At 69.6% G+C, this 47,647-nt stretch carries 35 protein-coding genes and 1 riboswitch; of the genes, 10 read left to right on the forward strand and 25 right to left on the reverse strand.

Annotation, left to right across the window (positions count from 1 at the left end; all coding sequences use genetic code 11):
• Positions 1-133, forward strand: a 133-nt coding sequence (locus ASG69_RS22185) for an integrase core domain-containing protein (protein WP_156380529.1), incomplete at its 5' end; no start/stop codon positions are given.
• Here the strand turns inward: ASG69_RS22185 and ASG69_RS13580 are convergent.
• The 5 genes from ASG69_RS13580 to ASG69_RS13600 all read right to left on the reverse strand — a co-directional run bounded on the left by ASG69_RS13580 (position 130) and on the right by ASG69_RS13600 (position 15,153).
• Positions 130-969 (reverse strand): ABC transporter permease, encoded by an 840-nt coding sequence (locus tag ASG69_RS13580; RefSeq protein ID WP_056447645.1) that lies wholly within the window; start codon positions 967-969, stop codon positions 130-132. The two genes, ASG69_RS22185 and ASG69_RS13580, sit on opposite strands and share 4 nt — an antisense overlap.
• A complete protein-coding gene (locus ASG69_RS13585) occupies positions 966-1,970 on the reverse strand; it encodes an ATP-binding cassette domain-containing protein (protein ID WP_056447647.1) in 1,005 nt (334 codons plus the stop codon). The genes ASG69_RS13580 and ASG69_RS13585 overlap by 4 nt, the downstream gene beginning before the upstream one ends.
• Complete coding sequence (locus ASG69_RS13590) at positions 1,967-12,472, reverse strand: non-ribosomal peptide synthetase (RefSeq protein ID WP_162246783.1); 10,506 nt, start codon at positions 12,470-12,472, stop codon at positions 1,967-1,969. Before ASG69_RS13590 ends, ASG69_RS13585 begins: the two co-directional genes overlap by 4 nt.
• 177 nt (positions 12,473-12,649) lie before the next feature.
• Complete coding sequence (gene metX, locus ASG69_RS13595) at positions 12,650-13,801, reverse strand: homoserine O-acetyltransferase MetX (protein WP_082544637.1); 1,152 nt, start codon at positions 13,799-13,801, stop codon at positions 12,650-12,652.
• Entirely contained in the window at positions 13,798-15,153 is a 1,356-nt protein-coding gene (locus ASG69_RS13600; RefSeq protein WP_082544638.1) for a bifunctional o-acetylhomoserine/o-acetylserine sulfhydrylase, read from the reverse strand. The genes metX and ASG69_RS13600 overlap by 4 nt, the downstream gene beginning before the upstream one ends.
• 227 nt (positions 15,154-15,380) lie before the next feature.
• Positions 15,381-15,499: riboswitch (SAM riboswitch) on the reverse strand.
• Positions 15,500-15,795: 296 nt separating this feature from the next.
• On the opposite strand from ASG69_RS13600, the gene ASG69_RS13605 reads away from it, so the two are divergent.
• Both ASG69_RS13605 and ASG69_RS13610 read left to right on the forward strand, forming a co-directional pair.
• Entirely contained in the window at positions 15,796-16,947 is a 1,152-nt protein-coding gene (locus ASG69_RS13605) for an MFS transporter (RefSeq protein WP_027503756.1), read from the forward strand.
• A gap of 94 nt (positions 16,948-17,041) precedes the next feature.
• Positions 17,042-17,794 carry an exodeoxyribonuclease III gene (locus ASG69_RS13610; protein WP_056447998.1) on the forward strand — a complete coding sequence of 251 codons (753 nt, stop codon included), beginning with the start codon at positions 17,042-17,044 and terminating at the stop codon, positions 17,792-17,794.
• 9 nt (positions 17,795-17,803) lie between these two features.
• Here the strand turns inward: ASG69_RS13610 and araA are convergent, their stop codons facing one another.
• The 9 genes from araA to ASG69_RS13655 all read right to left on the reverse strand — a co-directional run bounded on the left by araA (position 17,804) and on the right by ASG69_RS13655 (position 28,774).
• On the reverse strand, positions 17,804-19,348 hold the full coding sequence (gene araA / locus ASG69_RS13615) for an L-arabinose isomerase (RefSeq protein WP_056447653.1): 1,545 nt from the start codon (positions 19,346-19,348) through the stop codon (positions 17,804-17,806).
• 79 nt (positions 19,349-19,427) lie between these two features.
• The gene (locus ASG69_RS13620) at positions 19,428-20,105 is read right to left on the reverse strand and encodes an L-ribulose-5-phosphate 4-epimerase (RefSeq protein ID WP_056447655.1); all 678 of its coding nucleotides are present in this window, start codon (positions 20,103-20,105) and stop codon (positions 19,428-19,430) included.
• Positions 20,102-21,784 (reverse strand): ribulokinase, encoded by a 1,683-nt coding sequence (gene araB / locus ASG69_RS13625; protein ID WP_056447657.1) that lies wholly within the window; start codon positions 21,782-21,784, stop codon positions 20,102-20,104. Before araB ends, ASG69_RS13620 begins: the two co-directional genes overlap by 4 nt.
• Complete coding sequence (locus tag ASG69_RS13630) at positions 21,781-22,809, reverse strand: LacI family DNA-binding transcriptional regulator (protein ID WP_027503751.1); 1,029 nt, start codon at positions 22,807-22,809, stop codon at positions 21,781-21,783. The genes araB and ASG69_RS13630 overlap by 4 nt, the downstream gene beginning before the upstream one ends.
• Positions 22,806-23,849 carry a galactofuranose ABC transporter, permease protein YjfF gene (yjfF, locus tag ASG69_RS13635; RefSeq protein ID WP_037183810.1) on the reverse strand — a complete coding sequence of 348 codons (1,044 nt, stop codon included), beginning with the start codon at positions 23,847-23,849 and terminating at the stop codon, positions 22,806-22,808. Before yjfF ends, ASG69_RS13630 begins: the two co-directional genes overlap by 4 nt.
• On the reverse strand, positions 23,846-24,952 hold the full coding sequence (locus ASG69_RS13640; protein ID WP_231476089.1) for an ABC transporter permease: 1,107 nt from the start codon (positions 24,950-24,952) through the stop codon (positions 23,846-23,848). Before ASG69_RS13640 ends, yjfF begins: the two co-directional genes overlap by 4 nt.
• A complete protein-coding gene (locus ASG69_RS13645; RefSeq protein WP_027503748.1) occupies positions 24,949-26,574 on the reverse strand; it encodes a sugar ABC transporter ATP-binding protein in 1,626 nt (541 codons plus the stop codon). Before ASG69_RS13645 ends, ASG69_RS13640 begins: the two co-directional genes overlap by 4 nt.
• Before the next feature lies 1 nt (position 26,575).
• Positions 26,576-27,565 (reverse strand): ABC transporter substrate-binding protein, encoded by a 990-nt coding sequence (locus ASG69_RS13650; RefSeq protein WP_056447659.1) that lies wholly within the window; start codon positions 27,563-27,565, stop codon positions 26,576-26,578.
• A 192-nt stretch (positions 27,566-27,757) separates the two neighbouring features.
• Positions 27,758-28,774: an aldose epimerase family protein gene (locus ASG69_RS13655; protein ID WP_056447661.1), complete on the reverse strand. Its 1,017-nt coding sequence runs from the start codon at positions 28,772-28,774 to the stop codon at positions 27,758-27,760.
• An 87-nt stretch (positions 28,775-28,861) separates the two neighbouring features.
• On the opposite strand from ASG69_RS13655, the gene trpS reads away from it, so the two are divergent.
• Entirely contained in the window at positions 28,862-29,905 is a 1,044-nt protein-coding gene (gene trpS, locus ASG69_RS13660) for a tryptophan--tRNA ligase (protein WP_056447663.1), read from the forward strand.
• A 5-nt stretch (positions 29,906-29,910) separates the two neighbouring features.
• Positions 29,911-30,933, forward strand: coding sequence for an inner membrane protein YhjD (gene yhjD / locus ASG69_RS13665; RefSeq protein ID WP_056447664.1), 1,023 nt, complete (start codon positions 29,911-29,913; stop codon positions 30,931-30,933).
• A gap of 12 nt (positions 30,934-30,945) precedes the next feature.
• Here yhjD and ASG69_RS13670 read toward each other — a convergent pair whose 3' ends face one another.
• From ASG69_RS13670 to iolC, 5 genes are all read right to left on the reverse strand, one after another.
• Positions 30,946-32,328, reverse strand: a complete 1,383-nt coding sequence (locus ASG69_RS13670) for a D-alanyl-D-alanine carboxypeptidase family protein (RefSeq protein ID WP_056447666.1) — start codon at positions 32,326-32,328, stop codon at positions 30,946-30,948.
• A gap of 69 nt (positions 32,329-32,397) precedes the next feature.
• On the reverse strand, positions 32,398-34,350 hold the full coding sequence (iolD, locus tag ASG69_RS13675; RefSeq protein WP_056447668.1) for a 3D-(3,5/4)-trihydroxycyclohexane-1,2-dione acylhydrolase (decyclizing): 1,953 nt from the start codon (positions 34,348-34,350) through the stop codon (positions 32,398-32,400).
• Positions 34,351-34,352: 2 nt separating this feature from the next.
• A complete protein-coding gene (iolB, locus tag ASG69_RS13680) occupies positions 34,353-35,246 on the reverse strand; it encodes a 5-deoxy-glucuronate isomerase (RefSeq protein WP_056447670.1) in 894 nt (297 codons plus the stop codon).
• Positions 35,243-36,151: a Cgl0159 family (beta/alpha)8-fold protein gene (locus tag ASG69_RS13685; RefSeq protein WP_027503740.1), complete on the reverse strand. Its 909-nt coding sequence runs from the start codon at positions 36,149-36,151 to the stop codon at positions 35,243-35,245. Before ASG69_RS13685 ends, iolB begins: the two co-directional genes overlap by 4 nt.
• Positions 36,144-37,157 carry a 5-dehydro-2-deoxygluconokinase gene (gene iolC / locus ASG69_RS13690; RefSeq protein WP_056447672.1) on the reverse strand — a complete coding sequence of 338 codons (1,014 nt, stop codon included), beginning with the start codon at positions 37,155-37,157 and terminating at the stop codon, positions 36,144-36,146. Before iolC ends, ASG69_RS13685 begins: the two co-directional genes overlap by 8 nt.
• A 194-nt stretch (positions 37,158-37,351) precedes the next feature.
• Between iolC and ASG69_RS13695 the strand changes: the two genes are divergently transcribed.
• Positions 37,352-38,089 (forward strand): GntR family transcriptional regulator, encoded by a 738-nt coding sequence (locus ASG69_RS13695; RefSeq protein WP_027503738.1) that lies wholly within the window; start codon positions 37,352-37,354, stop codon positions 38,087-38,089.
• Positions 38,090-38,099: 10 nt separating this feature from the next.
• Here ASG69_RS13695 and ASG69_RS13700 read toward each other — a convergent pair whose 3' ends face one another.
• Positions 38,100-39,098: an ABC transporter substrate-binding protein gene (locus tag ASG69_RS13700; RefSeq protein WP_056447673.1), complete on the reverse strand. Its 999-nt coding sequence runs from the start codon at positions 39,096-39,098 to the stop codon at positions 38,100-38,102.
• Between the two features lie 82 nt (positions 39,099-39,180).
• Positions 39,181-40,200, reverse strand: a complete 1,020-nt coding sequence (locus ASG69_RS13705) for a LacI family DNA-binding transcriptional regulator (RefSeq protein WP_235578958.1) — start codon at positions 40,198-40,200, stop codon at positions 39,181-39,183.
• A gap of 172 nt (positions 40,201-40,372) precedes the next feature.
• Between ASG69_RS13705 and ASG69_RS13710 the strand changes: the two genes are divergently transcribed.
• The 3 genes from ASG69_RS13710 to ASG69_RS13720 all read left to right on the forward strand — a co-directional run bounded on the left by ASG69_RS13710 (position 40,373) and on the right by ASG69_RS13720 (position 43,603).
• A complete protein-coding gene (locus tag ASG69_RS13710; RefSeq protein ID WP_056447675.1) occupies positions 40,373-41,554 on the forward strand; it encodes a Gfo/Idh/MocA family protein in 1,182 nt (393 codons plus the stop codon).
• Between the two features lie 169 nt (positions 41,555-41,723).
• Positions 41,724-42,782, forward strand: coding sequence for an ABC transporter permease (locus tag ASG69_RS13715; protein WP_056447677.1), 1,059 nt, complete (start codon positions 41,724-41,726; stop codon positions 42,780-42,782).
• Between the two features lie 8 nt (positions 42,783-42,790).
• On the forward strand, positions 42,791-43,603 hold the full coding sequence (locus ASG69_RS13720; protein ID WP_027503733.1) for an ATP-binding cassette domain-containing protein: 813 nt from the start codon (positions 42,791-42,793) through the stop codon (positions 43,601-43,603).
• A 160-nt stretch (positions 43,604-43,763) separates the two neighbouring features.
• On the opposite strand, the gene ASG69_RS13725 is transcribed toward ASG69_RS13720, so the two are convergent.
• Genes ASG69_RS13725 through ASG69_RS13740 form a run of 4 tightly spaced genes read right to left on the reverse strand, consistent with a single transcriptional unit; the run spans position 43,764 to position 47,456 of the window.
• Positions 43,764-44,747, reverse strand: a complete 984-nt coding sequence (locus ASG69_RS13725) for a Gfo/Idh/MocA family protein (RefSeq protein ID WP_235578959.1) — start codon at positions 44,745-44,747, stop codon at positions 43,764-43,766.
• Complete coding sequence (locus ASG69_RS13730) at positions 44,744-45,640, reverse strand: sugar phosphate isomerase/epimerase family protein (RefSeq protein WP_027503731.1); 897 nt, start codon at positions 45,638-45,640, stop codon at positions 44,744-44,746. Before ASG69_RS13730 ends, ASG69_RS13725 begins: the two co-directional genes overlap by 4 nt.
• Positions 45,637-46,677 carry a Gfo/Idh/MocA family protein gene (locus ASG69_RS13735; protein ID WP_056447679.1) on the reverse strand — a complete coding sequence of 347 codons (1,041 nt, stop codon included), beginning with the start codon at positions 46,675-46,677 and terminating at the stop codon, positions 45,637-45,639. Before ASG69_RS13735 ends, ASG69_RS13730 begins: the two co-directional genes overlap by 4 nt.
• Positions 46,677-47,456 (reverse strand): SDR family oxidoreductase, encoded by a 780-nt coding sequence (locus ASG69_RS13740; protein WP_056448007.1) that lies wholly within the window; start codon positions 47,454-47,456, stop codon positions 46,677-46,679. Before ASG69_RS13740 ends, ASG69_RS13735 begins: the two co-directional genes overlap by 1 nt.
• A gap of 76 nt (positions 47,457-47,532) precedes the next feature.
• Here ASG69_RS13740 and ASG69_RS22515 point away from each other — a divergent pair.
• The coding region (locus ASG69_RS22515; RefSeq protein WP_156380538.1) for a LacI family DNA-binding transcriptional regulator at positions 47,533-47,647 on the forward strand (115 nt) is incomplete at its 3' end.

Genomic DNA, 47,647 nt, shown 5'->3' on the forward strand with positions numbered 1-47,647 from the left:
CGACGAAGCCCGCGCAGCGACCTACCAGGACTGGGTCCATCACTACAATCACCACCGACCCCACACAGGCATCGACGGCAAGTCACCCATCGAGCGACTCACCGTCCACAACCTCCCCGCGAAGAACAACTAGCCCTCGCGTGAGCGGGTCACCCGCAATGTCAACGGGACGAAGATCGCGAGGATCAGCAGCGAGACGATCACCGAGTACAGCATCGGGTGTGTCGACGCCCAGTTGATCGGTTCGCGGATCGCGACGGACGGCGCGGTGGGATTGCCGAACGACTCGCGCGTCGACCGGGCCACCGAGGTGATCGGATTCCACTGTGCGACAGCGCGGAGCGGACCCGGCAGCGTCGAGGACGGCACGAACGCGGACGAGATGAACGTGATCGGGAACAGAATGATCATGAGCGCGCTCTGGGCACTCTCGGCAGTGCTGGCGACGGATCCGACCACGGCGCCGATCCACGACATGGCGAAGCCGAAGAACATCAGCAGCAGTACGGCGCCCAGCGCGTCGAGAGCGCTCCCGCGGATACGCCACCCGACGGCGTAGCCCGCGCCGATCATCACGGCGATGCTCACCACCGACACGAGCATGTCGGAGAGAGTGCGCCCCAGCACGATGGACAGACGCGACATCGGCAGCGAGTGGAACCGGTCGACGATGCCCTCCTTGCTGTCGGTCGCGAGCCCGATGGCGGTGAACGCGGCGCTGAACACGACGGTCTGCGTGAAGATGCCGCCCATGAGGAACTCGCGGTAGGTGGCACCGCCCAGTGCTCCGCCGAAGACGTAGCTGAAAAGCAGGACGAACATGAGGGGCTGAATCGTCGCTCCGAGCAACAACTGTGGGACCCGCAGGATGGTCAGCAGGTTGCGCTGGGTCATGGTCACGCAGTCGACGAGGAAGCTCGAGGCGTTCTGCTCCCGGACTCCGCGGGGACCGACCAGTTCGGCGGTCATGCGGTGGCCGTCGCGAGGGCGGCGGCGGGGGACGCGCTACCGGTCGACTGGAAGAAGACGTCGTTGAGATCGGGCACGTTCACCCGCGCGTCGCCGACACGGATACCGGTGCCGTGCAGGCGACTCAGCACGTCGACCATGGATTCGCTGCCCCACGGCGCATCCACCGTGAACCACCCGGCAGACGCAGAGGCGCGGTGCACGCGGAAGTTCATCCGCGGGAGCAGATCCGCTGCCAGGCGCAGGTCACGAGGGTCGGCGAGGCGCACCTCGACGGACGGCGGACGGACGCGCGACTTCAGATCGGACGGGGTGCCCCTGGCCACGACGACACCGCCGTCGACGACGACGATCGCGTCGGCCAGTCGGTCGGCCTCCTCGAGATACTGGGTGGTGAGCAGCACTGCCGTTCCGTCCGCCTTGAGGTCGGTGACGATGTCCCACATGTCGTTCCGACTGCGGGGGTCGAGACCGGTGGTGGGTTCGTCGAGCACGATGAGGGGTGGCCGCGCCACCAGCGCGCCCGCCAGATCGAGACGACGGCGCATACCGCCGGAGAATGTGGAGACCGAGCGGGTTCCCGTGTCGTCGAGGCGGAACCGGGTGAGGAGCTCGCGCGCCCGCGCGCGTGCGTCTCGGCTGCTGAGCCCGTAGAGCCGCCCGAGCATACGGAGGTTCTCGTAGCCGGTGAGCCGACCGTCGACGGCGGCGTACTGGCCGGACAGCCCGATGAGCCCACGCACAGTGCGCGGGTCCTTCACGGCGTCCACGCCCGCGACGTGGACGGAACCCGACGTGGGCCGAATCAGTGTCGCGACGATCCGCACGGTGGTGGTCTTGCCTGCGCCGTTGGGGCCGAGCACCGCGGTGACCTGTCCCGCAGCGGCCGTGAGGTCGACGCCGTCGAGGGCCCGGTGCGTGTTACGTCGTCCCGTGTAGTCCTTGACCAACGATCGGACGTCGACGGCGAGAGTCGCTCCTCCGGAGAGTCCGGCGGTCACCGGGCACCGGCGAGCAGCGCCGGACGCACACCGCCGAGGCGACGTGCGACGGCGGCCAGCGCGTCCGGCGTGCCCATCGCGTTGTGCGGGACGTCGACGGGGTAGTCGGTGATCGACCCGGCGATGTAGCGCCGCCATGCCCACGGCGTGAGGGTGGGATCGGAATCGACGGTCGCGGAGAAGAACTGGAGATCGCCCGAGAACCGGGCCGGGGTGTGGTCGTGGCCGAGGTCGACGAAAAGCTGGTAGCGCTCGTACAGCCGTCGCATCTGCCCCTCGTCGAGATGGGCGGTCGGTCCCCCCGCGCCGCGGATCATGGCGATGGCCTCGTCGAGATCGATGTCGTCGTCGACGGTCACCTCGAGAGGAAGGAACTCACGCATCAGCGACGCCACGGACATCTCGGTGCGCGGGCGGTCGCTGCCGGCGAGGGGATACGCGTCCATGACGAACAGTTCGACCTCGTCGCCGAGCTTCTCGATCTCCACGGCCATCGCGTGGGCGATGAGACCGCCGAGTGACCACCCGAGGAGTCGATAGGGGCCGGTGGGGAACTGGGCGCGCACGGTGTTGACGTAGTCGCGCGCGATCTCCGCGACCGACGCGGGCTCGGGTGCGGGGATGCCGATGCCGCGGGCCTGCAGACCCAGCACCGGGATCGACGGATCGAGGTGTGGCAGCAGTCCGGTGTAGCTCCAGGAGAGCCCGATCGCCGGATGCACGCAGATGAGGGGAGTCACACCGTCGTCGCCGGCACGCAACGGCAGCACCGCGTCGGTGCTGGTGCGGCGGACCGGTGGCTTCGGGGTGCGAGCGGACGGCTCGGCGACGGGCGGGGGTGCCGCGTGTGATCCGGTCCTCGTGGCGGTTCCGTTGGCTGCGGACCCATTCGTGCCCGAGCCGTTCGTGGAGGAACCGTTCGCGTGGCTGCCGCCGTCGCCTCGGGTGCCGTGATTGTCGTCGAGCATGATCAGCTCCTGTAAGCGAGCGGACAACGCAGCCGGGGTGGCTGCGTCGAAGAACCAGGTGACGTCGATGGAATCGGGGTCGACGTCGGTAGCGATGTCGGCACGGAGGCGCTCACGTAGGACGTCCATGACCCGCACCGCGGCGAGGGAGTTCCCGCCGAGAGCGAAGAAGTCGTCGTCCGGGTCGACGGCGTCCACCCCGAGCACGTCGGCGAAGACGCTCCGGACGGTGTCGAGCAACGACCGGGCGGGCGCGATCGCCGTGGCGGTGGTCGCCCGGGCAGGTGCGGCGCTCAGATGATCTGGAGCCAGCGGTTCGAGCCGGCCCAGGGGGATGAGCAGTGCGCGTCGGTCGACCTTGCCGTGCGGGGTGCGCGGCAACGACGAATGCACGGTGACCGTCGCGGGGACGAGGGCACGGGGGAGCTTCTCGGCGGCGAAGCTCCGCAGGGCGGCGGAGTCGACGGTGCCGTGCACCGTGACGTGTGCCGCGAGCGCCGCGCCGACGGAGTTCTCCTCGACGACGACGGCCACCGACGTCACGGCCGGATGTGCGGCCAGCACGGCCTCCACCTCGGCGGGTTCGATGCGGACACCGCGGATCTTCCTCTGGGTGTCCGATCGGCCCGTCATCTCGATCATGCCGTCGGATGCGACCCGCACCAGGTCGCCGGTGCGGTACGTCCGGCCGCCCGGGCGGCCGGACGGGTCGGCCACGAAGCGTGCCGCCGTGAGCCCCGGGCGTCCCGGATAGCCCTGTGCCACTCCGGGTCCGGAGATGTACAGCTCACCCACGTCGCCGTCGGCGACCTCGGCAAGTGTCGTGTCGAGCACGCGCAGGGCGGTCCCGGGCACGGCGAGTCCGATGTGGGGTGCGCGGCCGGCGCGCTGGACGCCCGTCGTCGCCGCCACCGTGGTCTCGCTGGGGCCGTAGGCGTTGACCATGCGGCGACCCGGGGCCCACGCCTCGAGCAGAGCCGCGGGAAGCGCCTCGCCGCCGGTGCCCACCGACCGCACGCCGGACACGGTGTGAGGATCCAGGGTCGCCAGCGCGGCAGGCGTCAGGAACAGCACGTCCACGCGCTCACGCTCGATCAGGGCCTCGAGCGCCCTGCCGGCGTAGGCGGCGGGCGGCGCGACCACGGACGTCGATCCGCGGATCACCGTCAGCAACATCTCGAGGATCGCCGCGTCGAACCCCGGTGACGCCGCGTGCAGGACGCGAGACGTCCGGTCGGTGTCGAACGCGGTTCCGAGGGCGACGGCGAGGCTCTCGATGCCGCGATGGGTGACGCCGACGGGTTTCGGGCGCCCGGTCGTTCCCGAGGTGTAGACGAGGTAGGCGACGTCGTCGAGGCTGCGCCGGACCGCGGCCGGCAGGGCCGCGTCGGGCGTGGAGGGGTGATCGGGCGTTCCGTCGGTGTCGAGGGTCCACCACCTGACGGCGTCCGGCGCGACCACGGGATCCGAGGCCGCTCGCAATGCCAGGACGGGTTTCGCGTCGTCGAGGATGTAGCTCAGACGTTCCTCGGGATACGTCGGATCGAGAGGGAGGATCGTCGCACCGGTCCTCGCGACGGCCCAGAACGCCGTCACCGAGGACGCGGACCGGCTCATCGCGAGCGCCACGGTACGTCCGGGCCCGGCGCCGGCTGCGCGGAGTCGGTCGGCGAGAGCGTCTGCAGCGGTGAGGAGTTCACCGTAGGTGCGGGTGCCCTCGGGAGCGACTACGGCCACGCGCTCCGGGGAGTTGCGCGCGACACGCTCGACCAGCACGTCCAGGAGCTCCGTCTCGGACGGGAGGCGGGACGGGCCCGTGAGGCTCGCGATCGACAGTGCGGGATCGGACGTGGCGCGGTCCAAGGTGTCCACCACGGCGTCGGCCAGGTGACGAGCGGTGCTGGGCAGGAACAGGTCTCGGGCATAGGTGACCGACACGTCGGCACCACCGTCCGTCCGGGCGCGGACGGTCACGACGAGATCGAAGGCGGATCGCTCCACGGGCAGGCGGAGCGCGGAGACGGTGCGCCCGCCGAGGTCGAGGTGCAGCGGCGGAGCGGCGTGGACCGAGAGCATGATCTGGACGATCGGGTGGCGTGCCGAATGACGCTCGGGCTGCAGTGTCGACACCAGCGTCTCGAACGGAACCGCGGCATGGTCGAGCGCCGCGAGATCCCGGTCCCGCACCAGCTCGACGACCTCGTCGAAGGTGGATGCCAACGACACCGGCACCCGCAGCGCGAGGGTGTTCACCGCCATGCCGACCATCGACTCGGCTCCGGCGCGGTCCGCGTAGGGGGTGCCGACGACGACGTCCGCCGTTCCGAGCAGCGGGTCGACCCCGGGGGTGTGCGCGGCCAGCACGGCGGCCAGTGCTGCGTGCACCACCATGAACTCGGTACCGCGGTGATCGGCCGCACAGGCCAGCACGCGTTCGCGGACCTGCGGACTCAGGACCGCGTCGACGACGTCGGCGCGGCCGGTGGGCCGGTCGGGGCGCGGGCTGTCCAGAGGTACCGAGTGCACGGGGGGAGCACCGTCCAGGGCGGAGCGCCAGAAGTCGACGGCGCGGGTGTGGTCGGCGCTGCCCACCGAGAGTGTGAGTGCCAGCGCGTGATCGATGTACTGCACCGGCTCCGTCGGCCACACCGGTGCGACTCCCGTGCGGCGAGCCTCGTAGGCCAGCAGCAGGTCGGTGGTGAGCGGCGCCACCGATTCGCCGTCGGCGGCGATGTGATGGACCGCGACGCCGACGACGTGGCTGTGCTCCGACAGGCGCACCACGACGGCACGGACGGGAGCCTCGATCGCGAGATCGAACCGTCGCCGGGCGACGTCGTCGAGTGCCGCCTGCACCTCGGGCGCCGACGGATCGAGGTCGGAGTCGGAGGGAGTGACCAGCTCGACGTAGACGGGAGCGGCGTCGAGGACCACCTGCACCGGCTCGCCCGCGACCGTGGGATACACGGTGCGCAGCGATTCGTGCCGCGCGACCACGTCGTTCACGGCTGCACCGACGGCGTCGACGTCGAGCGGACCCTCCACGAGCAGTCCGGCCACGATCGTGTACGCCGTGGCGGTGCTCGCCACCTTCGACGAGAACCACATCGACAGCTGCGCCGGCGTCAGCGGGACGGGATCGGGTCGCTCCGCGGGTGTCACCGCGGCGGCCGATGGGAGGGTGCCCGAATCTGTTGTCAGGTCGGTGAACTCGGGCAGTTCGGCGAGCTCGGCGACCGTGGGTCGATCGAAGATGGTGCGCACGGCGACGGGCACACCGGTGACCTCGGTGATGCGTGCGGCGTAGCGCGTCGCGGTCAGCGACGTTCCGCCGAGCGCGAAGAAGTCCGCTGTGACACCGACCCGCTCGACTCCCAGGACCTGCGCGAGCACACCCGCGAGGGCTGCCTCCGCGGCGGTTCCGGGAGCGCGGTCGTCCTCGTCGACGAGGGCGGACGGCATCGGCAACGCCGCACGGTCGAGCTTGCCCACCGGTGTCAGCGGAAACGCGTCCACGACGACGATCGCGGTGGGCACCATGTGACGCGGCAGTCGAGTGCGGGCGAGGCGGAGCAGATCGCTCGATCGCAGGGCGGCCGACTCGTCGACGACGGGATGGACGAAGGAGACGAGCAGGGTCTCGCCGGTCGGTCCGGGCGTCGTCAGCGTGACGGCTCCACCGACACCCGGTGCCGACGCGAGCACGGCGTCGATCTCGCCGAGCTCGATCCGCAGACCACGGATCTTGACCTGGAAGTCGCTGCGACCGGTGATGCGGACGACCGGTTCGGTGCTGTCGGGATCGGCCGCGAAGGTCCACCGGGCCAGGTCGCCGGTGCGGTAGGTCCGGCTTCCCGGCGGGCCGAACGGGTCGGCGACGAAGCGTGTCGCCGTGAGGCCCGGCCGGTCGAGGTAACCCCGTGCGAGTTGTACTCCGGCGAGGTGCAGTTCGCCCTCGACTCCGGGCAGCACCGGTTGCAGCGAGGCGTCGAGCACGGTTGCCCGCATCCCGGCGACGGGGCGCCCGAGTGCGACGTCGTCACCCTCGTGCAGCGTCCTGGCGTGGGTGCAGATCGCGGTCTCGGTGGGCCCGTAGATGTTGATGACGGTGCGTCCGGGCGCGACCGCATCGAGTAGTTCCGAGCCGAAGTTCTCGCCGCCGACGCCGAGTGCGGACAGTAGCACCGGGTCGCCGGGGACGAGGTCGTCGGCGGAGAGCGTCGACAGGACGGAGGGGGTGAGAAAGCAGTGCGTCACGTCGTGGCGGCGCAGCAGCGTCGCCAGTTCCGTACCGCCCACGACTCCCGGGGGCACCACCACCAGCGCGCCTCCGGATCCGAAGGCGAGGCCCAGTTCCAGCATCGAGGCGTCGAAACTGGGAGAGGCGAAGGCGAGCACGCGGGCGTCGGTGTCCGCCCCGTAGGCGCGCACCAGTTCGCTGGTGATGTTCGCGTATCCCTGACGTGTGACCTGGACGCCCTTGGGGCGTCCGGTCGTTCCCGACGTGTAGGTGACGTAGGCCGTGCAGCCGAGCGGAACGACCCAGCCACCGTCGTCGGGACACGTCGGGACGTTCTCGTCGGCGAACAGTGAGTCGGTCGTGGACCACAGGAAGCCGTCGCTCGGGACGTCCGAGGGATCGGAGCAGACGGCGTGCAGCGTCTTGCTGTCCCGCACCATGAACGAGCGCCTGTCCGCCGGGTAGTCGGGATCGACCGGCACGATGGCACCGCCGGCGCGTGAGACGGAGAGGATCGCGGCCACCGACTCGGTCGAGCGTCGCAACAGGCCGATCACACGCGTGTCGGCGGAGACGCCGTTGTCCACGAGGCGTGCAGCGCCGCGGGCGACGAGTGCCTCGAGCTCTGCGTAGGTGGTCCGCCGGTCGCCTTCGACCACGGCCACCGCGTCCGGAGTGACCGCGGCGTGATGCGCCACGAGAGCGTCGAGCGCGGAGGTCGAGTCCGTCGACCGAGCTCGCGCTCGTTCCCGCATCGGTACCGTCGCCGCGCGCTCGGGAGGCAGCAGGACGTCGATGTCGGCGACGAGCGCGTCGGGGTCGGCGGCGATCGCGTCGAGCACGGCCAGCAGTCGATCGAGGACTGCCCGCGCGGTGCGCTCGTCGAACAGGTCGGTGGCATAGGTGAGATCGATGCTCGACCGGGGGCCGGCATGCCCGGGTGACTCGTCGAGCACCAGTTCCAGGTCGTACTTCGCCCGCGCGACGTCGATCCCGTGGGCGGTCACCCGTGCATCGCCCACCGCGCCCGACGTGTCCGGCGTGCTGCGGGTGGTGAGCATGACGTCGAACAGCGGGTGGCGGCCCGGAGTGCGCGGTGGGTCGAGGAGATCGACGAGGGTGTCGAAGGGCATGTCCGCTCGGGCCAACGCGTCCAGGTCGGCCGCCCGCACGGCGTCGAGATGGTCGGCGATGGTCGCCGCGCCGTCGACCACGGTGCGCAGCACCACGGAATTGACGAACATGCCGACGACCCCGTCGAGGTCCGGGTGATCGCGTCCGGCGACGGCGGTGCCGATGGTGACGTCGTCGCCTGCTCCGGACCGACTCAGCACCAGGACCAGTGCGGCGTGCACGATCATGAAGTGGGACAGGCCGACTCGGCGGGCGAGGGCATCGACGTGCACTCCACGATCGCCGTCGAGGACGACGGACACCGTCGCGCCCTGTCCGGACGGTTCCGCGCGACGCGGGCGATCGGCACCGGGAGTGGGGACGTCGGGGAGATCCGCGAGCGCGTCGGCCCACCAGGCCGCGGACGTCGCGAGAGCCGACTCCGGATCGTCCGCGGACCCGAGTGCCAGCCGCTTCCATTCCGAGGCGTCGGCGTACTGCACGGGCAGCGGGGACCACGCCGGGGTGCGACCCTCGAGCCGCGCGGAGTACGCGACGACGAGGTCCGTGGCCAGCACGCCGAGCGACCACCCGTCGACACACACGTGGTGGAGGACGAGTGCCAGGACGTGATCGGCCGCCGGTCCGGACGTGCCGGCGACGCGGACGATCCGGGCGCGCAGGGGCAGGTCGACGGCGAGATCGAAGGGGCGGGACGCGACGTCCGTCAGCGCCGGGAGGACGGCGTCCGTGTCCGGCGCGTCGAGCACGTCGACATCGAACAGAGCTGTGGCCGTGTCGATGTCGAGGACACGCTGCACGGGTCCGTCGACGGCGTCGTCGCGGTCGAAGAGTGTGCGCAGGCTCTCGTGACGATCGAGGACGTCGAGAAGCGCGGCCCGCGCCGCCTCGACCGAGAACGTACCGGTGACGCGGAGAGCGAGCGGCACGTGATAGGTCGCCGACGGCCGGTACTGCTCGATCCACCACATGCTGCGCTGGGACGGCGAGGCGGGGATCGGCACGGAACGGTCGACGGGCACGGGGCCGTCCTGATCGCCGGTGGACGGGGTGCCGTCGTCCAGGTGCAGTGCGAGCGCTTCGACCACGGGATGCCGGAACACCTCGCGAACCCCGAGGGCATGGCCCCCCACCGCGGAGATCCGGGCGGCGACCCTCGTCGCGAGCAGGGAGTTGCCGCCCAGTTCGAAGAAGTCGTCGGTGGCGGCCACGTCGTCGAGGCCGAGGACGTCGGCGAGGACGCTGGCCACCAGGAGTTCGTTCTCCGATTCCGGAGCGCGCGCGGGACGGCTCTCACGGGCACGCGGTTCGGGGAGGCGTCGCCTGTCGATCTTGCCGTTCGGCGTCAACGGCATCTCGTCCAGGATCGTGAGCCGGTTCGGCACCATGTAGTGGGGGAGCAGAAGAGCGAGATCGTCGAGCAGCGTGTCGGCGACGGCGCCCGCGTGCGTCATGCGCACGTAGCCCTCGACGGTGCGGAGGGTGCCGTCACCGCGGACCACCACGGCGGCGTCCGCGACGTCGGGCAGCGCGCGCAGCGCCTCCTCGATCTCGCCGAGCTCGATCCGGAATCCGCGCACCTTCACCTGGCTGTCCCGGCGCCCGAGGTAGACCAGGGTGCCGCGGGAGGTCCACTTCACCAGATCGCCTGTGCGGTAGAGCCTGTCGGAGTGTCCGAACGGATCGGCGACGAAACGTTCGGACGTGAGGGCGGTACGGCCGAGGTACCCGCGAGCGATGCCGGTACCGCCGAGGTAGAGCTCACCCACACAGCCGGGCGGTGTCAGTGCGAGCGAGCTGTCGAGGACGAAGGCGCGGATACCCGGGAAGGGCGACCCCAGCTCCACCTCGTGTTCGGCGACCAGGGGACCGAACGTCACCGCCACCGTGCTCTCGGTCGGCCCGTACACGTTGACCATCCGGCGTCCGGGCGCCCACTCGTCCACCAGCGCGACCGGGACGACGTCCCCGCCGACTCCGATGGCACGCGGACCCGCGCCCGGCGCCACAGGAACGGTGGCGAGGGCCGAGGGCGTGATGAAACCGGCGTCGATGCGCTGGGAGTCGAGCACCTCGGCCAGCTCCTCGCCCCCGTGCACGTCGGTCGGCACGACGACCAGCGTCCCGCCGGACCCGAAGGCCAGCACCATCTCGAGGACGGAGGCGTCGAATCCCGGTGACACGAAGTGCATCACCCGCGCGCCGCGCGGCAGACGATGCGCCGAGACGGCCGCGTACGTCATCGCGGCGAAGCCCCGGTGCGTCACCGCGACGCCCTTCGGCGTCCCCGTGCTGCCGGAGGTGTAGATCACGTAGGCGAGGTCGTCCGGTCCGGGGCGCCGTGCTCCCACGAGGCCCTCGCCGGTGAGCGGTGCTCTGTCCTCGTCGACGAGGACCCATTCGACCTGCGCGGGAAGCGAATTCACCAGTGCGCTCGTCGTGATACCGACCAGTGCGCCGCTGTCGCCGATGATGGTGGTGATCCGGTCGGCAGGCAGGGCGGGGTCGACCGGCACGTATGCGCCGCCCGCTTTCGCGATGGACCAGGCCGAGGTGACGGACACGTGGGAGCGGGGGAGCGCGGACACGACCATGACGTCGGGACCGACACCCAGATCGAGCAACTCGCGGGCCAGGGCGTCCGAGCGGCGGTCGAGCTCGGGATAGGAGAGTGCGATGTCGCCGTCGACGACGGCGGGCACCTTCTCGCCCAGCACCAGCCCGTGCGTGAGGATGTCGGCGAATGTGGCGAACGGCGGCACCAGCGGATCGAGTGCCGGCAGGACGGCGGCGCGGTCCTCGTCGGTCACGAGGGACAGCGCGCGCAGCGGTGTGTCGACGTCGGCCTCGGCGAAGTCGACGAGGAAGCGGGCGAACCGTTCGCTGTGGACGACCAGTTCGTCGGCCGTGTACAGGGCGGGGTTGCCCTCGAGGTCCACCCGCAGGCGACCCGTGGTGGTGCTCTCGTGCACCGTCACGGCCATGTCCGCGGTCGGTCCGGAGGTCAGTAGTTCGAGATCGGCCGGGATGTCGCCCAGCACCACACGTTCGCCGAACATCATGAGGTTGATGGTGGGACCGAGGGTGACGCCGGGGGCACCGAGCAGGTGGGCGATCTCCGAGGCGGGAAGCAGCTGGTGGCGGAGTGATTCGCTGACGCGGTTCCCGACCTCGCGGACCACCGAGCCGATGTCGACGCCGCCGCCGCAATGCGCGGGCACGGGTACCGCGTTGGCGGCCATGGACGCCGATTCGCGCATCCACGACGTCACGCGGGCGGCCATCGGCATCGTCAGGACGACGTCGGGTGTGTCGGTGACACGCGCGAGGAACGCGGCGAACGCGGCGGCGACGACGACCGCGACGGTGGATCCGTGACGCTCCGCCGCGTCGTGAACCGTCCGGTCCGCCGAGGTACCGAGCAGCGTGTCGCAGCGGTGGTTGAACGCGGACGGCGGCGCGACCCGCCCGGACATCGAGACCGGCTCGCCGAGGACGTCGCGCAGACCGGCCCAGTGGGCTCGATCGCGCTCGTACCGCGACGACGCCCGGTAGCGCGCCTCGGCCTCGGCGAAGGCTCGGGGATGCCGTGCTCGTGACGGCGGTGGATCCTCGCCGCGTACCAGCGCGGTGTAGATCTCGGCGGTGCGAGCGGCGGCGACCGATGCTCCGTAGCCGTCGATGGCCACGTGATGGCCGCGGGCGTACCAGTAGTGGTGGTCCTCGGCCAGGGTGATGACGGCGGTGTAGCCCAGCGCGTCCCGATACATGTCGAGGGGACGGGTGAACTCCGTCATGATCTCGGCCGCCGCCTCCTCGGGAAACTCGTCGTCGCTGACGTCGATGCGATCGAGGTCGATGTCGAGGAGCGAGAGGTCGAGCCGCTGGCGGAGCGAGTCGGAGTCGACGCGCTCGTCCTGCGCGTCACTCGTGACGAGTCGGGTGAGCATCGAGCCGGTGTCGAGAGTGGCGAGGCGCATGGCCTGCTCGAGAAGATCGACGTCGAGCGGGCCGCGGATGTCCATGTAGTGCGCGACGGCGAAGGTGACCTCGGGGTCGAGTTCCTGCAGCAACCACATGTCCCGCTGCGCGCGGGTGAGATCGAAGACCTCCGTGTAGTCGTCCGCTCCCGCGCCCGAGCCCGGGTGATCGTCCGACATGCTGTTCCCCCGGCTCGCTCGCATCCCCACGGTGGGCCCTTCGGTCACCGCAGCGTCGAGCGCTGCGGTGCAGACCACACGATGTCGAACACTAACAAACCAGAAACTTGATTTCCCTCGTCCTCGAGGACTTCAGGTTTCTTTGTGAGAGTTGCCAAGCTCAGGGGAGCGTGAGGGTCAGTCCTTCGCCGCGAGTGCGTCGGAGGCCAACGCCATGGTGGCCACGAGCATCGTGGACACCGCGTCGGGCTCGGTGAGGAAGCCGTCGTGGCCGTCGCGCGAGGAGATGATGCGCAACCCGTCGCACCCGGGGATCAGATCGGCGATCTCCTGCTGCTGCCGCAGGGGGTACAGCCGGTCGGAGTCGACGCCGCCCACGATGGTGGGCGTGCGGACCGACCTCAGGGCCGCCTCGAGCCCGCCTCGCCCGCGGCCCACGTCGTGCCGGTTCATGGCCTCCGACAGCAGCACGTAGGTCCCGGCGTCGAAGCGGTCGACGAGCTTGGTCGCCTGATGCTCGAGGTAGCTCGCGATCGCGTAGCGCCCGCCGTTCAGCGGGTCCTCGCCGATCTGGGGCTCGTTGCCGAACCGGGCGTCGAGTTCGTGCTCGGTGCGGTAGGTGAGGTGCGCGATGCGCCGAGCGACGGCGAGTCCGGCACGCGGAGCGCGACCGGAGGCGTGATAGTCACCGCCCTGCCAGTCGGGGTCGGCGGTGATGGCTGCGATCTGCGTGGTCTGGGTGCCGATCTGGTCCGCGGACGCGCGCGCACCGACGGCGAGCACCAGTGCCGAGGCGACACGGTCCGGGTAGGAGACCAGCCACTCGAGAGTGCGCATACCGCCCATGGAGCCGCCGACGACCGCCGCGAAGCGGTCGATGCCGAGGGCGTCGGCGACCATGCGCTCCGCCGCCACCTGGTCGCGGATGGAGATGGCCGGGAATCGGGATCCCCACGCGACACCGTCCGGATCGAGCGACGCGGGACCCGTGGTACCTCGGCACCCGCCGAGCACGTTCGTCGCCACCACGCACCAGCGATCGGTGTCGAGGGGTGCGCCGGGACCCACCATGCCGGTCCACCACCCGGGCGACGGGTGATCCGGTCCGGCCGGTCCGGTGACGTGCGAGTCCCCGGTGAGCGCGTGCTGGACGAGAACGACGTTGTCCCGCGCGGGCGAGACCTCGCCCCACCGCTGCACGGCGACCGTCGCGTCGGGAACCACGCGTCCGCTCTCGAGGGGAACGTCGCCGATGTGCACGGTGCCCACCTGCCCGTCCGCCGGCGGAAATGCCGACGGACGGGCAGGCGAGTGGAGATCGAGTGTCAAGATGCGGCCCGGAAACCCTTCTCCAGATCGGCCAGGATGTCGTCGATTCCCTCGATACCGACTGCGAGTCGCACCAGGCCCGGAGTGACTCCGGAGGCCAGCTGCTCCTCGGGCGTCAACTGCGAGTGCGTCGTCGACGCGGGATGGATCACCAGTGAACGCACGTCTCCGATATTAGCGACATGGCTGTGCAGCTCCAGCGCATCCACGAAACGCTTGCCCGCGTCGACACCGCCCGCGAGTTCGAACGCCACGATGGCACCCGCTCCGCGCGGGGCGAGTTCCTGTCCGCGCTCGTACCACGGGGAGGACGGCAACCCGGCGTAGTTCACGCTCGTCACCTCCTCGCGCTGCTCGAGGAACTGTGCGACCGACGTCGCGTTCTGCACGTGTCGCTCGAGGCGCAGGGACAGTGTCTCGATGCCCTGGCCGATGAGGAACGCGTTGAACGGGGAGACCGCCGCGCCGATGTCGCGCAGCAGCTGCACGCGGGCCTTGAGTGCGAAGGCCGGAGCGCCGAGATCGGCGAACACCACACCGTGGTAGCTGGGATCGGGGGTGGTGAAATTGGTGAAGCGACCCTGTGTCCAGTCGAAGCCACCGCCGTCGACGATGACGCCGGCGATCGCGGTGCCGTGGCCGCCGAGGTACTTGGTGGCCGAGTGCACCACGATGTCCGCACCGTGCTTCAGAGGCTGGATCAGATACGGCGTCGCCACGGTGTTGTCGACGATCAACGGGATGCCGTGGCGGTGTGCCACGTCGGACACTCCGCGGATGTCGAAGATGTCGTTCTTCGGGTTGGAGATGGTCTCGCCGTAGAACGCCTTGGTCTCGGGGCGGACGGCCTTCTCCCACTGGTCGAGGTCGTCCGGATCGTCGACGAAGGACACGGTGATGCCCAGCTTGGGCAGCGTGTAGTGGAAGAGGTTGTACGTGCCGCCGTACAGACGGGGGCTGGAGACGACGTGGTCGCCGGTCTCGGCGATGTTCAGGATCGCCAGCGTCTCGGCGGCCTGGCCGGACGAGACGAGCAGTGCGGCGACGCCGCCCTCGAGCGAGGCGATGCGCTGCTCGACGACGTCCTGCGTCGGGTTCATGATGCGGGTGTAGATGTTGCCCGGCTCGGCGAGCCCGAACAGCGCGGCGGCGTGGTCGGTGTTGTCGAACGTGTAGGACGTCGTCTGGTAAATCGGCAGGGCGCGCGCGTGGGTGGTGACGTCGGGAACCTGTCCGACGTGCACCTGCCGCGTCTCGAAGCTCCAGTTCAGTGCCGGATCCTCGACGGGTGCTCCGGCTGCGTCGACGACGTCGCCCTCGGTGGCACCGGTGTCGGAAGTGTGATCGGTCATGGGTGTCGTGCTCCTCGTGGGGGTGGTGCTCGAGTGGAGTGCTCGAGTGGGATCCACGTCGGCAGCCGCCACGCCCGCAGCACGAGAGGCACCTCACCGTGTGCAGAGCGCAGTAGGCGAGCCGATCTTCGTGGAGAGAAGGGTCGGGGCCTATCGCCGGCTACAACACAGTCGGTGGGAGAACATGGGTACCTCCGAGATCGTCGGTCGGTGGGCCCGAGGAGACGGGCCCGCGCTTGCTCTCGGCCCGTGCGGGCCGAGTAACCCGGTCATCACCCGGGGCACCCCACCGCGGTTGGAGGGTTGCCGGCCAGCAAGCCGGGGCTCGATGCTGGCACTCATGACCTTGGCGGGAATGGTAGCGGGTCGGGTGTCGACGGCACGAGGGTGGCCGAACTCACGATCGTTCGATTGGCGAATGATCCTGCCGACGGTCAGACTGGTCAGGTGATCGGGCGCCTCTCGGGGCGCCCGTCGTCGTTGACTACCCGAGCGCTTCTGAATCGATCATGAACGATCGACGACGGGCGCAGACCAGAAAGTGAGCTCGTGACACCCCCCTCCGTCGCGTTCGACGTCCTTCCCGCTGCTGCCGCGGACCCCGCGGCGGATCGGCTGCGGGTGCGCCGCCGACGCGTCGCGATGCTGGCGCTCGCGCTCGGCGGTTTCGGCATCGGCACCACGGAGTTCGTCTCGATGGGCCTGCTCCCGGAGATGGCGACCACGATGGGGGTGTCCGAGCCCAGCGCCGGCCACCTCATCTCCGCCTACGCCGTCGGTGTCGTGGTGGGTGCGCCCGTCATCGCCGCGCTCGCGGCGCGGGTGCCGCGGCGGACGTTGCTTCTCGCCCTCATGGTGGCGTTCACTCTCGGCAACCTGGGCACGGTGTTCGCGCCCAGCTTCCACGAGCTGATGGCCTCCCGCTTCGTCGCCGGACTGCCGCACGGCGCGTACTTCGGTGTGGCAGCGCTGGTGGCCGCCCACCTCGCCGATCCCGGTGCGCGTGCCAAGTCGGTGGCCATGGTGATGATGGGACTGTCCGTCGCCAATGTCGTCGGTGTGCCGGCGGCCACGTGGATCGGCCAGGCGTTCGGCTGGCGCAGCGCGTTCGGCATCGTCGCCGTCATCGGTGCCCTCACCGTCACCGCCCTCGCGGTGTGGCTGCCGCGACTGGACTCGATGCCCACCACGAACCCGCGGACCGAGCTGGGCGCCTTCCGGCGCACGCAGGTGTGGATGACCCTCTTCGTGGGCATGGTGGGCTTCGGCGGCATGTTCGCCGTGTACACCTACATCGCCACGACATTGACGGACGTGGCCGGTCTGTCCAAGGCCGCGGTGCCCCTGGCGCTGATGATCTACGGCCTCGGCATGGTGGTCGGCAACATGGCCGGCGGATGGATCGCGGACCGCATGCTCGTCCCCGGGCTCTTCCTGGCGATGACGTCCGTCGCGGTGAGCCTGGCGGTGTTCGTCGCCGCGGCGCACAACCCGGTGACCGCTCTGATCGTCGTGTTCCTCATCGCCGCATCGGGATCCGCCATCGTGCCCGGACTGCAGACGCGACTGATGGACGTCGCCGCCGATGCGCAGACCCTCGCCGCCTCGCTCAACCACGCGGCGTTCAACTTCGCGAACGCGCTGGGGGCCGCCCTCGGCGGCGCCGTCATCGCCGCGGGCTTCGGCTACACGGCGCCGGCCGTGGTGGGTGCCGGTCTCGCGATCGCCGGCATCGCCGTTCTGGCCACGTCGGTGGCGATGCAGCGTCGCACCGACGCTCGTCTCGCCGCCTGACGGTCCTGTCCGCCCTGTCGGATACGGTGCTGCGGTGTCTCACACCATCACGTCGGTCAACGTCAACGGAGTGCGCGCCGCGGTGCGCAAGGGCATGCTCGAGTGGCTCGAGCAGTCCGCGGCGGACATCGTCTGCCTGCAGGAGACGCGGGCGACGGACGAGGAGCTGCTCGCATGCCTCGCTCCCGCGCTGGGCGAGGGCTGGCATCTCGTGTCCGCCGAGCCGTCCGCGAAGGGCCGCAACGGTGTCGCCATCCTGTCGCGGGTTCCTGCGGACAGTTTCGTCGTCGGGTTCGGGAGCGCCGAGTTCGACGACGCGGGGCGCTGGATCGAGGCCTGCTTCCCGGCAGTCGGAGCAGATCCGGCCGTCACCGTCGCCAGTCTCTACCTGCCGTCCGGTGAGGTGGGCACCGAGAAGCAGGACTCCAAGGAACGGTTCATGGCCGCGTTCGAGCACCGTCTCGCGGCGCTCGCGTCCTCGGGCGAGCATCACGTGGTCTGCGGCGACTGGAACATCGCGCACACCGAACGGGATCTGAAGAACTGGAAGGGCAACCGCACCAAGTCCGGCTTCCTGGCGAGCGAGCGCGCCTGGCTCGACGCTCTCGTCGGTGAGTCGGGAGCATGGGTCGACGTGATGCGAGCGCTCCACCCGGACGTCGACGGGCCCTACAGCTGGTGGTCGTACCGCGGTAAGGCCTTCGACAACGACGCCGGGTGGCGCATCGACTACCAGATGGCCACCCGGGACTTCGCGGACCGCGCGAAGGACGCCGTGGTCGAGCGGGCCGACACCTACGACCAGCGGTGGTCCGACCACGCACCGGTCACCGTCGTCTACCGCTGACCGGTCGGCTCACAACGCGGCGGCCAGTCGGTGGTACGCCGCGTTCCAGCGCAACGTGCGCTGGAAGTCTCGAGTGGTGGTGCCCTCCTCGATCGTGAGCAGCTCCACCGCGATCATGTCCGAGAACGCTTCCAGTACCGGCAGATCGAGCGCGGTGCTCAGCACCGTGTGATGCGGTGCGCCGGCTGTGAGCCACGACTCCGCGGACACCGACAGCGAGGGCTGCGGTTTCCACACGGCGCAGGCCACCGGCAGGGAGGGCAGCGCCTCGTCCGGCTCGACGACCTCGATGACGTTGGCGGTGAGGCGGAACCGTTCGCCGACGTCGGAGATGCCCACGACGATGCCGGCGCCGGGATCCGCCGTGAAGCGCAGTCGTACGGGATCCTCGCGCCCGCCGATCGACAACGGATGGATCTCGAGAGTCGGGGTCGCCGTGGTGATGGACGGGCACACCTCGAGCATGTGTGCCCCCAGGATCTTCTCCTCGCCGGGCACGAGGTGGTACGTGTAGTCCTCCATGAACGACGTGCCGCCGGGCTGCCCGATGGCCATGGTCTTCATGGCGCGCAACAACATCGAGGTCTTCCAGTCGCCCTCGCCGCCGAAGCCCCACCCGTCGGCCATGAGCCTCTGGACCGCGAGTCCGGGGAGCTGACGCAGGCCGCCGAGGTCCTCGAAGTTCGTGGTGAAGGCGCCGAATCCGCCCTCGGTCAGGAACTGTCGCATTCCCGCCTCGACCTGTGCGCCGTAGCGCAGCGACTCGTGTCGATCGCCGCCCGGCCGCAACGCGGACGCGACGTCGTAGGTCTCGACGTACTCGTCGACCAGGGCGGACACCGCGGACTCGTCCACCGCGGAGACGACCTCGACGAGATCGTTGACACCGTAGGTGTTCACCGAGACGCCGAACCGCAGCTGAGCCTCCACCTTGTCGCCCTCGGTGACGGCCACGTCGCGCATGTTGTCGCCGAAGCGCGCCAGCCGGAGCGACCGCATGTCGGCGCGACCGCGCGCCGCACACGTCCACTGTTCGACGCGCCGGACGACGGCGGGATCGTCGACGTGTCCGGCGACGGTGGTCCGCAGCACACCGACGCGGGACTGAATGTGACCGAACTCCCGGTCGCCGTGCGCGGCCTGGTTGAGGTTCATGAACTCCATGTCGATGGTCGACCACGGCAGCGACATCCCGGCCTGCGTGTGCAGATGCAGGAGGGGCACGTCGAGGGCGTCGAGGCCGGCGATCCACATCTTGGCGGGGGAGAAGGTGTGCATCCAGGTGATCACCCCGATGCAGTCGTCGGTCGTGTTGGCCTCGCGCATCCGGTTCAGGATGGACGACGCGTCGAGGAGCACCGGCTTCCAGACCACCGTCACACCCAGTGCGTCGTCGAGTTTCTCGGCGATCGTGCGGGACTGCACCGCCACCTGCTCGAGAGTCTCGGGACCGTACAGACTCTGGCTGCCCGTGAGGAACCAGACCTCGGGTCGGGCGACACCGGACGGTGCGGGCGAGGGGGACGGGGCGGACCTGGTTTCGACGACGGACATGGGAACCTCCTGGTCACCGCAGAGGCGGTGGAACGAGTGCGGGTGAAGACGGGTGCGGAGCGAGTGGTGCTGCGGCGGTTCAGCGTTGGCCGTACACGTTCTGGTAGCGGTCGTGCAGCGCGTCGACGGCGTCCGGTGGGATGGGCAGAGGCCGGCCGAGCTGGTGTGCGAGATGCACCGACCGTGCGACGTCCTCGCACATCACCGCTGCCTTGACGGCGGACCGCGCCGTCGGGCCCACCGCGAAGACGCCGTGGTTCTGCATCAGCACGGCGGGCGACCTGCTGCCACGCAGCGTGTCGACGATGCCGCGTCCGATCGAGTCGTCACCGATCGCGGCGAACGGTCCGACGGGGATATCGCCGCCGAACTCGTCGGCGCACATCGTGGTGACCACCGGGATCGGCTCGCCGCGGGCGGCCCACGCCACCGCGTAGGGGGAGTGGGTGTGCACCACGGCGCCGACGTGATCGAGGTGGCGGTAGACGTAGGCCTGGGCCGCGGTGTCGGAGGACGGGGCATGATCGCCCTCGACCACGGTGCCGTGCAGATCGCACAGCACCATGTTCTCGGGGGTGAGGTCGTCGTAGGAGACGCCGCTCGGCTTGATCACGAAGAGGTCGTGGCCGGGGACCCGAGCGGACACGTTGCCGGCGGTCCACACCACCAGTCCGTACCGCACCAGTTCGGCGTGCAGCGCGCACACCTCGGCGCGGACCGCCTCCACGGTGGCGCGAGCGCTGTCGAGAACGGTCATCGTCGAACCGCCTTCCGGTCGAGCACGTCGCCGCGGAGGGCCCGCAGGTCGCGCATGGTGGACACCTGACGTCCGAAGTGGTCGTGAAGATCGGAGTAGATGCGGAACAGAGCGTCGTAGGCCTGCGACCGGCCCTCGTCGGGTTGGTACGCGCCGCGGTGCACGCGGCCCATCGCCTTCGAGGCCACGGGCACGTCGGCGTAGCAGCCGGCCGCGACTGCCGCGTGGATCGCCGATCCCAGCGCCGGACCCTGGTCGGACCCGATGACCGAGAGCGGCATGCGCAGCACGTCGGCGTAGATCTGCATCAGCAGTGGGTTCTTCGCCAGTCCGCCGGCGACGACGAACTCCTCGACCGGAACACCGCTGGCGCGGAAGGTCTCGACGATGACCCGCGTGCCGAAGGCCGTGGCCTCGAGCAGTGCCCGATAGATGTCCTCGGGCCTGGTGGCGAGAGTCGTACCCAGCAACAGTCCCGACAGACGGTGGTCGACCAGGACGGATCGGTTGCCGCTGTGCCAGTCGAGGGCCACCAACCCGTGTTCGCCGACCTCCTGCTCGGACGCCAGCCGGGTCAGGTACTCGTGGACCGACTCGCCGGCCTCGGCGGCGGCGTCGCGGTAGTCGGCAGGAACCCCGGTGCGCGTGAACCATCCGAAGATGTCGCCGACTCCGGACTGCCCGGCCTCGTACCCGTAGGACCCCGCGACGATGCCGCCGTCGACGACGCCGCACATCCCCGGAACCTCCCGCAGTACGTCGGCGCTCATGACGTGACAGGTGGAGGTGCCCATGATCGCCACCATGCGCCCGGGTTCCACGGCGCGGGCCGCCGGCGCCGTGACGTGCGCGTCGACGTTGCCGACGGCCACGGCGATTCCCTCGGGCAGTCCGGTCCACGCGGCCGCCTCGGCGGTCAGAGATCCTGCACGAGAACCCAGTTCGCCGATCGGCTGGTCGAGCTTGTCGGTGACGAACGCGGCGAACCCGGGTGCCAGGGCGGTGAGGAACTCGGCCGACGGGTACTCGCCGTCCTGGAGAATGCCCTTGTAACCCGCCGTGCAGGCGTTGCGGACGTAGCGTCCGCACAGCTGCCAGACGATCCAGTCCGCTGCCTCGACCCACCGCTCCATGGCGTCGTAGACCTCGGGGTCCTCCTCGTGGATCTGCAACGCCTTGGCGAACTCCCACTCGGACGAGATCAGTCCGCCGTAGCGGGGGAGCCACGTCTCGCCGCGCTCCGCGGCGAGGGCGTTGATGCGATCGGCCTGGCCCTGCGCCGCATGGTGTTTCCACAGCTTCACGTAGGCGTGCGGCCGATCGGCGAACTGGGCGACCTCGTCGAGCGGGGTGCCGTCGGCGAGCGTGGGCACCATCGTGCACGCCGTGAAGTCGGTCCCGATGCCGACCACCCGGTCGGGCGGGACACCGGCATCGCGCAGGGCTGCGGGAACGGCGGTGCGGAGCACGTCGCGGTAGTCGTCGGGAACCTGGAGGGCCCAGGCGTCGCCGAGTCGCACGGAGCCGCCGGGCAGCGTCGACTCCAGGACTCCGTGTCGGTACTCGTGCACGGCCGTACCCAGCTCGGCACCGTCGGAGACCCGCACGACGACGGCCCGTCCGGACAGCGTGCCGAAATCGACTCCGATGGTGTAGGTCTCGTGATCGGGCGTCGTCATGGCTGTTCTCCTGTGGCTCGGGTGGTGCTCGCGCGCACGACGAGTTCCGGAGCGATCTGCGTCTCGGGACCGCCGGTCCCGTCGATCGCCGCTCGCAGGATCTCGATGGCGCGTCGGCCCACCTCGGTGAAATTCTGTCGGATCGTCGTCAGCGGAGGGATGAGATAGGCGGCTTCGGGGATGTCGTCGAAGCCCACGACGCTCACGTCCTCCGGCACCCGACGGCCGTGCTCGTGGAACGCACGCAGCAGGCCCAGCGCCATCTGATCGTTGGCGCAGAACACCGCCGTGACGTCGGGATCGGCCGCCAACCGGGAGCCGCGCTCGAACCCACTGCGCGCGGACCAGTCACCACGGAGCGGAGGGGTCCACGGCAGGCCCGCCTCGTCGAGGACCTCCCGCCACCCCTGTTCGCGCGCGCGAGCCTCGGCCCAACCCAGCGGACCCGCGAGGTGGGCGATGCGTCGATGTCCGGAATCGACGAGGTGACGGGTGGCGAGGCGGGCGCCGCCGACCTGGTCGATGCCGACCGTCCAGCGCGAGGTCAGCGGATCGCCCTCCACGACGACGACGGGCACCACCGCCTCCTCGGAGCGCGCCGCGGCCACCGCGTCGTCGGTCGCGGCGATGAGGACGATGCCCTCGACGCCCTGGTCGTGCAGGTGGTGCATCGCGTCGACGAGCTCGTCGCGCGAGAGGGTCGTGAGACTGACCGCGCTGACCGAGAAACCGGCCTCGCGGGCGGCGCTCTGGACGGTGCGGTGGGTGGTGCTCGGGCCCCAGAATCCGAGCTTGGAGCCGATGATGCCGATGGTGGCCGACCGCTTCGTCACCAGGGCGCGGGCGGCCCGGTTGGGCCGGTACCCGAGCTGGTCGATGGCACGCTGGACCCGTTCCCGAGTCTCCGGACGAAGGTTGTTCTGTCCGTTGATGACTCGGGAGACCGTCTGATGGGACACGCCGGCGAGCCGGGCGACGTCGGCCATGACGGGAGGTCGACCGTCCGTGCCGGTCGTGGTGGTCATGCTCGCCTCGGACGGAAGCGGGCCCGCGGCACCGTGGTCAGACGCTGAGCGACGACGAAGACGAGCAGCAGTGTTCCGACCGTGATCCGGGTCCACCACGAACTCAGGGTCCCGTCGAACGCGATGAACGTCTGGATGGCACCGAGGATGAGGACACCGACGACCGAGCCGAGAACGTAGCCTCGGCCACCCGTGAGCAGCGTCCCACCGATGACGACGGCGGCGATCGCGTCGAGCTCCATGCCGACCGCGTGCAGGCTGTAACCCGACAGGGCGTAGAACGCGAACAGGAGTCCGCCGAGCGCGGCGCAGAAACCGCTGATCGAGTAGACACCCACCTTCACCGCCGCCACACGCAGTCCCATCAGCACGGCCGACGCCTCGTTGCCGCCGATGCCGTAGACCGACCGGCCGAAACGGGTGCATGCGAGGACGTAGGCCGCCACCGCGACGGTCACGAGTGCGATGACGACGCTCCACGTGATGGTGTAGCCGCCCGGGAGCTCGATCACGGCGAACGCGATGGAGCTGAACGTCTCGTCGGTGATGGGGATGGACTCGACGCCGATCATGTAGCAGAGACCACGGGCGAGGAACATGCCGGCGAGCGTGGCGACGAACGGCTGGATCTGGAGGTAGTGCACCAACACGCCCATCGTGGTGCCGAGCAGCGTGCCGCACAGCAGCACGGCGGCGATGACGAGGACGGGGGACCAGCCGAGTTGCAGTGTGCGCGCCGCGATCATGGTCGACAGCGCCACGACGGAGCCGACCGAGAGATCGATACCGCCGGTCAGGATGACGAAGGTCATGCCCACAGCGAGGACGATCAGGAACGCGTTGTCGACGAACAGGGAGAGGAACAGCTGCGGGTCGGCGAAGCCGGGGTAGCGCATCTCGCCGACGCCGAACAGGCCGACGAGCAACGCGAAGGTGGCGATGACCGGCAGGAACCTGCTCGGCGGCGAATAGCGCCGGATGCGGTCCCAGCGGGACGGCGCGGTGGAGGTGGCCGGGGGGCGTGTCAGCAGATCGGTCATGACCGGGCCGCCTTTCGAGTCGTCGGTCTCCTGTGTCGAAGGCCCAGCAGTGACGCTCGGGCACGCGGTGACTGCAGGAGGCAGACGACGATGACGACCAGAGCCTTGAAGAGGTAGTTGGCCTCGGAGGGGATGCCGAGATTCGGGATGGTGCGGGTCAGGGTGCCGATGAGCAGCGCACCGACCACGGTGCCGGCGAGCGAGAAGCGTCCGCCCGTGAGTGCCGTGCCGCCGATCACCACGGCGAGGATCGCGTCGAGCTCGATCCACAGACCGAGGCTGTTGGCGTTCACCGAGTTGGTGTTGGCGGCGATGATGAGACCGGCGATGCCGGAGCATGTCGCCGCGAAGACGTAGACGGTCCACACGATCGTGCGGGCGCTCACTCCCGCGAGGCGACTGGCCTCGGGATTGATGCCGACCGCTTCGACGAGCATGCCGAGGGCGGTACGGCGGGTCAGCAGGGCGGTCACCACGACGACGGCGAGCGCGATCAGCAGTGCCACGGGGAGTCCGAAAACGATCCCCGAGGCGAGCGAGCTGAAGGCCCCGTCCTGCACGGTGGTGATCTGACCGTCCGTGATGAGCATGGCCAGGCCGCGGCCGGCCACCATGAGGACCAGGGTCGCGATGATCGGCTGAATCCCGAACACCGACACCAGCAGTCCGTTCCACAGGCCCAGCAGCACACTGGCTCCCAGTGCCCACACGACGGCCATGACGACGGTGGTGACGGCGCCCTCGTCCGGGGCGGCCGCGATACGGGTGCAGGCCACGGCCGCCGCGATGACGGCGACGGCGCCGACCGACAGGTCGATGCCGCGGGTCGCGACCACGAGCGTCATGCCCACCGCGACGAGGATGAGCGGTGCGGAGTTCCGCGCGATGTCGACGACGTTGCCGAACAGGCCACCGTTCTCGATCCTGATGTCGAGGAAGTCCGGTGTCGCGACGACGTTGACGACGATCAGCGCGATCAGGGCGAGCAGCGGCCAGACGACCGGGTGCGACATCCATCCCGGGGTCCGGCGACCGGCCGGGGCGTCGGACGCCGGCCGTGGCGGGGGAGTCGACGTCGGTCGTACTCCCAGAGTGTCGGTCATGCCTCGGAACTCCTGTCGTCTGCGCGGGTTCCCGCCGCGATGGTCGCGAGGACGTCGTCGACGGAGACTCCTCGGTTGACGCGCTCGTCGATCAGGTGGTGATCGCGCATCACGACGACGCGGTCGCTGAGGCGCAGGATCTCCTCGAGCTCGGCCGAGATGAACACGACCGACATCCCGCGTTCGGCGAGATCGGCCACGAGAGCCTGGATCTGCGCTTTGGCGCCGATGTCGATTCCGCGGGTGGGCTCGTCCAGGATCAGGATCTCCGGTTCCGTGACGAGCCAGCGCGCGAGCAGCACTTTCTGTTGGTTGCCGCCGGAGAGGTTGCGCATCAACGCGTTCGGGTCCGCGGGGCGGATGTCGAGTGCAGTGATGTACTTCTCCACCAGGGCGGTGCGGGTGGCGCGGGGGATCGGGCGCATCCACCCACGAGTGGCCTGGAGCGCGAGCATCATGTTGTCGGCCACCGTCAGGTCGCCCACGACGCCGTCCGCCTTGCGGTCCTCGCTGGTGAGCGCGACCCGTCGATCGACCGCGTTGCGTGGTGTGCGGAAACGTCGACGGGTGGAGTGGATCTCGATGGTGCCGGAATCTGCGCGGTCCGCCCCGCCAAGCAACCTCGCCAGTTCGGTGCGGCCCGATCCCAGCAGCCCCGCGACGCCGACGACCTGCCCGGCGTACAGCCGGAGATCCGTAGCCTCGAGGGCGCCCTTGCGGCCGAGGCCGAGCACCTCCATGACGGGTTCGGTGGTGGGATCGACCACCGTGGGCTCGCGGTCGTCCAACTCGCGCAGGGTGTCGAGCTCCCGGCCGATCATCAGTTCCACCAGGGTCAGTTGCGGGGTGTCCGCCACCGACCGCTCCTCCACCAGGCGTCCGTTGCGCAGGATCGTCATGCGATCCGAGATGCGATAGACCTGGTCGAGGAAGTGGGAGACGAAGACGACGGCCGTACCCGCGTCCCGCAGCCGCTCGATGACCCCGTACAGGGTCTCCACCTCGTCCTTGTCGAGGCTGGAGGTGGGCTCGTCGAGGATGAGCACGCGGGCGTCGACGTCCACCGCACGAGCGATCGCGATCAACTGCTGCACGGCGATGGGGTGATCGCCGAGCACCGACGCGGGATCGACCGCGAGGCCCAGTCGATCGAGCGTCGCACGTGCGCGGCGGTTCATCGCCCGGGTGTCGATACCGCCCACGGCGTCGAGAACGGTGCGCACCGCGCCGCCGGTGCCGCCGAGCAGTCGGTCGAGCCGCCGCGGCTCGCGCCCGAGCAGCATGTTCTCGGCCACGGTGAGGTTGGGCAGGAGGTTGACCTCCTGGTACACCGTGCTGATGCCGGCGGCCTGAGCGGCCGCCGGACTCGCGAACTCGTGCACGGTCCCGTCGACGGTGACGGTGCCGCTGTCGATCGGGTAGACGCCGGTGAGCGCCTTGATCAACGTCGACTTGCCGGCACCGTTCTCGCCCATCAGCGAGTGGACCTCGCCCGGGTAGAGCCGCAGGGAGACGCCGTCGAGGGCACGGACGGCGCCGAAGGTGATGGAGATGTCCGTCATCTCCACGATCGGTTCCGTCGCCGTCGTGGTCGGCGGGGGGACGATCATCTCGGTGCTCATGTCAGTACTGGCGGTCGGCGAGCACGGAGGCGGCCTGCTCGCGGGTGAACGTGGTCTCCTCGGTGACCACGCGCTTGGGTACCTCTTCGCCGGCGACGACCTTCTTCGTCAGGTCCATCAGTTGCGGTCCGAGCAGCGGGTTGCACTCGACGATGTAGTCGATCTTGCCGTCGGCCAGCGCCTGCATGCCGTCCTTGACCGCGTCGACGGTGATGATCTTGATGTCCTTGCCGGGGACGAGGCCGGCCGCCTCGATGGCCTCGATGGCGCCGAGGCCCATGTCGTCGTTGTGGGCGTAGACCACGTCGATGGCCTTGTCGGAGTTCAGGAACGACTCCATGACCTGCTTGCCGCCGTCGCGGGTGAAGTCACCGGTCTGGGACTTGGAGATGGCGATGGTCGGTTGTGCGGCGATGGCCTCGCGGAAGCCCTCGGCGCGATCGATGGCCGGTGCGGCACCCGTCGTGCCCTCGAGCTCGACCACGTTGATGCGTCCGTCGGCGTTGACGTCCGACGTCGCGCTGTTCTCGACGAGCCAGTCGCCGGCCTTGACGCCCTCGGCGACGAAGTCGGATCCGAGGAACGTGGCGTACAGCGACTCGTCCGTCGTGTCGACCGAGCGGTCGGTGAGGATCACGGGGATGTTCGCGCGCTTCGCTTCCTGCAGCACCGGCTCCCAGCCCGTCTCGACGACGGGGCTGAAGGCGATCACGTCCACCTTCTGCTGGATGTAGGTGCGGATGGCCTTGATCTGGTTCTCCTGCTTCTGCTGTGCGTCGGAGAACTTGAGATCGATTCCGGCCTCGCTCGCCGCGCCCTGGATCGACGTGGTGTTGGCGGTGCGCCAGCCGCTCTCGGCTCCGACCTGCGAGAACCCCAGAACGGTCCCGCCTCCGCCGCTCGCGGAGTCGCCTCCGCCGCCGCAGGCACTCAGGATCAGCGCACTGCTCACCAGGAACGTGCTCGCTGCAACGACTCTCTTCGACGTCATCGTGGTCTCCTCTGTAGGCATCACTCCGTGTGACGCGTGACACAGAGTGTGAGCGTTAACATTCCTCCGCGTCAAGAGGTTTGCGAACATTGCCGAAACTGGATGTGAACGCTCACATCAGTGGCATCATGGGCCGGTCGTGAGGCGGCAGGGCCGGACGACCACACCGCGGGAAGGCTGGAGGTGGGCCGACTATCGCGCGGCGAACCTGTACTCGATCACGCAGCGAGACGTCTCGCCCGGGCGCAGGACGGCCGACGGGAACGCCGGCCGGTTCGGGCTGTCGGGGAAGAACTGGGGCTCGAGCGCGAGTCCGTCGCCCTGACGCAGCGCGGTACCGCGTCGGGACACGGTGCTGCCGTCGAGGAAGTTGCCGGTGTAGACCTGCAGCCCGGGCCGATTCGTCCACACCTCGAGCGTCGTGTCGCTGCGATACGACGTGACACGCGCGGCGCGGCGCAACTCCCCGCCGTCCTCGGGTCCGTCGAGGACGAAGTTGTGGTCCACCCCACGCGTGGCCGCAACATGAGGATCGTCGGACCGGACGACGTCGCCGATGCGGCGCGGGAGCCGCAGGTCGAGTGCCGTGCCGTCGACCGGGACGACACCGTTCGTGGGAATGCCCGCGGAGTCCACGGGCACGAACGAGGCCGCGTCCACCTGCAGTTCGAGGTCGTCGACACCGTGTCCGTCGAGATCGATGTAGGCATGGCTGGTCAGGTTCACCACTGTCGTACGTGAGGTCTGCGCGAGGTACTCGATGCGCATCGTGTCTCCCCGGACCGAGTAGACGGCGCGTGCCCGCACCTCGCCGGGGTAGCCCTGGTCGCCGTCGGGACTCACCAGGGACAGTTCCACCTCGTCAGCGGTGACCCGCTCCACCGTCCAGGTGCGGGAGTCGAAGCCGTCGACTCCGCCGTGCAGGTGGTTGTCGCCGTCGTTGCGCGACACCTCCACCCGCTCACCGTCGAGGTCGAATCGCCCGTGCGCGATGCGATTGGCGTAGCGCCCCACGGTCGCCCCGAGGTAGTCCGTGCCCGCGCGCAACTCGGCTTCGCCGGCGACGCCGACCGACACGTCGCGGCGCACACCGTCCCCGCCCGTGACGGTCAGGCGCAGCAGGGTCGCACCGTACGGCAGCACCTCCACCTCGATCCCCGGCGCCGAGCCGATGGTCACGGCGGTGTCGGACGTCCTGTCAGTGGTCATGGCGCAGACCCTACGACGGTCATGGCGCAGACCCTGCGACGGTCATGGCGCAGACCCTGCGACCAGAGGTGATTGAATCTGTAGATCATGACGACCGACACCGCGACCGACAGCGCAGGAGTCGCACCTCGGCACCGAGTGCTCTCCGGCATCCAGCCCACGGCGGATTCCTTCCACCTGGGCAACTACCTGGGCGCGGTGCGGCAATGGGTCGAACTGCAGGACGAGTACGACGCCTTCTACTTCATTCCGGACCTGCACGCCATCACGGTGCCGCAGGATCCGAAGGAGTTGCGCGCCCGGACTCGCCGCGCCGCAGCGCAGTTGCTGGCCGTCGGCATCGACCCCGCGCGCTCCACGCTGTTCGTGCAGTCCCATGTACCCGAACACGCCCAACTCGCATGGGTTCTCAACTGCATCACCGGATTCGGCGAGGCCGGCCGCATGACGCAGTTCAAGGACAAGTCGGCACGCCAGGGCAGCGATCAGGCGAGTGTGGGCCTGTTCACCTACCCTGTGCTGCAGGCCGCGGACATCCTGCTCTACCGCCCGCAGCGAGTGCCCGTGGGGGAGGACCAGCGCCAGCACCTCGAGCTGACCCGCGATCTCGCCCAACGCTTCAACTCGCGCTACAAGAAGACGTTCGTCGTGCCGGAGGCGCACATCGTCACCGGTATCGCGAAGATCTACGACCTCCAGGAGCCGACGGCGAAGATGAGCAAGTCCGGCTCCGGCGTGTCGGGCCGGATCGACATCCTGGACGACCCCGCCGTGTCGGCCAAGAAGATTCGCTCGGCGGTCACTGACAACGAGCGTGAGATCCGCTACGACACGGCGGAGAAGCCCGGTGTCAGCAATCTGCTCACCATCCAGTCCGCCCTCACCGGCACGCCCGTCGCGACGCTCGTCGAGGGATACGTCGGAAAGGGATACGGTGATCTCAAGAGCGACACCGCGGATGCGGTGTCGGCGTTCTCCGCCCCGGTGCGCACGGCGTTCACGGAGTACATGAACGATCCGGCCGAACTCGACCGGATTCTTCGGGACGGGGCCGAGCACGCACGCTCGATCGCGTCCAGGACGCTGGCACAGGTGTACGACCGGGTCGGATTCCTTCCACCGAAAGGCTGAGCGCCATGCCGGACTTCGCGGCGATCATCGAGGAACGTCGACGGCGGTGGCCGTGGTTCGATCACCTCGCGCGGGCCGGCTCGGTGTACCAGCAGCAGAAGGGCGACTACTACGCCGCGGGTATCACCTACTTCAGCGTTCTGGCCCTCTTCCCGCTGCTGATGGTCGCGTTCGCCGTGGTGGGCTTCGTTCTCGCCTCCCGGCCGGACCTGTTGACGGAACTGCAGTCCCAGATCGCCGAGAACGTTCCCGGGAGTTTCGCGGGCACCATCAACGAACTGGTCTCGAGTGCCATCGAGTCGCGCACCAGCGTGGGCATCATCGGTCTCCTGGGTGCGCTCTACGCAGGCCTCGGATGGACGGCCAATCTGCGGGAGGCACTCACCGCGATGTGGGAGACGCCGCACGAGGCGGGCAGCTTCCTGGCCACCAAGGCCAAGGATCTCGGAGCGCTGCTCGGTCTGGGTCTGGCCCTGGTGATCTCGCTCGGCCTGTCGGCGGTGGCCAGCGGGTCGGTGGTCCCCGCACTCCTGAAGGCCGTCGATCTGGACGACGCTCCTGGAGTCGGCGTCGCCGTGCAGATCGCGTCGTTCGCCCTGGCGATCGCCGCGACGTGGGCACTGTTCGTGTGGGTCATCGCCCGGCTGCCCCGTGAGCCCGTGACCGTGCGCAGCGCGGCACGCGCCGCGCTGTTGGCGGCCGTGGTGTTCGAGATCTTCAAGCAGGTCGGCGCGGTCTACCTCGAGAGCGTCACGTCCGGTCCGGCCGGTGCCACGTTCGGACCGATCATCGGCATCCTCGTGTTCGCTTTCACGACGTCACGCTTCCTCTTGTTCTCGACGGCGTGGGCGGCGACGGCCACGGAGAACCTGTCCCTCGCGGCACCCGCCGTGCCCGACAGTGCGGTGATCGCACCGCAGGTGGTGGTCCGCGAAGGGGTCTCACCCGTCGGTGCGGCAGCTCTCGTCGGCGCCGGCGTGCTCACCGTGCTCGGCCTGGGCGGATGGCGCGGCCGGCGCCGACGCTGACGTGCAGTGTGGTCAGGACCGTCTGCGGTGCAGCGTGCGCGCCCACAGGAGGAGCCCGATCACGACGATCAGACCCAGAACTCCCGCACCGACCCTGATCGCCACCTCGCTCTCGTCGTCCACTCCCGCATAGGCGCCGCCACTGCTCGCCTCGGTCCGCCGATCGGTCGGCGCGGTCGAGGTGGGGGTCGACGAGGTCGTCGGCGCCGCCGACGCGTCCGGGCTCCCGGTCACCAGGGTGCCCACCACCGTGTCGGCAGGCTGCGTGAAGCCGTAGTCGAGCAGGCGGGCGGCCTGCTCCCAGGGCCGGATGGGCAGCACGTCGGCATTCATGAGCGACACGGCCAACCGGCGGCCACCGCGTTCGGCCGCGCCGACGAAGGTCTGGCGTGCGTCGTCGGTGTAGCCGTTCTTGCCGCCCAGTGCATCCGGGTAGTTGAACAGCAGCGCATTGTCGCTGGCGAGGGTGAAGCCCGGCCGGTCCTCGTTGAGCGGCAGATCGGGGTTCACCGGCACGCCGGGCATGTCGGGCCGTGAGGGGTTGTCCGGCTTCGACGCGTCCTTGGGATAGCCCGGGAACGGAACCGATTCGGTGGCAACGAGTTCCGCGAAGGTCGGATCGTCCATCGCGGCCCGGAAGATGAGCGCCAGATCGTAGGGTGAGCATGCCATGCCCGGTCCGTCGAGACCCGACGGCGACGCCGTGCGCGTGTCCAGGGCACCGAGCTCGCGGGCCTTCGCGTTCATCTTCTCCACGGCGGTGTCGACGCCGCCGAGCTGGACGGCGAGAGCGTGCGCGGCATCGTTCCCCGACGCCATCACCAGCCCCTGCATCAGCTGGCGCACCGAGTACACGCCGCCGGTACCGATGCCCACCGCGCTGCCCTCGGCGGCCGCGTCCTCCGCGGTGGCCACCACGGTGCGATCGAGATCGAGCTCGTCGAGCGCGACGAGCGCCAGCAGGACCTTGATCGTGCTCGCCGGCCGGTACCGGCCGTGCGGATCCTTCGCCGCGATCACCGCGCCGGAGTCGAGATCGGTGAGCACCCATCCCGCCGCCGAGATGTCTGCGGGAAGAGCGGGCGCACCGGCAGCGGTGATCACACCGCACGCCGCCAGTTCCTCGCCGCCGACCGTCTCGGCCGGGACGGGTACGGGCTGCGGTTCCGCGTCGCCGGGAGCGGGGACCTCGGACGCATCGATGGCCGGTGGTGGCACGTCACGGTGGGGACAGGCGTCGGTGTCGGGCGTCCGGAACGGGGTGGACGTCGGAGGCGGTGCGGGCTGCGCCCCGGCGAGACTCGGAAGGAGTGCCGGCGTACCCACGAGCACGACCGCCGTCGCGATCGCCGCGGCTGTCCGTCGGCCGCGTCCGGTGCGGTCGTGAATGTTCATCACCGGTCACCCTAGGCGGCGCGCTCGCGCACGCCGCCCCGGGTGACCGGGTGTGTCCGGATCGAGAAGTCAGTCGGCGGACGGCCGGAGGTACGGCCGCTGGACCTTCTTCCACGCCTCGTACGTCTCGTACGCCGTCTGCGTGCTCTCGAGCGTCGAGGTGGCGCTGACCGGGACGTCCCACCAGGACTCGCTGTCCGGCGCGGCGATCAGCGGATCGGTCTCGACGTGGATGACCGTGCAGCGGTCCGCCGCCTTGGCCACCTTGACGGCGTCGGCGAACTCGCCGGCGGTGTTCACGCGGATGACGTCGGCGCCGAGGCTCTGGGCGTTGGCCGCCAGATCGACGGGCAGCACACCGCCGTCGAGTCGACCGGACTCGGACCGGTAGCGGTACGCGGTGCCGAAGCGCTGGGAGCCGAGCGACTCCGACAGTGATCCGATGGAGGCGAAGCCGTGGTTCTGCACCAGCACCAGGATGACCTTCACGCCCTCCTGGACCGCGGTGACCAGCTCGGTGGCCATCATGAGGTAGCTACCGTCGCCGACCATGACGAAGACGTCGCGATCCGGTGCCGCCATCTTGACGCCGATGCCGCCGGCCACCTCGTAGCCCATGCAGGAGAACCCGTACTCGACGTGGTAGCCCTTGGCATCGCGTGTGCGCCACAGCTTGTGGAGGTCTCCGGGCATCGAGCCGGCGGCGCACACGACGATGTCGCGTGGGTCGGACAGCGAGTTGGTGAGACCGATGACCTGGTTCTGGTTCATGCCGAGGTTGTCGTCGTCCACGGCGTAGACCGAGGCGACCGTGCGATCCCACTCGGCGGCGAGTTCGATGGCGCGCGCACGGTACTCGGCGCTCACCTCGTGGTCCGCGAGCGCGTCCGTCAGTGCTTCGAGCGCCTCGCGGGCGTCGGCGACCACGGAGAGACCGCCCTGCTTGACCGAGTCGATCGACGCGACGTTGATGTTGACGAACCGCACGTCGGGGTTGGAGAAGGCCGTGCGCGACGCGCTGGTGAAATCGCTGTAGCGCGTGCCGATCCCGATGACGACGTCGGCCTCGGTCGCGAGGGCGTTGGCGGCCGTGGTGCCGGTGGACCCGATCGCTCCGACCGACTGCGGGTGGTCGTACACGAGGGAGCCCTTGCCTGCCTGGCTCTGGCCGACGGGGATTCCGGTCTTCTCCGCGAACGACGCGAGCGCCTCGGTGGCACCGGAGTAGATGACGCCGCCGCCGGCGACGATCAGCGGCGCCTTCGCCGAGCGGATGATCTCGGCGGCGCGGGCGACGACGGACCGTTCGGGCAGCGGGCGGGCGACGTGCCAGGTGCGCGGCGCGAAGAACGACTCGGGCCAGTCGTGTGCCTCGGCCTGGACGTCCTGCGGGACGGCGACCGTGGCGGCGCCGGTCTCCACCGGGTCGGTGAGGACGCGCATGGCGCCGAGCAGAGCCGCGGGCAGTTGCTCGGCGCGCCACACTCGATCGAAGTAGCGCGAGAGCGGCTTGAACGCGTCGTTGACGGTGACGTCGCCGCTGGACGGGAGCTCGAGCTCCTGCAGCACCGGCGAGGAGGCGCGGGTGGCGAAGGTGTCCGCCGGGAGCAGCAGGACGGGCAACCGGTTGATGGTGGCCAGCGCCGCGCCGGTGAGCATGTTGGTCGAGCCCGGTCCGACACTGGCGCTGACGGCCCAGGTCTGGAGACGGTCCTTCTGGCGGGCGAAGCCGACGGCGCTGTGCACCATGGCCTGCTCGTTGCGGCCGAGGACGTAGGGAAGCTCCGGCTCGGTGCCCGCCTCGACGGCGTCGATCTCGGCCTGCAGCAACGCCTGTCCGAGACCGGCGACGTTGCCGTGGCCGAAGATGCCGAAGCAGCCCGCGAAGAACTTGGTCCGGACCCCGTCACGCTCGACGTACTGGTTGGCGAGGAAGCGGACGATGGCCTGGGACACCGTGAGGTGCACCATCGGCTCGGCGTTCTCGGTCTTGCTCTGTGACATCGGTGCGGTGGACACCATCGTCAGGCTCCTTTTCCACGGTGCGCTGAGTCCAGCGGAGGTCGGGGGGTGAGGGGGAGGCGTGGATCGACGTCCTGGCCGTCCCACGTGCTGCGGATCCAGGTGTGGTCGGGATCGTCGACGATCTTCCAGGCGCGCTCGCTGCCCGGTCCGGCCATGACGTTGAGGTAGTACATGTGGTAGCCGGGCGCCGCGACGGACGGCCCGTGATATCCGTGCGGGACGAGGACGACGTCACCCGTGCGCACCTCTTCGAGCACCTCGATGGGACGCTCGGGTGTGCCGTACACGCGGTGGTATCCGAAACCGGCGGAACCGTCACGGCCACTGTCGATCTCGAAGTAGTAGATCTCCTCGAGTGCCGATTCGGTCTCGGTCTCCTCGTCGTGCTTGTGGCCGGGGTAGGACGACCAGTTGCCGCCGGGGGTGATGACCTCGCACGCGATGAGCGAGTCGGCCTCGAACGTGTCGGCGGTGCCGAAGTTGTGCACCTGCCGGCTGCAGTTGCCCGCGCCGCGCAGTTCGACGGTGACGTCGGCGGCGGGAACGTAGCGGAACGGCAGGGCCCGCGAGGCGCGTGCGCCGCACAACGCGAAACGTCCACCCTGCTCGCTGCGGAGGGTGTAGCTGCTGTCACGGCCGACGTACGCGAAGTCGGAGGGCCCGTCGAAGACCGACGCGCGCCCCGTCAGTGCGAACGACTCCTCGCCGCACGTGACGGTCGCGGATCCCTGCAGAGGGACCACCATGATCTCGTCGTCGTCGGAGGAGAGATCGACGGACTCGCCGGGTGCGAGAAGCACTGTGCGCAGACTGGACTCGGTCCATCCCGCGCTCTCCGGGGTGACGGTGACTCCGGCACCGGGGACGGCGGGAATGTAGAACTCGCTGTTCACTCGTCCGCCCCGCCCCGCACCATGTCGACTGCGGTCGCCACCGCGGTGGCGACGTCGCCGTCCTTCGGGTAGAGCAGTGTGCGGCCCACGATGAGGCCGCGGACGGCGGGGATCTTCAGTGCGCGTGCCCAACTGGCGAAGGTCTCGTCGGGCGCGGTCTGCGGGTCGCCGCCGAGGAGCAGCGTCGGGAGCGTGGTGGCGTCCATGACGCGCTCCATCTCGTCGACCACGGGCAGCTTCATCCAGGTGTACGCCGACGAGGCGCCGAGGCCCTGGGCGATGTGGATGGACTTGATGACGGCGTCGGCACGCAGATCGTTGACCACCTTGCCGTCGCGGCGCGACGACAGGAACGGCTCGACCATGGCCATGAGGCCCTCGGCCGCGAGTTCGTCGATGGCCTGCGCGCAGGCGGTGAGGGTGCCGAGCGTGCCGGGATCGTCGAGGTCGATGCGGGTCAGCATCTTGGCGCCGTTCATCCGCGCCTTCGCGGTGGACGCCGCGGTCGCGCCGGTCATCCGGTCGTCGAGCTCGAACGACGCGCCGGCGAGTCCGCCGCGGTTCATCGAGGAGATGACGACCTTGTCGTCGAGGGCGCCGAGCAGGACGAGGTCGTCGAGGATCTCGGACGTCGCGAGGACACCGTCGACTCCCGGGTCGGCCAGCGCGGTGCGCAGGCGGTCGAGCAGTTCGGTGCGACTGTTCATGGCCGTCGGGTTCGAGCCGACCGACAGGGCACCGCGGGCGGGGTGATCGGCGGCCACGATCATGAGCCGCCCGTCTCCGCGCACCGTCTCACGGGTGACGCGAGAGGCCCAGGCGCGGTCGATCGCGCCCGGGTCGTGCGCCCGGATCTCGGTGACGTCGGCGTACGTGGTGCAGGTCGCGGTGATGGTCTCAGACATGTGCTTCCTCGGAATCGGCGAGATCGGAACCCGGTGCGGTGACCGCGGACTCGGCGAGGGCGGCGACCTCGTCGGCGGTGGGCATGGCGGTGGAGCATTCGAGGCGCGACGCGACGATGGCGCCGGCCGCGTTGGCGTGGCGGAGGATCTTCTCGAGTGGCCAGCCGGACAGCAGTCCGTGGCACAGCGATCCACCGAAGCTGTCGCCGGCACCGAGTCCGTTGACGACGTCGACGAAGTTCGGTGGCACCTCCACGCGCTCGGTGCGCGTCTTGCCCAGTACGCCCTTGGGACCCTGCTTGACGATCGCCAGTTCCACCCCCATGTCGAGCAGCGCGTCGGCGGCCCGGTCCGGCTCGGTCTCGCCGACGGCGATCTCGCACTCCTCGCGGTTGCCGACGGCCACCGTGACGTGTCGCAGTGCGCGCTGGACCTGCTCGGTCGCGGCGGCGGGGCTCTCCCAGAACATGGGCCGGTAGTCGAGGTCGAGCACCGTCAGCGGAGCGCGTCCACGCGCCTCCCAGGCGGCGAAGTGTGCACTGCGCGAGGGCTCCTCGGACAGACCGGTGACCGTCGACCAGTACAGAGCGGCGCTCCGGACGGCCTCGGTGTCGATGTCCTCGGGGCGCACCTGCAGGTCCGGCGCGGTGGGCTTGCGGTAGAAGTACAGCGGGAAGTCGTCCGGCGGGAAGATCTCGCAGAACGTGACCGGGGTGGCGTACTGGCCGTCGACCACGACGTAGCGGTTGTCGACGCCGAGGCGGGCGAGCTCGGCGCGCACGAAGCGGCCGAACGGATCGTCGCCCGCGCCGGAGATCAGCGCGGTGCGGCGCCCGAGTCGCGCGGCGGCGACGGTGACGTTGGCGGCGCTGCCACCGAGGAACTTGCCGAACGTCTCGACGTCCTCGAGGCCCACACCGACCTGCAGGGGATAGATGTCGACTCCGCTGCGTCCGATGGCGAGCACGTCGAAACGTGCATCACCGGTGGGGCCGGTGTTGTTCATTGTGGTCAAGGTCTGCTCCATCGATACTCGGGGCGTGTGCGTGGGGGCCGGTATCACTGTGCTCCGCGCCACACCAACCTGTCAATAGTTTGTCCTGACATTCTAACTTGCCGTCATATTGCGCACGGTCACTTACACTCTGTTCTCGGGCAGCCCGCCCGCACGCCCGCCTAGTTTCGGATCGGAGCTGGTACGTGAGTCAACCGCTCGCCGTGGAGCTCGACAGGTCGAGTCCCGTTCCGCTCTACTACCAACTCGCGCAGGCCATCGAGGGCGCGATCCTCGGCGGCAGTCTGGCCCCTGGTGACCGCTTCGAGAACGAGCTCGCCCTCGCGAAGCGCCTGAACCTGTCGAGGCCGACCACGCGTCGGGCCATCCAGGAACTGGTGGACAAGGGGCTGCTGGTGCGCAAGCGTGGCGTCGGCACACAGGTGGTGCAGAGCCCGGTGCATCGACCGGTGGAGCTCACCAGCCTCTTCGACGACCTGGCGCGCGCCGGCCAGGACCCGACGACGAAGTTGCTCGAGTACTCGGTCGGGCTGCCCACCGAGGACGTGGCGCGCGAGCTCAACATCGGGCCGGAGTCCGAGGTGGTCACCGTGCGGCGTCTGCGACTGACCAAGGGTGAACCGCTCGCGCTGATGATCAACTACATGCCCGTCGACGTGGCGCCGGAGCCCGCCGAGCTCGAGGCGCACGGCCTGTACCAGTCGCTTCGCACCAAGGGAGTCCACATCCGCCTCGCTCGCCAGCGCATCGGTGCGAAGGCGGCCGATCGCGACGAGGCGCACCTGCTGGACGAGAAGCCGAAGGCGCCGCTGCTCACCATGCACCGAACGGCGTTCGACGACTCCGGCAAGGTGGTCGAGTACGGGTCGCACGTGTACCGCGCGTCGCGGTACTACTTCGACACGACCCTCGTCGACCGCTGACCCGGAGGCGTCAGCCTGCGATCGACCGGAGCGTCGGCCGAACCTTCTCCAGCGCGTACGTCAGCGACGCCGGTGACGGTGTGTTCAGCGCGATGATGGTCGCGTAATCCGTGATCAGCATGCCGCCCGAGCGCACCGAGGGCAGATCGGCCCAGCCGGGCAGTGCCTCGAGATCGGCCGCGGTACCGCCGTTCACGAGGATGATCACCAGGTCGGAGTTCAGGACGTCGACGCGTTCGGGCCCGACGACGAGCCGGTTGCCGGCCGTGGCGGGCAGGTCGACGGCCGGCAGCGTCATCCCCAGTTCCTGGTAGAACGCCGAGGCGCCGTCGTCGGGATCGGCGACCACGACGAGCTGCTGGGTGGCCGGGATGTACTGCGACAGCAGCGCCGTCCTCCCCGCCAGTCCGGGCAGCTCCGCGGCGGCGTCGGCGAGGGCGGTCCGCGTCCGCGCGATCACCGCGTCGGCGTCGTCCTCGCGGCCGATCGCCGTGCCCAGCGCGCGCGTCAGCGCGTCGTAGGGCGAGACCGTGTCGCCGATGACGGGAATGGTCGGGGCCAGTGCGGTCAACTGCTGGTACTGGGTCGGTGTCGACGCGGCGAAGTCGGCGAGTATGAGATCCGGTGCGTACGAGGCGATCTCCTCGATGGGGAGGGTGCCCTCGACGGGGACGGGAATGAGCGGTACGTCCGCCGCCAGCTCCGACTGCCAGGGATAGCGGCCGTCCGGTGCCCCGGTCGTGTCCGAGGCGAAGGCCACCGGCTGCACCCCCAGAGCGAGCGCGGCGTCCACGGCCGGAGCGGTGAGGGCGACGATGCGGGGGTCGGACCCGAGTTCGGCGCGGTCGATCGCGGTGGAGCCCAGTGCGTGCTCGATGGTCACGGTGCCCGTCGGGGCGTCGCTGTCGGGCACCGCGTCGGACGCCTGATCACTGCTGCACCCGGCCGCCGTGAGGAGTGTCAGAACGGCGACGGCCGTGGCGAATCGTCGTGATGTCGTGCTGCGCATGCGGTACCCCTGCTGCTCGCGATGCCTCCGGAGACCGCGGAGGTAGGGGTACCCTAAGTCACCCGGGAGGCCGCGTGGGGAGCTACGTGTCGGCCGGCGGTGCCGTGCTTCCGCGCACCTGCAGTGTCGGCGCGATGAGGTCGAGGGTGCCGGCTGCCGTCGGACGAGCGATCCGGTCGATCACCGCCGCTGCGGCCCGGCGACCGACCGACGCGCTGGCGTTGTCCACCGACGTCAGGGAGACGTGGCGCAGTTGTGCGATGGAGGTGTTGTCGTATCCGACGACCGAGATGTCCTGCGGCACGGCCAGTCCCGCTTCCTGACAGGCCGTCATGACACCGACCGCGGCGATGTCGTTCACCGCGTACACGGCGGTCGGGCGGGGGGTGCGGGCGAGGAGTCTCCGGGCGGCGTCGTATCCGCCGTCCTCGGTGAGGTCGCACGGTTCGACGAGGCCGTCGGTGTCCAGGCCGCGCGACGCCATCGCGGCGCGGTAGCTGTCGGCGCGCAGGGCGGACACGGCGCCGAACGACCCGGCCACGTGGGCGATCCGGCGGTGACCCAGTTCCGCGAGATGCGCCACCGCCAGCGCGGATCCCGCGGTGTCGTCGTTGGCCACGACGTCCGCGCGGGGGAGTTCGAGGTCGCGGCTCGCGACGATCACCGTCGGCATGGACGTCGCGGCATCGGCGACCAGGGGAGTGGGCGACCGGGTGCCGACCAGCACGAGCGCGTCGAGTCGCAGTTCGGTGAACTTGCGGACGACGGTGTCGTCCCCGCTCCGGTCGGCTCGACCGTCGCCGAGCATCATGGTCAGCCCGTGTGCCTCGAGCGCCGGGGCCATGCCCTCGAGGCAGTCCACGAACCACGGGTTGCGGAGGTCGTTGATGAGGACCCCGACGATGTCCGTCCGTTGCCGGGACAGGTTGCGGGCCGACAGGTTCGGCCGGTAGCCCAGCTCGTCGATGGCTGCGTGCACGGCCGCGCGCTTCTCGTCGCTGACGTTGGGGGAGTCGTGCAGGACCAGGGAGACGAGCGACTTGGACACGCCGGCGCGTTCGGCCACGGTGCGGATCGTGGGTGGCCGCTCGATGATCGTCACGGCTCGCTCCGTCCGGTGAGGCGGCCCCGCCGAGTTGGACCGTGCCAAACGCAGCCTAGCGGGACGGACGCGGTGAGCGGAAGAGCGTTGACAGCGCGATCGGGCGGCGGGCAGACTGCGGACAGTCTTCTGTTTGGAACGGTCCAACAACCCCCTCGTCTGGAGTGCACCCATGTCCGACCCTCGCCTCACCACTCTGCCTGTCGCCGTCGTCGGCTTCGGCTGGATGGGCCGCGTCCACACGCAGGCCTACAGCCGCGTGCGTCACCACTACCCCGCGCTCCGACCCCTGCCCGTTCTCGCGACCGTGGCCGACGAGGTGCCCGGCCGCGCCGCCGAGGCTGCCGAGCAGTTCGGCTTCGGCTCGTCCACCGAGTCGTGGCGCGACGTCGTGGCCGACCCGTCCATCGGTGCCGTGTCGGTGACGTCGCCGAACTTCCTGCACCGGGAGATGGGTGTCGCGGTGGCCGAGGCCGGGAAGCACCTCTGGATCGAGAAGCCCGTGGGACTGTCGGCGGACGACGCCCGTGCAGTGGCGATCGCCGCGGAGAAGGCAGGCGTGCAGACGGCAGTCGGCTTCAACTACCGCAATGCACCGGCCGTGGAACAGGCGCGCGGCATCATCGCGTCCGGCGAACTGGGCGACGTGACGCATGCACGCTTCCGGTTCTTCAGTGACTACGCGGCTCACCCGGACGGCGCACTGAGCTGGCGTTTCGAGCGTGAGCGCGGCGGCAGCGGCGTGCTCGGCGATCTGGCGTCCCACGGCGCGGATCTGATCTGGTATCTGCTCGGCGACATCGCCTCACTGGTGGCGGACACCGCCGTCTTCATCCCGCAGCGTGCCAAGCCGACGGGGGTGACCAGCGGCCACATGCGCGCCTCGGGCGGTGAACAGGGCCCGGTCGAGAACGAGGACTTCGTGTCCGCGCAGCTGCGCATGGCGACCGGCGCCCGGTGCGTCCTCGAGGCCAGCCGCGTGGCGGTGGGTGACCAGAACTCCTACGGGTTCGAGATCCACGGGACCAAGGGCTCGGTCTCGTGGGACTTCCGTCGGATGGGGGAGCTGCAGCTGGGCCTGCGGGCGGCCGGCGAGGATCAGCCGCTGTATCAGGACCAGCCGCAGTCGACGCTCTTCGTCGGTCCGGGAGCGGGCGAGTACGGCGTCTTCCAGCCGGGGTCCGCGTCCGCGATGGGGTACGACGACCTGAAGGTGGTCGAGGCGGCGCGCTTCCTGCAGTCGATCGCCGAGAACGCCTCCGTCGGCGCGACCGTGCGGGATGCTGTCCGCAGCGCCTCGGTGCTGGACGCGATGACGGAGTCGGTGGAGTCGGGAAGGTGGGTCACGCTCTAGCGGGTATGTCCGGCTGCAGTCCTAATGTCCGAACAAAGTATTGACTTATGGCTGTGATGCGTATTACATCGACATCACACGGAACGTTCGCCGCTCGCCTCCCTCACGGGGTGTCATCCGAACGAATGCTCCGCCAGCGCAGAGAATCCCCCGTCAGGTAAGGAAGTCCATGTCCACTCAGGCAGATCTCGATCTCGCCACGCATACCGTCGTGACCGACGAGCGGGTGAGGAAGCAGAAGCCGTTCCAGCGTCTGCTGGTCCGTCCGGAGATCGGTGCCCTCTTCGGCGCCATCATCATCTTCGTGTTCTTCGCCATCGTCGCCCCGCCGTTCCGGAGCCCCGAGGCCCTGGCCACCGTGCTGTACGCCTCGTCGACCATCGGCATCATGGCGTGCGGCGTGTCGGTCCTCATGATCGGCGGCGAGTTCGACCTGTCGACCGGTGTGGCGGTGACGTTCTCCTCGATCGCCGCGTCCATGCTGGCCTACAACCTCCACCTCAACGTGTGGATCGGCTCGGTCCTCGCCCTGGTGCTGGCACTGGGGGTGGGATTCCTCAACGGGTACCTGGTGATGAAGACGAAGATCCCGTCGTTCCTCATCACCCTGTCCTCGTTCCTGATGTTGACGGGCATCAACCTCGCGGTGACCAAGCTCGTCACCGGCCAGGTCGCGACGCAGTCCATCTCCGACATGGACGGGTTCGAGTCCGCCAAGAAGGTCTTCGCCTCGTCGTTCTCGGTCTTCGGTGTCTCGGTCCGCATCACCGTCCTGTGGTGGCTCGTCTTCACGCTCATCACCACCTACGTGCTGATGAAGACGCGCGTCGGCAACTGGATCTTCGCGGTCGGCGGCAACCAGGACTCGGCTCGCGCCATCGGTGTGCCGGTGACCAAGGTCAAGATCGGCATGTTCATGTTCGTCGGCTTCTGCGCCTGGTTCGTCGGCATGCACCTGCTCTTCGCCTTCAACACCGTCCAGTCCGGCCAGGGTGTCGGCAACGAGTTCCTCTACATCATCGCCGCGGTCATCGGTGGCTGCCTGCTCACCGGAGGTTTCGGTACCGCCATCGGTGCGGCCATCGGCGCCTTCATCTTCGGTATGACCAACCAGGGCATCGTCTACGCCGGCTGGAACCCGGACTGGTTCAAGTTCTTCCTCGGTGCGATGCTGCTCTTCGCCGTCATCGCCAACAACAGCTTCCGTTCCTACGCTGCGAAAAGGTGACACCTGACATGAGTGCAACCATCGAGACTCCCCTCGAATCGAACAGTGGCGGCAAGACCCCGCTGATCGAGCTGAAGAACGTCGGCAAGAGCTACGGCAACATCATCGCCCTCGGCGGGATCAACCTGCGCGTCGGCGCCGGCGAGGTCACCGGTGTGCTCGGCGACAACGGTGCCGGCAAGTCGACCCTCATCAAGATCATGGCCGGCCTGCACCAGCAGACCGAGGGCCAGCTGCTCGTCGACGGCGAGGAGGTCAAGTTCTCCTCACCCAAGGACGCGCTCGACAAGGGCATCGCGACGGTCTACCAGGACCTCGCCGTCGTGTCCCTGATGCCGGTGTGGCGCAACTTCTTCCTGGGCCAGGAGCTCCGGAAGAAGGGCGTCTTCCGCACCCTCGACGCCGCCGCGATGCGCGCGACGACCAAGGAGGAACTCCACAAGATGGGCATCGACCTGCCCGACGTGGACGCCCCCATCGGCTCGCTCTCCGGCGGTCAGCGCCAGTGTGTGGCCATCGCCCGCGCCATCTTCTTCGGCGCCCGCGTCCTGATCCTCGACGAGCCGACCGCCGCGCTGGGCGTCAAGCAGTCCGGCATGGTGCTGCGCTACATCTCCGCAGCCAAGGAGCAGGGCTTCGGCGTCGTGTTCATCACGCACAACCCGCACCACGCGTACATGGTCGGTGACCACTTCGTTCTGCTCAACCGCGGTCGCCAGAAGCTCGACTGCTCCTACGACGAGATCAGCCTCGACGATCTCACCAAGGAGATGGCCGGCGGCGACGAGCTCGAGACGCTCACCCACGAACTGCGCCGCTGACGCTCGACTCCCGGGCCCCGCACCTCACACGAGGTGCGGGGCCCGTGTCGTGTCGGCACCCGGACCGCGCGCGCGAGTGCTCGTGAGCAGAACTGCACGAACGACGACGGCCCCGCACCGAGGTTTTCGCCCAGGGGTGCGGGGCCGACGTTCTCGGGGGCTAGCGGAGAGGGAGACCTGCCGCCGCGTACGCGGCATCGACGAGCTCCATGGTGGCCGCCGCGTCGTCGGCGTCGAGGGGGATCGGAGCGCCGCTCTGCACGTGCGCCGCGAAGGCCTCGAGCTGGTACTCGTACGACGGGCGGGTGCCGAGGTGCTCCACCGTCGTCCCCGACGCATCCGTGACGGAGACGCGGTCGTCGGTGTTCGGCTTGATGTGGTTGTGCGCGAACGCCGTTCCCTCGGAGAAGGTCAGCAGCACCGTAAACTCGTGCTCGGCGTGCTCCATCGAGTTCGTCACGGTGCCGGTGGCGCCGTCGGGGAACGCGAGTTCGATGGTCGACGTCGCGTCGACGCCGGGGTCACGTTCGGTGGCGACGGCGGAGACCACGCGGGGAGGCCCGCCGGCGACGTCGGCGAGCAGGCGGTGCACGTGGAGCCCGTAGCAGCCCAGGTCCATGACGGAACCGCCCGCGAGGTCGAGCGACCATCGCGGATCGTCGTCGGCGGGTGCGGGCATGGCCATGACGACCTCGACCCGCGTGAGGCGACCGAGGGTGCCGTTCGCGGCGACGTCCAGCAGCCTCCGCGTCACCGGGTGGAAGAGGTAGTGGAACCCCTCGACGATCACTGCGCCCGTCTCGCGAGCCACATCGCGCACGGCCCGCGCCTCGGCGGCGTTGCGTGCGAACGGCTTCTCCGTCAGGACGGCCTTGCCGGCGCGCAGCGCGCGCATGTTCCACTCGGCGTGCAGGGCGTTGGCGAGCGGGTTGTAGACGGCGTCCACCTCGGGATCGTCGATCACCGCGTCGTAGTCGTCGGCGACGCGCTCGACGCCGTACCGCTGTGCGAAGGCCTCGGCGCGGCCGCGATCGCGTGCCGCGACGACCACCAGTCGATGACCGAGCGCGTGAGCCGGTCCGATGATCGCCTGCTCCGCGATGCGCGACGCGCCGAGGACCCCGATGCGCAGAGGTGCCGTCACACCGCGGCCGTTCGGGCGGCGACGATGTCGTGGAGGTGCTGCACGCTGGCGACGACGTCCGTCACCGGGCCGCCCACCTCGCCCGGCTCCTCGGACAAGATGGTGTCCTGCTCGAGCACGAACCAGCCGGTGTATCCGGCGTCGAGGAGCGAGTCGACGACGCCGCCGATGCCCACGTCCCCGGTTCCGAGCGGCGTGTACATGCCGGCGCGGACCGCGTCGGTGTAGGTGAGCTCGCCGGCCTGGACCCGTGCTGCGAGGGCGGCGTCGACGTCCTTGAGGTGAGCGTGCGCGATGCGATCGGCTGCCGCAGTGGCCAGTTCGGCCGGATCGGTGCCGCCGATCATGAGGTGCCCGGTGTCCAGGCACAGCGGGATGGAGGAGCCGTCGAGCACGCGGTGCACCTCGTCGCGCTGCTCGATCATGGTGCCGACGTGGGGATGCACGACGGCGAGGATTCCCCGCTCGGCGGAGGCGGCGGCGAGACGATCGAGGTTGCGCAGCAACACGGTCCACTGATCGGCGGTGAGCGTCGGACGGGCGTCGTAGCCCTCCTGGCCGGTGGACGCGGCGAGGACGATGACGTCGGCGTTCGCGGCCACGAAGCCGTCGAGCAGCGAGGCGATGGTCGGCACCGGATCGTGCGACTCCTCGTGCAGCAGAACGGGAGCGAAACCCCCGACGGAGGTCAGGTCGTGACCGGCGAGCACTGCGGCCAGGGACGCCGGATCGGCCGGGAGAAAGCCCTCGGGACCGTTCTCCGTCGCGGTGAGTCCGGCGCCGCGCATCTCGCGGAGCACGCGGTCGTTGTCCATCTGGTATCCCCAGCCGGGGACCTCGCAGACGCCCCACGAGATGGGTGCTCCGGCGATACGTACGGGTGCGGCGGTCATGAGCGGACCTCTTCCAGGGTGATGGGTGCGCCGCGGCGCAGGGATTCGGTGGCGGCCTCGGCGATCCAGGCGACCTCGAGGGCGTCCTGCGCGGTGCAGGGGGACGGGCGGGTGCCGGCGCAGACCTCCAGGAACGCGGACAGCTCGGCGCGGTAGGAGGCGGCGAACCGGTCCATGAAGAACCCGTGGGGCGTGTCCGACGGGAACAGCTCGCCGTGCGGGAAGAGCTGGGACGCTTCCATGTTCCGGACCGGGGTGTGGGGATCCCAGCCGGCGACGACCGTGTCGTCCCGGCCGTGGACCTCGAGCCGGCAGTCGTAGCCGCGGCCGTTGTAGCGGGAGTTCGACACGACACCGACGGCGCCACCCTCGAACGTCAGGAGCACGGTGGCGGAGTCGACGTCGCCGGCGGCGGCGAACGCGGGATCGCCCTGGTTCGAGCCGGTGGCGAACACGGACACGACCTCGCGGCCGACGATCCAGCGCACGACGTCGAAGTCGTGGACGCTGCAGTCGCGGAAGATGCCGCCGGACTCCGCGATGTACGCCATCGGCGGGGGAGCGGGGTCGAGAGTGGTGGACCGCACGGTGTGCAGGAACCCGAGATCCCCACTGCGCACGGCACGTTCGGCGGCCGCGACGGCCGGATCGAACCGCCGGTTGAACCCGATCTGGACGGGCACGTCGGAGGTCGCGATGCCGTCGACCACGGCCTTGCTCTCGGTGGCGGTGAAGGCCAACGGCTTCTCGCAGAAGACGGGGATCCCGGCGTCCACCGCGGCCAGCAGCAGCGAGGCGTGCGCGGGCGTGGCCGCCGCGACGACGATGCCGTCCACGCCGGCGGTGAGCATCGCGTCGACCCCGTCGACCTTCTCCGCGCCGTACTTCGCGGCGACGGCGTCGGTGACCTCCGGCCGTCCGTCGGTGACCACGAGGCTCGAGACCCCGTCGAGTCCGGCGAGAGTCTCGGTGTGGAACGCACCGATGCGTCCCAGTCCGACGACTCCGATTCGCTGGTTCCGAACGTCGTTGCCCATCAGTCCTGCCCTCCTACTACCTGTTGATCCCATTCGATGACCGAGCCGGTGACGACGCCGCTGCGCGGCGACAGCAGGAACACCACCATGTCGGCGATCTCGTCGGGCTGTCCGAGCTTGCCCATCGGCATGCGCGCGGCCGCGTCGGCGGCCCAGTCGTCCGGCGCGTCGTGGAACGTCCTCTGCGTCACGGCTTCGCCCTCGGTCTCGGTCCAGCCGATGTCGAGTGCATTGATGCGGATCCGGTCGAACCGGTGAGCGTGTGCCGCGTTCTTGGTCAGCCCCGACAGGCCGGCCTTCGCCGCCACGTACGGGGCGAGGTAGGACTGCCCGCCGCGGCCGCTCACGGAGCCGATGTTCACGATGGTGCCGGGAGCCGAGCGCGAGAGCATGTCTCGGACGGCGGCCTGCATGACGAAGAACGGTCCCCGCAGGTTGACGGCCATGTGCTGGTCGAACAGCTCGGGGGTGGTGTCGAGCAGTGACCCTCGGGAGGTGAGTCCGGCCGCGTTGCACACGGCATCGACGCGGCCGTAGTGCTCGACGGTGCGCTCGACGCTCGCGATCGCCTCGATGGGGTTGCCGATGTCGGCGCGCACGAAGGTCGCGTCGTGGCCGTCGGCACGCAGCTCGCGTTCGAACGCGGTGCCCACCTCGTCACGTCGGCCGCTGAAGGCCACGCGTGCGCCCGCGGCGAGGCTCGCTCGCACGACGGCGGCGCCCACACCGGACGTGCCGCCGCTGACGAGAACGACGGTGTCGTCCAGAAGAGTGCCCACACCGGGAAGTCTTGCGGTCCCGGCGCCGGTGATCAACACTCTGAACGCATCAAAAACACCTCGAGAGGACACTGCTGTGGGACATCGCTACAAAGTGCGGGAGATCGCGCAGCAGTCGGGCCTGAGCGAGGCGACCGTGGACCGGGTGCTGCACGAGCGGCCCGGTGTCCGGGAGGACACCCGAGCGGAGG

The organism is Rhodococcus sp. Leaf225, assembly GCF_001426145.1.
Taxonomy (GTDB): Bacteria; Actinomycetota; Actinomycetes; order Mycobacteriales; family Mycobacteriaceae; genus Rhodococcoides.

Bases quoted from the DNA above. Each gene is read 5' to 3' on its own strand.
- ASG69_RS13580 (WP_056447645.1), bottom strand. From the start codon at position 969: ATGACCGCCGAACTGGTCGGTCCCCGCGGAGTCCGGGAGCAGAACGCC.
- ASG69_RS13590 (WP_162246783.1), bottom strand. From the start codon at position 12,472: ATGTCGGACGATCACCCGGGCTCGGGCGCGGGAGCGGACGACTACACG.
- ASG69_RS13600 (WP_082544638.1), bottom strand. From the start codon at position 15,153: ATGACCGATCACACTTCCGACACCGGTGCCACCGAGGGCGACGTCGTC.
- ASG69_RS13605 (WP_027503756.1), top strand. From the start codon at position 15,796: ATGCTGGCGCTCGCGCTCGGCGGTTTCGGCATCGGCACCACGGAGTTC.
- ASG69_RS13610 (WP_056447998.1), top strand. From the start codon at position 17,042: ATGCTCGAGTGGCTCGAGCAGTCCGCGGCGGACATCGTCTGCCTGCAG.
- araA (WP_056447653.1), bottom strand. From the start codon at position 19,348: ATGTCCGTCGTCGAAACCAGGTCCGCCCCGTCCCCCTCGCCCGCACCG.
- ASG69_RS13620 (WP_056447655.1), bottom strand. From the start codon at position 20,105: ATGACCGTTCTCGACAGCGCTCGCGCCACCGTGGAGGCGGTCCGCGCC.
- araB (WP_056447657.1), bottom strand. From the start codon at position 21,784: ATGACGACGCCCGATCACGAGACCTACACCATCGGAGTCGATTTCGGC.
- ASG69_RS13630 (WP_027503751.1), bottom strand. From the start codon at position 22,809: ATGACCACCACGACCGGCACGGACGGTCGACCTCCCGTCATGGCCGAC.
- yjfF (WP_037183810.1), bottom strand. From the start codon at position 23,849: ATGACCGATCTGCTGACACGCCCCCCGGCCACCTCCACCGCGCCGTCC.
- ASG69_RS13640 (WP_231476089.1), bottom strand. From the start codon at position 24,952: ATGACCGACACTCTGGGAGTACGACCGACGTCGACTCCCCCGCCACGG.
- ASG69_RS13645 (WP_027503748.1), bottom strand. From the start codon at position 26,574: ATGAGCACCGAGATGATCGTCCCCCCGCCGACCACGACGGCGACGGAA.
- ASG69_RS13650 (WP_056447659.1), bottom strand. From the start codon at position 27,565: ATGACGTCGAAGAGAGTCGTTGCAGCGAGCACGTTCCTGGTGAGCAGT.
- ASG69_RS13655 (WP_056447661.1), bottom strand. From the start codon at position 28,774: ATGACCACTGACAGGACGTCCGACACCGCCGTGACCATCGGCTCGGCG.
- trpS (WP_056447663.1), top strand. From the start codon at position 28,862: ATGACGACCGACACCGCGACCGACAGCGCAGGAGTCGCACCTCGGCAC.
- yhjD (WP_056447664.1), top strand. From the start codon at position 29,911: ATGCCGGACTTCGCGGCGATCATCGAGGAACGTCGACGGCGGTGGCCG.
- ASG69_RS13670 (WP_056447666.1), bottom strand. From the start codon at position 32,328: ATGAACATTCACGACCGCACCGGACGCGGCCGACGGACAGCCGCGGCG.
- iolD (WP_056447668.1), bottom strand. From the start codon at position 34,350: ATGGTGTCCACCGCACCGATGTCACAGAGCAAGACCGAGAACGCCGAG.
- ASG69_RS13685 (WP_027503740.1), bottom strand. From the start codon at position 36,151: ATGTCTGAGACCATCACCGCGACCTGCACCACGTACGCCGACGTCACC.
- iolC (WP_056447672.1), bottom strand. From the start codon at position 37,157: ATGAACAACACCGGCCCCACCGGTGATGCACGTTTCGACGTGCTCGCC.
- ASG69_RS13700 (WP_056447673.1), bottom strand. From the start codon at position 39,098: ATGCGCAGCACGACATCACGACGATTCGCCACGGCCGTCGCCGTTCTG.
- ASG69_RS13710 (WP_056447675.1), top strand. From the start codon at position 40,373: ATGTCCGACCCTCGCCTCACCACTCTGCCTGTCGCCGTCGTCGGCTTC.
- ASG69_RS13715 (WP_056447677.1), top strand. From the start codon at position 41,724: ATGTCCACTCAGGCAGATCTCGATCTCGCCACGCATACCGTCGTGACC.
- ASG69_RS13720 (WP_027503733.1), top strand. From the start codon at position 42,791: ATGAGTGCAACCATCGAGACTCCCCTCGAATCGAACAGTGGCGGCAAG.
- ASG69_RS13730 (WP_027503731.1), bottom strand. From the start codon at position 45,640: ATGACCGCCGCACCCGTACGTATCGCCGGAGCACCCATCTCGTGGGGC.
- ASG69_RS13735 (WP_056447679.1), bottom strand. From the start codon at position 46,677: ATGGGCAACGACGTTCGGAACCAGCGAATCGGAGTCGTCGGACTGGGA.